Origin of the sequence: Robertkochia marina, assembly GCF_004799345.1 — a bacterium.
Classification (GTDB): Bacteria; Bacteroidota; Bacteroidia; order Flavobacteriales; family Flavobacteriaceae; genus Robertkochia; species Robertkochia marina.
In genome coordinates this window covers 634,384-692,054 of the sequence record NZ_SSMC01000001.1, presented here as the reverse complement: position 1 = coordinate 692,054, position 57,671 = coordinate 634,384, and the positions used below count along the sequence as shown (strand labels likewise).

Below are 57,671 nucleotides of genomic sequence, written 5' to 3'. Positions count from 1 at the left end.
ACGGGAGTCGTACACTGCCGGTGCGGTGAACATCGTACAGCTTATAGATGCCCAAAACAACCTCTTGCGTGCCCAACTCGCCCAATCGAATGCGATCTACAACTTTTTACTTAACGCCACCCAGCTTGAGAGGCTAATAGGACATAGTTTTTTACTGCATACTCCCGAAGAGAACGCAGAATTTGAGCGGCGTTTTATAGAATTTTTTGATCAATACTAAGCCAATGAAACATCATCTTGTCATCTATAGATTTCACCTTTTTTTGATACTCGCAGGAATTTTAACCTGTTTTTCGTGTAAAGAAGAGGAGGCTCCTCCTAAGGTGTTGCGCCCGGTGAAATATACAGCTGTTGATTATCTGAAAGGCGATAGGGTACGCACATTCAGTGGGACCTCCCGTACAGAAAAGATCATCAATCTCAGTTTTAGAAACAGTGGTATCATTACCAGTTTTGAGATCAACCTGGGGCAAAGGGTAGAGAAAGGTCAGCTGTTGGCCAGGCTTGACAATGTGCAGTCGCGACTCGCATACGAACAAGCCCTGACCCAGGTAAATAGTGCCACTTCTCAAATGAATACAGCCAAGCTCAACCTTAACAGGGTGAAAACCCTGTACGAAAAAGGGAGTCTTTCCTTAAGCGATTTCGAGGCAGCCAGAAACTCCTATAGAACCGCCCAGCAGAGTTATGAGTCGGCTAAGCGCAGTGTGGAAATTCAAAAAGAACAGATTCGCTACGGATTTTTATATGCCCCTGCCAATGGTACTATTTCAGGCATCACGGCAGAGGTGGATGAAAATGTAAGCCCCGGGCAGGTGGTAGCCGTACTCAATGCCGGTACCGATATGGAGATCAGTCTCGGTATTCCTGAAAGTGTTATCAATGAGGTTAAAGTAGGCCTGCGAGCGTCGGTCAGTTTCACCTCTCTACCCGGAAAGGTGTATAAGGGAGAAGTCACAGAAGTGGCGCCTGCCGTAGATGAAACCACTGCCACCTACCCCGTTAGAGTGCGATTGATTGACAAGGCTGAGGAGGTGAGAAGCGGCATGGCGGCCAGCGTAACCTTTAATTTTTCTGAAGATGAGATCCAGGAAGATGCATTGGTTGTACCTACCTATGCCGTTGGAGAGGATACCAAAGGAAGGTTTGTTTTTGTGATCAATGAAAGTGATTCGGCCTTGATAGTGAATAAACAACCCGTAACCCTTGGAGAACTTACTATGGAAGGTTTTGTGGTGAGGGAAGGACTGGAACGCGGACAGAAGATAGCCACGGCCGGGTTACAAACCCTGCTTGACGGACAAGAAGTGAAACTATATAAAGAATAACTGCATGAATCTCACCCAATTTTCTATTGAAAGAAACCGCATCACCTTCACGGTGCTGGGTACGATCATGTTATTGGGCATTAGTCTTTATGTTTCTCTCTCGAGGGATAGTATGCCTCCCTATACAGTTCGGGTGGCAAATATTATTACCAAGTTCCCCGGAGCAGGCCCTGAACGAACAGAACTTCTGGTAACCGACAGGGTAGAAAAAATAGCCCAGGAACTTCCTGAGCTCAAGGAGATGAGCAGTACTTCAAGAACAGGCCTGTCGGTAGTAACCGTAACCCTGAAGGATGAGGTGAGTCCCGATATACTTCAATCAGTCTGGGACCGTCTGAGACGAAAGTTATCCAGTATGGAAGGTCTGCCTGAGGGGGTAACCCCTTTTCTTGATGATGATGGCCTGGGCGATGTGTATGGTATTGTGGTTGGGCTTACCGGCGAAGGTTTTAGTTATGCCGAGCTCAAGGAATTTGCCGATGACATCAAAGACGACATGATCAAATTACCCGATGCGGCCAAGGTTGAATTGGGAGGGGTACAGGATGAGCGGGTGTTTGTGGAGTATGAAGATGCCAAGCTAAAGGAGTACGGACTCTCGTCAAGTCGGTTACAGAACCTGATCACTTCAACCAATATCCTCAGCTCAGGGGGGCAGATCAACTTGGATCAGGAACGGATCATTCTTGAGCCCACGGGAAATTTCAATAGTGTTGATGAGATAAGAGATATGCTGGTGCCTGTAGGAGAGCAGGGCACCCAAATGGTTGCATTAAAAGACCTCGCCAGGGTTGAAAAAGGGTATATAGACCCACCCTCGCAAGTGGTCAGTATAGAAGGAGAAAGAGGTATTTCGATCCACATCAACCTGATCGAGGGGGCCAATGTTGTGAATCTCGGGGAGGATGTGGATAAGGTCGTGGCCGAGTGGGAGGCTAAACTTCCCGTTGGTCTCAAACTGACAAGAATGGCTTCTATGGATACCTATATTGATGATAAGATCAATGATTTTGTAGTTAATCTGATACAAGCAGTGGTCATTGTTCTTTTGGTAATGCTGTTCTTTCTGGGCGTTCGCTCCGGACTCGTCATTGCCAGCCTGATCCCCATGGTGATCGTGATGACCCTGATGATCATGGGTATTATGGATATCGGTCTTAACCAGGTTACCCTGGCTGCACTCATTATGGCTTTGGGTATGATGGTAGACAATGCTATTGTAGTTGCAGAGACCATCATGGTTAAGATGGACCAGGGGGTGCCTCCTAAGTCCGCAGCGATTGAAGCCTGTTCAGAATTATCGATCCCCCTGTTAATTTCTACCCTGACCACTTCTGCGGCTTTCCTGGCGTTTTACCTGGCCGAATCGACGATGGGTGATATTGTGGGGCCCATCTTTGTTGTGATATCTATTGCCTTATTATCTTCATGGATACTCGCTTTGACGGTGATCACCCTGTTTTGTTTTCTTTTTCTCAAACCCACCAAGAAAGAAGAGCGTAAACCTTCACTGATCGATAAGGTACTGTATAAATTAAAATTGCGGTATAAAGACCTGATCCTGGTGGCGCTTTCCCGCAAACTGTTGGTTGTTGTTGGTATTCTTGGCTTGTTTCTGCTTTCGCTTTTAGGGTTTAGCAAGATCCCTTTTCTGTTTTTTCCCGATAGTGACAGGAACCTTATTACGGTGGATATCAATCTCCCTGAAGGAACCCGAATTGAGGCTACCCAAGCTTTGATAGCCGATCTTGAAACCTATATGCGTGATTCTTTGCAGGTAAACGAAACAAGGGAGGAAGGTGTCCTGGACTGGTCGGCTTATATCGGGGCAGGACCTGCATCCTATGACCTGGGGTATACCCCCGATGAACCCAACTCCAACTATGCCCATATACTGGTAAACACCAGTGATGCGACCCTCAATAACTTTCTGATCGAGAAGCTGGATAGCTATTGCTTCAACACATTTCCCGGAGCTGATATTAAGGTGGCTCCTCTGGGGAGTGGCGGCGGTGGGACTTCTATAGAGATCAAGGTTTCAGGGGAGGATCCTGATGCGCTTTCCGATATTGCCCTGGACATACGAAAAAAGCTCTCAGCCCAACCCGGAACGAAGAACGTAAAGGATGACTGGGGTCCGAAGAGTAAGAAGTTTTTGATCAATATTGATCAGAACAGGGCGCAGATGGCCGGGGTAACGAGCCAGGATATTGCCATTTCTTTGCAAACCATACTGGACGGATTTAAAACCGGGGAGTATCGGGAAGATGATAAATCAATACCTATCCTCATGCGGGGCGATACCGACCAGCAACAAAGTCTGGAATCGCTGGAGACCCTAAATGTGTATGCTCAAAGTACCGGGAAAAGTGTCCCGCTGTTACAGGTAGCCTCCATTATTCCATTGTGGCAATACGCGAAAGTGCAGCGGTTTGATCAGGAACGAACCATCAATGTATCCAGTGAACTTACTGCGGATGGTAATGCGGCAGCTATTATGCAGGTCATGTTGCCCTGGCTTGACGAACAACAGCGATCATGGCCCCAGGATTTTTATTATCAATTGGGAGGGGATGCTAAAAACAGCTCCGAGAATATGGGTGCCGTACTGCGTTACTTGCCCCTGAGCGGGTTTATCATAGTGCTCTTACTAATCATACAGTTCAATTCTTTTAGGAAAATGATCATGATCGTGCTTACCATCCCCCTGGGTATTATAGGGGTGGTCATCGGGTTATTGCTCTTTAATCAATCATTTGGATTCATGCCTTTCTTAGGGGTGATCTCGCTCGCAGGGATCGTGATCAATAATGCCATTGTACTGATTGACAGGATGGAAATGGAGCAGAGAGAATTGGGCAGAGATCCCCACGATGCCATTATCAGTGCCTGCTTACAACGATTCCGGCCCATTCTCCTGGCTACCTTTACGACGGTTTTGGGGTTAATACCCCTCTATTTAAGTGGAGGTGATATGTGGGAGGGGATGGCTGTTAGTATAATGGTCGGACTGCTTTTCGGAACCGTGATCACCCTGTTATTTATACCCTCCATGTATAGCTTGATGTATAAGGTGCACTACCATGATTATGAATTTGATGAAGCCCTGTTAGAGGAATAGTATTCAAGGTGTTGTTTAAATTACTGAAAAACAGAAATATAAATACGGTTTATCCGTGATTCATGGAATAATACTGTAAATTCAAGGTTTGTAAATCTATTAAGAATGAAGAAGATAGCTGCCGTTGTACTTTTTTTCCTGGCCGGATGGCTTTTGGTCATCGCCGTTATGAACCAGATCACGGCTCCGGGCCTTACCGCTGTTGGATTTATTGCTATCGGGTATGTGTTTTGGGTTTTGCCCAAGAGTAAAGAGTAAAGAAGAAAAACACCCATTAAAAGCCATCAACTCTCAACGGGTGCTTTCATCAACCAATAAATATAACGGTTATTTTATAAGCTCTTCCATTACATAGTCCAGGGCTTCGGTGGCCTTGACTTCAATGTCGGGAGCCACGCCCACCTTATCGATACGCTCGCCTGTGGCGGTTTGAAAATCGGCTATGGGCAGGAACACCTTGATGTCACTGTTTTCCATCGGGAAGGTTTTTCCGCTGAGCATTCCTCCGAAGGAACGTTCTCCTACCAGAGTAACGATCTTTTCTTTCTTGAACAGGTCGATCAGGGGTTCACAAGCACTGCCTGTACCTCCGTCGATAAGCACGTATACATTTCCCTTAAATGTGGGACGATTATGTCCGGGAAGGACCATGCGGAATGCGGCCTCTTCAGCAAACATTTTCCCGATACTCTGGTAGGTCATTTCCTGTAAGAAAGGCATTTTAGCGATATCTTCCGGAGTAGCCTGTCGCCCTTCTTTTTCAAACCATTTCCGGGTAAGGTAAACCCCTGCATCTATGGGTTGATCGGTAAGAAATTGTCCGAGAACCACCGGAGCGTCTAAGGAACCTCCCCCATTGTTCCTGAGGTCAATGATAAGGTTTTCAAAACGGTCAATGCCAATTTCGCTGACTGCCTTGATCATTGGCGCTGCGTCGGTCACGAAGGTGCGAACATCCAGGTAGGCCGTTTTTTCGTCGAGGGCTTTCCAGCTAATAGCTTCCCTTTTTTCGGAGGTACTTTCTTTAGAAGCAGACACCGGAAATCTCAGGTCGAAATGAGAGAACGGGAGGGAGTGTCGTTGTTCTTTGAAAAAGGCAATGAAGTCTTCTTCACTGAGGTGGAGAACTTTTTCGCTGTAAAGGGTGTTTTTGAATTCCTTATAAGAATCTTTCTCCAGCCATGCGGGATTGGCGATGTTGGTCTCCAGGATCTGGAAAACCTGGTCTAATAACTGTTTGCGTTCTTTGATCGGGTCGTTTGCCTGAACGAACAGGCTTAAAAAACTGATGATGATTGATACAATAATTTTCATGATGTTGATGATTTTTCAGCAAAGTAACACCACGTTTTGGTTGTGTAAAAATAACTGTGACAGGCATGAAGAATCAGTGACGAACCTGCATAAACAGGGCTAAAAATGAAGATTCAGGGACGATTTTGAAGGTAGGTTTTGAGGCCTTTGAAGTGTTTTGGCGACACCGGTACAGGTTCTTCTATATGGTTGAGCAAAGCGGCTCCCTTCCTGGTGTTCCCCTCTAAGGAGAGAATATGTTCAGGATTCACTAAATAAGATCGGTGTACCTGTTCAGCAAAGGAGAGCTGGTTTACCAGTCCTGACAGGGTACTGCGTAATACATGTTTTTCAGCCTGTTGTTTTTCATTGAGGAGATAGACATCTACATAGTTTGACTGCGCCTTAGCAAAGATGAATTGCTCCTGAGCAAACTGCAGCTGTTCGTTTACATTTTCACCGGTAATTGTGATCGATGAGGTATTGGCCGTGACCAAAGAAATGGTCACATCACTGAACCTGAACCTCAGGTAGGCCCATATCGGGATGACAAAAGGCACAAAGGGGAGGCCAAAAGTCAGCAGCCAATCCCAAAGATACCCCCAGCTAATAGTATATTCGTTGACCATCTTGGTGTTATAGACAAAGGCCAGGATGGTCATAAAAGCCGTCCCCAAAAAAATAAGGATCAATTCATTGAAGAGGTACCAGCGGGAATTTTGATTCTTAAACCAAACCAACTCCGGAATATGCAGCAGTAAAATAGGAATGGCTATACATAGACTATACCCACTCAGCAGTAAGTTTTTATTAGGGGCATTGTGTTGATAGGTGTCAAAAGGCTGTAAAAAGATCATGATAAAACTGATCAGAGCCCCCAGGATCAGGGTGATCAGCAGGGTGTATTTCCAGGAAGCCGTAAATGCGATCGAACGGTTGAGTTGCATTGGGTTGAATTGATGTAGGAAAAATACAAATTAGTTACGAAGTTATGGGGTTATGAGGTGAGGAAACCACCCCGTCAGCGCTTGCAACGCTGCCACCCCTCCTTAAAAAGGAGGGGGTTAAATTGTAATCCTGGTAAGCTGTTAGGAATGCACTTACTTACCCGCCTACCGAAACAAATTCGTAACTTCATATAAAATTCTCTGAATGAAGCCTTTCAAGGTGTTATACCCCTATCGTTTTCATATTTTCCTGTTCACCCAACTCCTGGTGCTGTTCGGGTCGCTTATTATTCCGGTACAGGAATGGGAAAGTTTGTTCTTATCGGTGTTTTTGCTGTTTAACCTCATGGGTGGATTTACCATACTCTCAAGGAGGAAGAAGCTCTTTTATACCATTTTATTTCTCATTGGTTTACAGATCTTTGTTGCTTTTTGGAAGCCGCTCGATAGTTTATTTATGAAGCTTAGAACCGGGTTGTTTTTAGTCTTGTATGTTCTTTTTTTTGTAGAGGTCCTTCATCAGATCATCCGAGAAAAAAAGGTGAACAGCGAGGTGATCCTGGGGATGTTCAGTGGGTACATCACTCTGGGATTTATAGGGTTGTTCCTGCTGCAATTGATCATCCTTCAGTATCCCGACGCCCTTTATTTCAATATTGATCAACCCGACACTTCTATTGGCACCTCCCAATTAATGTACTTTTCCTTCATCACCTTACTTTCTATTGGTTATGGTGATATCGCACCGGTTGTACCTACGGCCCAGAAAACAGCTATTCTTTTAGGGTTGTCAGGCCAATTCTATCTTACGGTGGTGATCGCTATGATTGTGGGGAAATATTTGAGAGATAAATGAAGTGGGTGAAGGGGTGAAGAGGCTAAGAAGCAAAGGAGGACCGAACGGTTGTGAAAGGTTCAGTGAAACTTTCATAGTGAGGGGCCAGCCGGCGCACTGGGAAGGCCGGGGTGGTTCGCAAGTTCTTTAAAGTCTGAATTTATAATCCGTCAGCGGTAAGGACCGAACCTTAAAAAAAAAGCCCCCGCCCGGTTTAGGGAACGGGAGGAGGCTTTCAATCATCAACCAATAAAAAAATCAACTTCAATTATGAGATCTTTACTTTGTGTTCCAAGGGGGGCGGGAACACATTGCTTATCTCAAGTAGGATAAGTGATATCTTAATGCAAAGAGATGAAGTTTAAAGTAAAACCAGAATGAGTCTTTCTTCTTTCATCATGGCTCTTTGCTCTATTTCATTATTTCAACACTGCAAATATAGGAAGGATAATCCCCTGAGCCTTTGTATAAAACCAGCAATAAATTGCTGTTAATCAGCGTTTTATGCATTTCGTCGATGATTTTTAGATGGCTCAGAGGTATATTCGGATTTACTGGAGATTATGTTCTATTGTGGTTGTTCAGTTAAGGGTTAAGGGTTAAGAGTTAAGAGTGAGAAAATTGAGTTTCAAAGATTTCGTCTTTGCGGGTTTTGTGAAATCCAAATTTCTTGTAAAAGAGTATGACGGATTGAAAAAATTAAAAAACAACGGGCTCCTTCCCCTGGTCAGGGGAAGGTGACGCCGGCTCTCGATAGCTATCGATGAGGCGGAGTCGGAAGGGGTTGTTTTATTTTGGTTAAATACAACCCGCCCCGTCTCAGGGTTTCACCCTGATCCACCCCTCCCTGTCCAGGGTGGGGAGCCACATTTTGTATACTGTTTCAATAGAAAATTTAAATCAGTCAGAGGTAGTTTACCCCTAGACAAACTCGTCCCTCAAACTCGAACTCATCCCTCAATACGTCCTCGTCATATCCTCATCAACCACCAAAATATAATCGGCTTTCCCGGCGTGTTCTTTTTCCAGTTTAGAGATGTCTTCCTGCAGTACCGTGGTAAAGGTTACGATTTCCAGTTCCGGTTTTTGACGTTTGATATACCAAACGATCCCTTCCTTAAAATCGGAGTGGTAAGATCCGTTATAGTGAATAAAGATCGATCTCTTTTTCATGTTTTTAAGAATAAAGTGCGCCATGGTCGCGTCTTTCATCGCCTGGGCCATCACCAGGGTTTCAGAGCCATGACCGCCCATCATTTCCAGGATCTTTTGATAAGTAGGCAGCTCCGGATCAAAGGCAATAGGGAGCGGAGCCATCCAGTTTTTTTCTTTTTCGCTAAGGCTGTCCAGCACTTCAAATCCGCCTTTGTAGACATCGTTGGCATATCTTCTTGGGATATTGGTAGCTACAAAACGGATGCCCTTATCTCTGGCGAAATTCAGCAGGGGAGCATAATCAGTTGGGTAATTAGGCCATAATCGGGCCAGGGTATCCAGGGCTTTCTTATCGATTTCTTTGCTGAGGTATTGATTGACGGCATCCTGGTTGTCGGCTTCGAACATTTCGGCCCCCATTACCAGTTTTTCTTTACTGTGAAGGTCTTTGGTGATCTCCAGTTGCAGCCAATGGGCTATGGGGTCGTTGTGGAGTTCTCCCAGGAAGACAAGCTCCGATTTTTCCATATTTCGCAGCATTTTTTTATAGGAGACTTTTTTCCCTTTTTGATTATAAATGCGGTAAGGCTCTTTCTGAGCGGTGGCCTGGCCAAGAGTCAGGATAAAGGCAATAAGCAAGAAAATATTTTTCATGAAACGGTTCTGGTTTGAAGTAAATATAAGCAAGCTCTTCAAATTTCATTGGTCATCCTGTAAATGATCTTCTCAACTGGAGCATGAATAATTTGTGAAAAGAAATACTTACCTTCAATACAATCAATATGTTAGGCGATGCCGAAAGTACCTCAGCAGATTCTTCTACTTTTTTTGCTCTTTTTTTTCACGATAGCCCTGCCACGGGGATACGCCCAGACTTTTGAGCAATTCATGAGAGGACAACCGGTTATAGATGTGCATTTGCACCTATACCGTGGCGATGCCCAAAGCGAATTTTACAATCCGGATAAAATAGGAAAAGGCAAGGCCCTTGATACCCTGCGGGAATCATGGCTTATGGAATCTCTCGACAACAACCATGTGGTACTGGCCCTGGGAGGTGGCAGTGTAAAGTACGCTAAGGAATATGGCAAGGCTGACCCCCGTATCTGGGCAGGTATTACCTTTCCGTGCAGTAAGATGGCAGCCCGCGACTGGCCCTGTGAAAAGGAGTTTATGAGCTATGAAGAGCTAAAGCTGCTCTATGAGGATAATCAGTTCCGGGCCATGGGAGAAACGCTTTTTAATTATTATGGCATCCCCCCAACCGATCCGCGGTTAGATCCCTATTGGAAGCTGGCTGAAGAATTGCAGCTCCCTATTGGAGTTCACAGTGATGCCGGTCCGCCCGGGGTCAATAAAAAAGAACGCCCGAATTACAATCCTGAATACGCAAACCCGGAATTACTTCGACCCATTCTGCAGAAGTATCCCAACCTGAAACTTTACCTCATGCATTTCGGGGGCTCCTATTCAGAACAGGCCATGGCCTTGATGCGCGACTATCCCGGGGTGTATTGTGATATGAGCGCCATAGCCCTCTATCAATCCCAGGATGTATGGGAACCCAATTTAAAATTGCTTTATTCCCGTGGACTCGGAGACCGGCTAATGTTCGGTTCCGATTTTGAAGGTACCATAGAAGATAACCTGAGAGTAATCTTCAATATAGGCTGGCTGAACGAAGCTCAGAAAAGGGATATACTGTATTTCAATGCCGCCCGGTTTTTGGAGTTGACCGAAGAGGAGAAGCATCGGCATCATTCGCAGGTGGTTTCTATGATGAAAGAGCAAAGATGAAAGAGCAAGACAGCAATTTATAATCTATAATCCATCATTTATAATTAAACTAAACGCGTCTTGCGCGTTTAGTTTACTCTCTTCTCAAAACCTTCAAAGGCGCACTTTTGATCACTCCCCGGCTGTTGCTCCAGCCAATGAGCAGGGTAAGCAGTGTAATTCCCGGGAACAGTACCACAAACGGGAACCATGACGGCACAAAGGTGGTGTCGAAAGCAAAATACGCCAGCAGCCAACAGCTTATCAGTGATAACAACACCCCGATCAGGCTGCCCAAGGCACCCAGGTAGAGGTATTCCAGGGCTACGATCTTAGTGATCTGTTTTCCCTTGGCGCCCAAGGTTCGCAAGAGCACACTCTCCTTAATACGCTGGAACTTGGTACTGCGAATGGCTCCGAACAGTACAATGATCCCGGTGATAATGCTGAAGGAAGCAATAAAGTTGATGATCCAGGAGATCTTGCTCAGCAGATCCTGCAGTATGTTTAATAATTGCCGGAGGTCAAGAACTGAGATGTTCGGAAAGAGCCTCACCAATTGCTGCTGAAACCTCGCAGAGATGTTTTCATTGCCTGCTTTGGTGGTAAATACCCTGAACTGAGGGGCATTTTCCAGTACCCCGGCAGGGAAAAGAATATTGAAATTGGGCTCCATACGGCTCCAGTCTACCCGGCGGACACTTTTGATCACGGTAGGCATCAGCACGCCCTGTACGTTAAAAGTAATACTGTCGCCCAGGGCAACCCCGGCATCATCTACAAAGTTTTCACTCACTGAAATGGGAATTACACCCTGTCTTGTTGTTGAGTCTACAAAGGTGCCCTGAACGAGCTCTTCAGATTCCACCATTCTGCTGCGATAGGTGGTGCGGAACTCATGGCTCAGGATCCATCGGTTGACTTCCCGGGCAGTATCCTTTCGGATCTCATTGACAGGCCTGCCCTTGATACTGGCAATACGCATGGTAACAATGGGAATATCGCTGATCACGTTCATCTCATTTCCTTCAATAGTTTTGGTAACCCCCTGCCGTTGGTCGCTTTGCACATCAAGGAGTACGATATTCGGATTGTTTTGCTGGTCTTCCAGGGTGGCCTGGGCCAGCAACATGTCTTTGGTAAAATAGAGGGTAGAGATCAAAAAACTCCCCACCCCAATGGCCAGGATAAGGATGAGGGTCTGGTTTTGCGGACGGAACAGGTTAAGCAGACTCTGGCGGGCCTCAAAGTTCCAGTGCTTTGGGAAATATCGCTTGATACCCTGCATAAAGAGGTGGGCAACCCCACTGAGAATAGCAAAGGTAATCCCGATCCCGATCACGAACCATAGGGCATAGCGAACATTATCCAGCAGCCATAACGATATAAGAAATATGGATGCGAAGATGGCCGCGAATACACTCCAACCCCACTTTTTAGGAAGGGTGGATGCAGTGGTTTGTTTTCTCAGAGTTTGTAAAGGCGATACCCCCAGGGTGGTTAACAAAGGGTAGAGGGCAAAGAGCACACTCATTAAAACTCCCAATAGAAGACCGCTTACCACGGCCGGGATAGAGACAGAAAGGCTGAGGTTCACCGGCAGAAGGTCTTCCAGGAAATAAGGGAAGAACTGCTGTAATAACAATCCGACACCAACCCCAAGGAGTCCTCCCAGCAGCCCCATAAAGGAGATCTGCAACAGGTAGATCATAAAGGTTTGTCTGCGGGTGGCACCCAGGCATTTGAGCAAGGCTACAGCAGAAAGTTTTTCTTTGATATAAATATGGATGGAGCTGGCAATACCAACGCATCCCAGTAATAAGGCAATGAAAGCCACCAGGTTGAGAAACTTCCCGAAATTCTCATAGCGGCGTCCTAACCGGCTGCTGGTGGAGGTATGGGTGTCAAGGTCGGCATTCTCATCGTCAAGCATGGGATCTACTACCTCATCGAGTACCTCCAGATCTGAAAGGGTATCTTCAAAATAGAATTCATAATCTACCCGGCTGCCCAGTTGAACGAGCTGTGAAGGTCCAATAAAACGATGGGGAATAATGACAGGAGGCGCTATGGCGCCAAACATGGTATTACTGCCCGGGGCTTTTTTCAGGGCTCCCAAAACGGGGAGACTGATCTCTCCCAGGTTAATGGTGTCACCCGGTTGAATATTAAATTGCATCATCAGGGTGGCATCCATCAGGGCACCTCCCTGCTCCTGGTATTCCTGAGCGGCTGACGTTGGTTCCGTTTCCAGAGACCCATAAAAAGGGAAGCCCCCTTCTATACCTCTAACGCGTACCAAACGGGTCTGGTCGGTACTTGAAAAAGAGGCCATGGAGGCAAAGCTTACCTCCCGGGCATCATAGCCTCCAAGGGAGTCCATCAGAAAAACCACCCGTTCGTTGGGTTCCTTGTCGCTGTCGATGATGTAATCGGCCCCCATGAGCTCTTTTGATTGGAGAGCAATGTTTTCTTTCAGGGTATCGCTAAAAGATTGAATAGATACCACAGCTCCAATACCGAGAATGGTAGAAGCCATGAATAACAAGATGCGCCCCCAGCTGGCTCTTCCGTCTCTCCAGGCCATTTTTAAAAGCCATCCGAATCCTGCCTTATGCTTTAAAGGAGTACTCATACCGTGGTTTCGTTTTCAATCAGTTTTCCTCCTTTTAAACGGATCATATGATCGGTCATCCCGGCCAGTTCCATATCGTGGGTCACAATGACCAGGGTGGTGCCGGTCTGTTTGTTGAGTTCAAACAAAAGGTTGGTCACCTTTTCGCCGGTGGCCTCATCCAGGTTACCCGTGGGCTCATCGGCAAACAGGATCTGTGGTTTGTTTGAGAAGGCCCTGGCTAACGCAACCCGTTGTTGCTCTCCCCCGGAAAGTTGGTTCGGGTAGTGATCCATGCGACTCCCGAGTCCGACCTTTTCCAATAGTTCCCTCCCCGTGGTATCGGCATTTTTAACACCCTGTAATTCCAAGGGCACCACTACATTTTCTAAGGCAGTAAGTGTGGGTAAGAGTTGAAAATCCTGGAATACGAATCCAACCTTCTGATTGCGAAGGATGGCCCGTTCATCTTCAGTAAGACTGCTCAGTTCCGTACCGCAAAGGGTAACACTTCCGCTGTCGGTGGTGTCAAGTCCGGCACATAACCCTAACAGGGTGGTTTTTCCGGAACCCGAGGGGCCTACAATAGAAAAACTGGAGCCTTCAGGTATGGAAAAAGAGACATCATTCAATACGGTCAGTTCTTTACTGCCGCTACGATATGTTTTAGTAAGGTTATTAACCTTCAGGATGTGGGTCATTTTTGGTAATTTGCAGGAACGCAAAAACTAAACGTATGCATTCAAAAGTTTTCGGTGAGGTGAAGATAAGAAATTGGCACAGGATATGGCTCATGACCCTATTGATACTCTTTATGGGGTGTAAGAAAGGTGCCGAAAGTGATCGGCAGGGAGTCGGGAGTCGGGAGTCGGGAGTAGTCAATGATACTACTCAGCAAGATCAAAAAGCCACTGATTCCTGGAGTTCGGAAACCGATTCAGAGTGGAATAAGGAGACGGCGAAGGGCACAAAAAATATAGTGTTCTTCGGCAACAGCCTGACCGCAGGCATGGGGCTCGATACCCAGGAGGCGTTTCCTGCCCTGATCCAGAACAGACTGGATTCTTTGGGGTTAGACTACCAGGTAGTCAATGCCGGACTCAGCGGGGATACCACTGCCAGCGGACTCAGCAGGTTGGACTGGATCCTGGAGAATGAAGTGGATGTTTTTGTGTTGGAACTAGGGGCAAATGACGGCCTTCGCGGCATTCCCCTTACAGAAACCCGAAAGAACCTGCAGGCCATTATTGATAAGGTGAAAGCTAAATACCCCGATACGACCATCATCCTGGCCGGAATGCAGATCCCACCCAACCTGGGGGAGGAATACACCACCGAATTCAGAAGATTATTTGGTGAGCTGGCTCAAAAGAATGACCTGGCGTTGATCCCCTTCTTATTGCAAGGCGTAGCCGGCGATCCTGAGCTCAACCAGGAAGATGGCATTCACCCCACCGCAGAAGGGCAGAAGATATTGGCGGATAATGTTTGGGAGGTTTTGAGGGAGGTAGTTGATAATTAGGTACTCGTCTTCGCGAGCCCCACTATAGTGGGGCGTGGCGATCTCCCAAAACAATCACCGAACACGTAGAAAATTTACTATATTTAAATAAAATAGATTCTAATGTTCGAGACGAGCTGCGTGTATATCCTAACCAATGCTCATCATACAGTTTTATATGTTGGAGTTACAAGCAATTTGACTCGCCGAATCTATCAGCATAAATCAAAAATGTATCCCGGGTTTACAACTAGATACAATTGTTCCCTGCTTGTTTATTATGAGACGTTTCTGGATATGCAGATGGCTATTGCAAGAGAGAAACAAATCAAAAAACGTAGTAGAACCTATAAAATAAATCTCATAGAAGCTGATAATCCGGAATGGAATGACCTCTCTGAGGGATGGATTTTTGATGTTATTTAGGGACTTCAAATTTCTTATGAATTCAGTACTTTAACAGGGAGATCGCCACGTCACCCTGAAGGGTGCCTACCACTGACGGATTTAGATTCTCTGTTGAAAAAAATTATAAAATGTGGCTCCCCACCCTGGACAGAGGGCCGAACGTTAAGAAAACAGCCAGTGGCTGTTTTTAGTGAAGGAGCCAGCTGGCGTGAGGGCGATCAGGGTGAAACCCTGAGACGGGGCGGGTTGATTCAGGTAATCTTCACATACAACCCCTTCCCCTCTTGCTTTCAGCAAGAGTACCTTCCCCTGACCAGGGGAAGGAGCCCAATATTAATATAACTAATTCGTCATCATTCTCCACAAGAAATCAAATTTCAGCGGTCTCGCGAAGACGAATTAATAACAAAGCTTAAGTGGGGGCTTCATTAATCGAATGAATATTAGTTCCACCCCATCACTCCATATCATTAAACTCTACCCAATACCCATCCGGGTCCTGTATCCAGGTTTGGCGCACGCCATCAGCTCTGGATTGTACGTAGTAATCTTCTCCGCCACCCAGGGAGGTGTAGATCACGCCCTTGGCTTTCAGATAGGCCAAAAAGCCATCAAAATCGCTTACAGAAAGGGCAAAATGATTGAAGGTACTCGGATTGATCTCCACTCCGGGGACTTCCCCTACATGCAGTTCCAGTTTATCGCCTGCAGCGACGAACATTTGGTTCTCAGGTAGTTCGGCCGGGATCTCCTTTAACTGCAGAAGTCCGAGATAAAAATCCCTGCTTTTTTGAAAATCACTCACCACCACCGTGGTGTGTTGGAGGGTTAAACGGAATTCAGGGGTGTTTTCAGAAGCCGGGGCCTGATCCTGTGCGTTGGTATTACTAATGGTAAACAGTGTCAAAGCCAGGGGTAGTATGATGCCCAAAAAACAGGATTTTGTTCTTCTTAGATGATGACTGCTGGTATTGGTTGATGTTGTCATTGCGATCTGTTTATAGTGAAAGGTTGGTGTTAATTATTAATAAGTTAATGATTTTCATGGATGTAGAGTAAAAATGCCGGGAGTGTCGTTTAATTTTGTCTACTCGATTACCGCCTTGCATTGCCCTCGCGCTAGCTGGCTCCATCGCTAAAAACAGCCGCAGGCTGTTTTCTATACGCTCGGCCCTCTGTCTACCTGCCTGCCTGCATGATCAACAAGGGTAAGAAGAGCCAGAGATGGAGTGTTTTGTAAGTGGCTAAAGCGATGGTTTTCATAGTTGTTTTTCGTAAAGCCTTCTTATGGCGATTCCAGATATTCTTTTTCCTGAAAAATGGAATAGGCCTGCTCAGCCTTTTCCAGCACCTCCACCGCCTTTTGTTTAAGCGAATCCAATTGTTCTTCAGGGAAAAACGCACCCCTACGGATAACTCCTTCGATGCTCAGGGTATTCCGGATATCTTCCAGGGGATTAGCCCCCAGTAATACCAGGTTGGCCTTTTTTCCGGGGGTTACACTCCCTTCGGTTGCTGTTGTTCCTCTGTACTTTGCCGGGTTAATGGTCGCCGTTTGCAGGGCATGTAAAGGACTTAATCCTGCCTCTACCAGGAGTTCGAGCTCCATATGCAAGCTTCGACCACCTTCCAGATCTGATCCTGCGAGGAGCTTAACGTTTTTATCGGCCAGTTTTTTTACCGAGTTCATACGATAATCAATAGTTGTTTTGAACTCTCCCTGGTTGTGATGTTCTTTTTTAATAAGGTCGCCTCGGGCGGTAGGATGGAGGAATTGCTGAAATTGTTCATTGGCAAACAGAGTGTCTTCTGGGTAAGAATTCAGCTTCTGAAGTACTAATGTAGGGACCACCCAGGTATCAGAATCTGCCAAAAGACTGAAGAGAGAGTCTTCCTTTTGTAAGTCAATGGATTGGATGGGCTCGGTTTCCAAACTTCGGAAAAGATCGTAACTCGGCTTGTCCGGGCCTTCCTTGCTAAGGGTTGCTGCTACCTCACGGAATTGCTCTCTTATTTCGTCTTCGTTGGTGGCAGAAGACAGCTCCAGTCCGATAAGATGTTCAATGGTCTTATGCCCAAGTTTAATGGCTTCAATGGCACTGACATCGGCCGGGATATGTCCGCTAACCTCCATTTCGAGTTCCTTCGCACGCTCATGAATGGCCAGGTAGGCTTCCCGTGAAAGAAAAGAGTAGGTTTTTATGAAATCGAAACCTTGCTGGTGAAGTGTGTCGGTCCACGCCCTTGCCTGCTCCGCATCAGCGATCAAAATATGATGGTCTCCTGGCATCCACGAAGATACTCCATCAATAAGGGGGCTGCCAATCATGTATTCGGCAGGGCCGGGAATCAGGCCTTTCATGATACTGTCCCGGGTGGCAAAATCGTCCGGAATACCACTCATTTCCCGTACGCCGGTAATGCCGTGAGCGAGGTATAGTGGCCAAATGGCTTTGGTCATCAGTGAATCTCCCATATGGTGCATATGCATATCCCAAAGCCCGGGGATCAGGTATTTATCACTACCATCGATAATTTGTGATGCTTCAAGGGTGTTCCCGGGAAGTGAATCCAGAATATAAGCAATGGTATCGGCAGCAATAACAACAGTTTTCAAAGGCCATACCTCCCCGTTGATCACATCGATAACATTCACATTAGTGATGATCAGGTCGCCTTTGACTTTTTGTTTTTCTTTGCAGGAAATGCATAATCCCAGTAGCAAAACAAGTGCTATTACCTTAAAAGGGATGGAGAAAAGTTTCAATGATTTTATTTTCATACTTGGATCTTAAAAAGGAAATGGGTTTATCTGCTTTTAGATCTGACCCTTTCCAGATTTAGTTTATAATAGTTTAGTCGATGATCATTTTGCACTTCAGCCTTTCTAATGGCTTCTCTGAAATACGCTTCGGCATTCTCAGTTTTCCCTGATCTTAAAGCAACCTGTCCAAGCATATCCCATATATCAGGGGAGTTCGGATAATGGATGAGATTCATCTCCAAAACCGCCATAGCCTTTTCCGGTTCATTTTTAAGTAAGTATTGATACCCTAAGGCATTCAAGTATATTTCTTTGATCATGATGGAATCACCTTCGTTTTCAGCTATGCTGGCATTCAATCTCCTGGCATAGGCTACCCCTTTCTGTTCAATAGCTTCTTCAATAATAGCATCAAGGTATTGGTGAGTCCTGACGGTTTGAGCTTCTATTTGGGCTAATTCGTTGGCAGTAGTTCTGTACCCTGTGAAGAGGGTATCTGCATGAATCATCCAATGAACTTTACTTGCCTGCTTGGAATTATCGGTAAAGGAAAGCGATACGTTCGGATCGTAAAGGGTTGGGTGATCTTGGGAGATCGCTCCCAGCAGGAATTGTAGGTTATTAATGGGAAGGAGGTGATCTTTGGTTGAGAAAGCTGAACCTAAAGAGGCATACTGGATGGTTAAATCGCCTTTATTTTGCCGGACCTCCATTTTAAAAGGAGGGGCATTTTCAAAATCATCAGCTATATAGATGCCTTCCAGGGCTTCCACTTGGTTTTGGGTCAATGTTAAAAAGGATTTTGATTCGGGAAAGGGGATCATGTTTGGCTTTGCCGCAACAATATCCAGGTCGTTCAAAAGCGCCTCAAAAGCGCCAAGGTGTTCCCCATTACGGCTGTGATTCATATAGATCACGATGGTATTTTCTTCAGGGAAGGCATAGGCCCGGGTGCCATCATGCCCTCCATGCCAGAAATACTGCAACTGGCCATTGGTATTTCGCTGTAATGCCCACCCCAGGCCATAATTATCGCCATGTTGGGAAAGCGCAAGATCGATGGTGTTTTCCTGAAGGAGGTGCACCTTGTCATGCTTGCCCTTGTCTAACCAAAGCTGCATAAAGGTGGCGTAATCCATGGCCGTACCCCAAAAACCCCAGGCTCCGGGGTAAAATGCCCAACGGACTTCATATTTGTGAGTCCAGAATTTTCGGTAGCGCCCCTCCTCCCAACGGTAACGACTATTGACCCTCGAAGCCCAGGGTTCATCAGGAGTGAAAAAGGGATATAGCTCCTTTATGTTCAAAGGTTTAAAAATTTTGTTAGCGATGTATTTATCGGTACTTACCCCACTAACCTGTTCTATAATGTAACCTAACAGGAAATAGTTGAGGTTGGCATAGGCATATTGACCAAGTTCAAGGGTGGGTTTTACCTGTGCCCATCGCTCGGTCCAGGCCTTAAAGTCCGTTTCATATACCGGTAAATAGTCGATGTCTTCATACCCCGAAGTATGGCTCAGCAGGTGTTTGATCGTTGTATTAGGGTGCCCTTTAAAGGAGGGGAGGTATGCAGTAACCTTATCGTTTAGCGATAATTTATCCTCTTCCATTAAATGCAGGATGGCTGTGGCGGTGATCGGTTTCGACATGGACATGATCGACCAGATGGAGTTCTTTGCTACGGGTGTTTTTTCTTCCCGGTCACTCCATCCAAATGCCTCATGAAATATGGTTTTCTCGTTTTTTATGATCAGCACCTCCGCACCGATCAAATGCCCCTCTTCTACCCATTTGGAGATCTCCTGATCCAATAGTTGAAGGGAGGACTTAGCAATTCCTTCCTTCTCCGGATCAGATTGTCCGAAGCCCGAAAAAAACATACATAGCAAAAGTAACCGGAAGAGTTTCATGGATTTATTCTTTACTATGGTTTTGCCTTGGTAATTCTTCCCCCGGCTTGTACTGACTTTCCAGGTTGTTCAGAATGTCTTCCATGTAAAACAGCACCTCTCTGAATTCACCTTCGGTGTACATTTTTGCCTGGTCATCAAAATAAGGAGAGTGGCTATGCGCACTTTGGCCTCCTGCCATAAGGGCTTTGGCTCGGATGTTTTCGCCGAATTCCACCGCTGCTACAAAGCTATTTCCGGCAACACCGTACCAGGATTTGTTCTTATCAGATGAATAAGCTTCAAAGGAGGAGAGGTCTCCCCAAATGGCTGAACCCCTCGCCATAGGCAGGCTGGAGTTCTCGTCAGAAAAGTGCTGGCTAAGGGGGTCTTCAAGGCGTTGATATCGTACTAAGTCCCCATAGGGTACTTCCCAGCGCCCCCATTCTGATGTAAGAGAATCTAAGGTGTTCTTGAACAGCAGTAATTGCTTTTGAGCAGGCAGGCTGTCAGAGAGATAGTTTACATAGGAGATGATCTCTCCAGGGCCGTTTATAGGGATGATCCTTTGTAAGAGGCCATCAAAAAGGTATAGCGTTACCAGGTTGTAGGCCACTGAAGTTTCATCTGCCTGGCCATCCCATTCTTTAATTAATCTCATGGGCTCATTGAGTTCTGGAAAGTTGGTGCCAGATTCTTTAAAGGCATTCACCAGGCTTTTTTTAACCTTCATATGCGCGGGAAATCGGTTGTAATAGGCAAGGTCAATGAGGCCATCAATATCCAGTGATCTTACTTGTGAAAAAAGCGAGTCGGCCAGGCGCACCCGAAAGTTTTCAGGATCGGTAGCCATATAGGGGGGATAATCTTCTTGTTTCGGACTATCCTTCCCGGCACTCATAAATGGGGTTGAATTACAGTTAATGATCCATCCGTTTTCAGGGTCTTCTAAAGTGATCATATCGTCCCATTCATGAAGCCCTTGCCATACATCAGTGCTGTCGCTTACGGGGTAAGGGTTGGAATAATCCCTGTTTTCAGGTCTTTTGGGCATAAAATTTCCATGGAAATAGGCAATGTTGCCATCTTTCCCGGCATACATGGTGTTGTTGGTGGCGTCTGCACGAATCTGGAGGACTTCTTTAAACTCTTTAAGGTTTCCGGTCTTCATAAGTTTAAAAGATTGCTCAAGGGATTTCAGTGGACGCCAATGTATTTTTGTTACAACAGGCGAGCCATGCTCAGTTTGATGGGTTACTGGGCCCAGGGAGGTTCTGAGGATCTCAACGGTAGTATTTTTCATTTCCTGATCAGCCTTAAAAGCCAGGGAGATCTGTTTTTTTGTGAAGGTAAGGGTGTCTTTGTTAAAGATGAAGGACTCGGCGGGGTCGAGGCTGTTGGTTTCCAGAATGAATTGATCAATATTGTCAGCATAGCTGGTGGTGTGGGCCCATCCATTGTTCTCGTTGAATCCCTGGTAGATAAAGAATTGCCCCCAGGTGATCGCCCCATAGGCATTTAATCCCTCCTTACTTATTATATGAGCTTCAGTTCGATAGTGTAAATAGGTATGTGGATTGATGTAGAGAAGTGGATTTCCCGTAACACTTAGATTATTTCCAACGGCAAAACTATTTGATTCACCTTCATCAAGCCACACCGATGCATCCCGGGAAGATTGGTCAGGGAAATAATAGGATCCTATGTCTGTTCTTTGGGGACCTTGGATGTCGTTGTCAATGTTTTTTGTAATGGAACCTTCGAAGTGAAACAGCCACATCCAGGGTTCAAAAGAGGTAAGAATCTTTGGCTGCACCTCGGGGTGAGACCTTAAATACCAATTCACGCCTTCTGCTGCAGCTTCACATAAATGTTGCATCCATTCAGGAGCCTTTTTATAGAGTGTTTTGGCCTCATCGATATCCATATAAAGACGAATTTGCAGATCTCTGATGAGTGATCTTTCATCGCCATCCCATTCAGCCAGGCGCCCCATTGCCTTCACCAGGTTGTACTCTACAGCTGTAAAATTATCTTCGCACTGAGCATAGAGCAATCCAAATACAGCCGCCGCATCCGTCTCCCCCACTACATGAGGCACCCCCCAGGTGTCCCTGTAAATGGTGACCTGCTCGGCCAGGGCCGGACGGTCTTTTTCTTGTTTCTTTTGGCAGGAAAGTAAAAGAATCAGTGGTGTGAATAACAGCAGATATTTCATAATGGTTGAGTTGTTTTTACCGGGGGAAAGGATTCTACTTTAAGGTCAATTTGATATCGATACAGTGACCTTCTCTTTACTGATTCTTTTCATCGGCTGCAGCTTCCAATAGGTCAGTGACCGCCAGGCCCATTCCATGGGGCCAAAGCGGAAATAGTGTAACCACAGCGGACTCACCACTAGTTGTATTAACCATACCGCTGCCATGACATAATAGGTCTCGTAACGTTCCAGTTTTCCGAAATACCCCAGGCCATAACCGTAGAAGAAGCACCCGCAAAGCAGGGTTTGCACCATATAATTGGTCAGGGCCATGCGTCCTACTGCCGCCAGGGCTTTTTGAAGAGATCCAAGGAAAGGCGTTTTGATCCAAAGCATGACGAGTGCAATGTGCCCCAGGGTCGTGAAAAACCTTCCGATGCCATAAGTGGTTCCTGTTTTGGCTGTGGCCAAAGGACTGAAATCTGCCTGGAGCTGGGCCTGCATTTCCCAATAGTTGACCATAAGGCCAAAGCCATATCCGACCAGGGCCATGATCAGGTAGAAACGCCCACTCTTTCCGTTTTGAAGAATATTCCATTTGTAAAGGGCCATGCCCAGGAAGAACATGCACAAGAGGTCCCAGACAACAAAACTAAAGGTGGCACTACCCAGCCAAAAGTCGGTTTGAGGCTTTAAATTTTTCCATACGGAGAGGTAACTGCCTTGCATGCCTTTATTTTTCATCGCCACTTGTTCCGGGGTCATTTTTTCCTGCCTTTGTTGCCATGACTTTATTGTGTTGGCTTCCGTTTCACTGAGGGAGATGCCAAATTGTTGTTTTTCGAGCAACTCGGTGGCCTCCTGAGCTGCATGAGCCGTATCTGTATAATTGAGAATTCCTTTAGCCGTTTCTATGCCAAGCATGAGCAGGGAACACAATAAAAGGTGCTTGGCCTTAAGATGTCTGAAGGGTAATAAGATCAAGGCCATTAGCCCGTAGTGAAACAAAATATCAAAAGACCACAGCATGACATAGGCGTGGAAGAGTCCGAAAAGCATCAGCCATAACAACCGGCGGTAATAGATCTCAATGGCTTTTCCTCCGGGAATCTTTTTCTCCAGTCGCGATAGGAAAAGTAAAAATCCCACCCCAAATAGAATACTGAACAACCCTCTCATAGTGCCCTCGAACAGGAGGGAGGTGATCTGCCAGATGGTTTTGTTGATACCTTCGAAATTGATCAGGGTAGGGTTGGAGTAGGAATCAAAAATAAAGGCGAAGCCCAGGATGTTCAGGATCAGGATGCCTAAGAGGGCAACACCTCTGAGAATATCCAGCGAGCGAATGCGCTCCTTCTCGGAAGTGGGCCGCAGGGAGGTCGGGTTGGTTGTCATTTTGAGTTATTGGTTGGTTGACTTTTGTCAGGCCGGGGGATAACTCATTGAAATTTAGGGAAAATTTATTAATGTATTGAAAGAAAGGTATTTCGTTGTTAAGAGTAAAGGAGCAAAGGGTCCATATTTAAACAAACTGTAATTTATACATGGTTCGTCTTCGCGAGGTTTGCGAAGCAAACTGTGGCGACCTGCCTGGCATGCCACGGCAGACAGGTCTCCCAAAATAAAGTACCGAACACTAAGAATTTGCAAGCCAAGATAAAATTCATTGAAGCCGATAATCCTGAATGGAATGATCTCTCTGAGTGGTGGATCTTTGCTATTACGTAGGAACTTCGAATTTGTTATGAATTCAATACTGTAACGCGGAGATCGCCACGTCACCCTGGAGGGTGCCTCGCGAAGACGAAACAGAAATTATCCTCCAACCCCATCTACCATGTACCATCTATAATTTATAATCCCTTCGTACGTACCTTAAACTCACCGGATCGTATCTCTCTTCTCCTCCGGGACCTTGGGCTGTCCGCGCAGTTGTTTTATAACTTCAAGCCTTAACCGATCCATCTCTTCCAGCATTTTGTCGATCTCGTCTTCATCGAGATCCAGAGAGTCGCTTCGCAGGAGATCTTCGAACTCTTTCATTGAAAAAGGTTGTGAATACAACTCCGGATTTCCTTTTGAACCGAAGATCTGTGAAAAGAAAGGATCGTTATCAAAGAATTCTGCCATATCCCTGCTGATAGGTTCCAGGATCCCGGGGATCTCTCCAAATAAGCTGTCGAGCATTTCCTGGTCGTAGGGTGCCACGGCACCATCTGCCGACCAGCTGTACACCGAATCATAGCGGATCAGGTTGCCGTTTTCATCGTATTCTTTGTTGACTTTCCAGGCTCCATGCTTGTCCTTCGGCTCCTGGGCCTGAAGGGTCCATATACTCCCCAAAATAAATAGTGATAAGATGATGGTTTTCATTGTTTTTTGATTGTAAGTGATTGATTATCAAAAATATGAATTTTTTAGGGATGTGGGGGGACCGAGCAGTCATGAAAGGTTCGGTGAACCTTTCATAGTGAGGGGCCAGCCGGCGGGCGGGCTAGAACCTAGAGTTCGAGGTGCGAGTTTCAGGCTGGAGTTGGAGTATTGAATTAGAACGTCTTTGCGAGATCGCTGAAATTTAATTTCTAGTGTAGGATTATGACGAATAATAGTATTAATAATAATAGGCTCCTTCCCCTAGTTAGGGGAAGGTGGCGCCGCTGTAAGCGGGGTCGGAAGGGGTTGTTTTAAAAGGGCTAAATACAACCCACCCCGTCTCGAGACTTTGTCTCTATTGCCCTCTCGCCTGCTGGCTCCTTCACTAAAAACAGCCGCTGGCTGTTTTCTGAACGATCGGCCCTCTGACTAGGGCGGGGAGCCTTTCCTTAAAAACTATCTTAATAAAGATTTAAAATCCGTCAGCGGTAGCTTTGCCCTGCAAAGCGTGGCAACCTGCCTGGCATGCAACGGCAGACAGGTCTCCCAAATCTGCCTCCAACCATTTCTCACATGGAGGAAGGTTACCAGGCCTTCCCTGCGCACCGCCTGGCCCCTCGCTATGAAAGGTTCACCGAACCTTTCATGACCGCTCGGTCCTCCCCACATCCCCCTTTCCCTTTTTTTTTTGTATTTTAAAAAGCAACCTGCCATTTCGCTTACAGGTGTTCCTTAATTCCTTGGCTTCTGTTAAGAAGCAGCCTGTTGTAACTTTAATTTTCTGCCCTCCCGGACCCATATACCCATCGCTGCTATGGATAACCTTTGAAAAAGAAAGATCTATGGCTAAAAAAGTAACCCGAAGCACGCAGTCAAAATCCATGTTCGGATTTGAAGTGAACCCTCCCGTATTTTTTATCTCCACTATAGTGATCGTCCTTGCCATTGCCCTGACCCTGATCTTCCGGGAATCGGCAGAAGGTTTTTTTGCTGATGTGCAAAGCGGGGTGGCCAATTATGCAGATTGGTTCTTCATTATTTCGGTAAACATCTTTTTATTATTCCTCATCTACCTCGCCCTTAGTAAATACGGCACTATGCGGTTGGGGGGCGATATGGCGCGACCTGAATTCAGCACCGGCTCCTGGTTTGCTATGCTTTTTAGTGCCGGGATGGGGATCGGTCTTCTGTTCTTCGGAGTGGGAGAGCCCGTCATGCATTTTCAGAATCCGCCCTGGGCTGAACCGGAAACGGCTGAGGCCGCTACCCAGGCTATGAATTTCACTTTTTTGCATTGGGGCTTTCACCCCTGGGCCATCTATGCCCTGGTCGGACTGGCTCTGGCGTATTTTACCTATTCCCGCGGACTCCCCCTCACCATACGGTCTATATTTTACCCCTTTCTGGGCGATCGTATCTACGGGATCATAGGCGACATCATTGATATTTTTGCGGTATTGGCAACCCTCTTCGGGCTCGCCACCTCTTTGGGGTTTGGAGTGCAACAGATCGCCTCGGGGCTCAACCATGTGTTTTCAATGCCTAACGGAATATTCACCCAAATGATCCTGATTGCCATCATCACCGTGATCGCTTCCACCTCTGTGGCCCTTGGAGTCGATAAGGGTGTAAAGGTGCTCAGTGAATGGAATATGCGGATCGCGTTTTTCCTGTTGATCCTTGCCTTAGTCCTCGGTCCGACGATCTACATCCTAAGATCCTTTATTGAAAATACGGGGAGCTACCTGTTTAATTTTCTTCAGATAGCCACCTGGGGAGAAACCTTTAACGGCACTACCTGGCAGGACAACTGGACCGTCTTTTATTGGGGATGGTGGATCGGTTGGTCGCCCTTCGTGGGGATGTTCATCGCCCGGATCTCTAAAGGGCGTAGTGTTCGCGAGTTTATCCTCGGGGTACTGCTTGTACCCTCCCTGGTGACCTTCTTCTGGATGTCGACCTTCGGGAGCTCGGCTATCAAGCAAACCATGGACGGGAAATCGGAACTTGCTGAAGCCATCGATGCTGATATTGCTACAGCCTTATTTGTGTTCTTCCAGGACTATCCCTTAACCATTGTGATCAATGTGGTAGCTGTACTGCTAATCGCCGGGTTTTTCGTTACCTCTTCCGACTCCGGATCCCTGGTGATCGATAGTCTGACCTCCGGAGGTAAAATAGATTCCCCGGTAGCCCAGCGTATCTTTTGGGCCGTGGTAGAAGGTGCGGTAGCGGCTGTATTATTGCTGGGAGGGGGGCTCCAGGCCCTGCAAACCGCTACAACGGTAACCGGGTTGCCCTTTGCGGTCATCCTTCTGGTCATGTGTTACTCCCTGCTGAAGGGCTTGCGGGAAGACTGGCGAAAACTCCAGCAAAAACGATCCCTGAAAGAACAGGAGAATTACGAAGAGATCATATCGAAGATCATAACAAAACGCAGTACATCAAAAAAACCAAAACCATTCTCTGATGAAACCAATTAAGAATATCCTTGTCGGACTGGACCTTTCTGAGATGGATGAGGTGATCATCCGCTACACCTCCTACCTTTCTGATCAACTTGGGGCAGAACATGTAGTTTTTGTGCATAATATCAAAAAATACGAGGTGTCTGATCTGTTTAAGGAACAATTAAAAGGTGTTGAGCTCGATGAGATGATCAGTGAAGAACTCGATGAGCTGGTAGCACAACATTTCAAAGCAAAGGCAGAGGCCGAAGTGTTGATCTCAGAAGACCCCTACACCGAATCGCTGATCAATTATGTGGTACAACGCAATTATATCGACCTGGTGGTGGTGGGTAATAAGAACAGTCATGTGGGCAGCGGAATTATTCCTGATAAGCTCCTGCGGATGGTTAAATGTGATATTCTATCCGTTCCCCGGGAGGCGGCCTATTCCATGGCCACCGTGTTTGCCGGAACCGATTTTTCATCAGAATCAAAAAAGACCTTTGAATTGGCCCGCTACCTTCAGGATCATGTAGGTTCAAAGGTCATTGCCGGACACGTATATAATGTACCCATCCAATTTTCACCCTACCTCGATAAGGAAGAAATGGTGCCAAAGATCGAGAAACACGTCAAAGAGAAGTTTGATAAGTTTCTCAAAAGAATCGATATGCCTGACCTGGAGACCCGCATCGTTCGCGGACGAAACACCCGGGTAGCCCAAAAGATCGTCGAGGAAACGGTGAAGGCCAATGCTGACATACTCCTGGTAGCCGATAAAGGAGGTAATATCTTCTCTTCCCTGCTGATCGGGAGTGTCACCGATGAGCTGTTCAGGAGTGTGTTGGAGATTCCGCTGTGGGTGGTTAAGTAGATTATAGATTGTGGATGGTAGATGGTAGATTTTTCTGAAGGTTATTGAAACCCGGACTTCTCGTGGAGAAGGATTACAATTAAAAATTATATTAAAATGGGCTCCTTCCCCTGGTCAGGGGAAGGTACTCTTGCTGCAAGCGAGAGGGGAAGGGGTTGTATGTGAGCTTAATTTAAATCAACCCGCCCCGTCTCAGGGTGCCACCCTGATCGCCCTCACGCCAGCTGGCTCCTTCACTAAAAACAGCCACTGGCTGTTTTCTTAACGTTCGGCCCTCTGTCCAGGGTGGGGAGCCACATTTTATATGTTTCTTCAACGAGAATTTAAATCCGTACAGTGGTAGGCGGCCCTATTGGCCGACGTGGCAATCTCCTGAACCTTCCTAAATTCCTTCCACCATCGGAGTTAATTTTGGAAACACTATTAATCCCCTCCTTGGAAAGGAGGGGTGGCCGTAGGCCGGGGTGGTTCGATTCAGGTTACCGAATTGGATGAGGGCTTCTTCCTGAATGCCAGTTTAAATCTGCAGACTGTAAACTGCAGACTGAGCACTGAGCAAACTGTAACAAATCTCCTCTAAGAACTACTAATAAGCACATCAATCAAAGATCACCTTCATGAAACTATTTTTTGTAAACACCCTGTTGCTTTTAGCCATTCCCCTATGCTCTTTTGCACAGCAAGACCTGGAAGCTGCCATTAAGGAAATGGACCGCCTGTATTTTGAGGCTTATAATACCTGTGATATGGAAACCCAGGCCGACTTTTATCACGAAGAAATAGAGTTTTATCACGACCATACCGGGCTAACCACCGATAAGGCTGCCATTTTGAAGTCGACAGAAGAAAATATATGTGGTAAAGTTTCCAGGGAATTACTCGAGGGGAGTATCGAGGTAACTCCCATTCCCGGGTTCGGGGCGGTAGAGATCGGAAAACATTCCTTTATCAACCATATGGAAGGCGGCAGCAAGTCTGAACCCAGTAAGTTTGTTATTGTCTGGAAAGACACCCCCGACGGCTGGAAGATCTATCGGGTGATTAGTTTGCATTGAGCAGTTTGCAGTTTGCAGGGGGAATATTCAAATTCCGAATAGAATAACTTTGTACCCCGAACCCTGTTATCGATTACGGGAGATCGCCACACTTTGCAAAGCAAAGTTCGCGAAGACGAATATTTAGTAACTCGTACCTCGTACCCCGTAACCTGTTAGCGATTCAGGAGATTGCCACGTCAGGGCTTTGCCCTTCCTCGCAATGACAATACTGCATAACCGCATACCTGCCTACCGGCAGGCAGGACCGCATAACTGTCTAACTATTTAGCATTGGATATCAAAAAATCCAGCAACGCATCGATCTCCTTCCGGGTTAGTCCGTCTAATAAGCCCGGGTACATCATCGATTCGGGATAGAGTTCGGTGTCGGCGATCTCGGTAGTGGGTATTTTCTTGATCTGGTTGCCCACCAGCATGAGCTGGAGCTCCTCTTCGTTTTGGGTGATCACACGACCCAATTGAACCTCGCCATTCTTCATGGTGATCTTAGAGGCAAAAGATCCGGGTTTGATCCGCCTGGAGGGTTCTCTTATTTCTTCTTCCAGCTCTTTCCTGTTGTAGAACAGGCCAATATTTTTTAGGTCAGGGCCCAACATTTCTGTAGTACCGTCTAAAGAATGGCAAGCAGCACAGGCCCTGGTATTAAACAAAATCCTGCCCTCTTCAATGCTGTTGGCGTCTAAATCTGTTGACGCCATGGAAAGACCCTCCCTGGAGTCAGGGATCACCCATGAGGCCTTTTTGATCTTGTAGATGGCTCCGTCCAGCGAATCGGTTTTCTGGTACCAGTAATCAGTGACTCCAACACGGGAGGCATAGAGTTCTCCTGATTCTGAAAAGGTGATGTTGGATACCTTGGGCAGGTTGGTAATGATCTCTTCCTTCACTGTAGGGTTGCCGTTTTCATCCTCCACAAAATGAATTCGGGCAATAGCACCTCGCTCCCAGTATTCCCCGGGACCGTAATAGGATACGTATAATTCTTCCTTTCCGTTCTCTTCATGAAATAAGAGATCTGATGGCGCCACTTCGGTTTCCAGGTAGGCCATGGTGGGTACTTCTTCCTGCTCCCCGTATTTGGTGGTGTTATGACCGTAAAATCCGCCTTTCACATATTTCAGAAATTCTTCTCCGGAATTTTGTCCGCCCTGGTTGTCTACCATATATAATTCTCCTTCAGCATTAAAATCCATTCCGTGTACAGACCGCAATCCGGTGGCCAGCTGCTCGTACTCTTTTCCGTCAGGGGATATTTTCAAGAGACTTCCTCTAAGCTTTTCCGGATCCGGACTCGCTCCCGGGTTCCAGGAATCGGTGGTCAGGATACAATACAGCCATCCATCCTCGTCGAAGTTTAGACCGGAGGTCCATTCATAGGGGTGGTCGCTGTATGGGATCTTATCAAAGAACACAAAGCTGGTATCGGCCACAAAATCGTGATCGGTATCCCTATACACCCGTATTTGCTGTGGCAGACCCACATAGAGGTCCCAATCTTTAAATACCATCCCGGCAGGGGTGCGAAACCCATCCTCGCTGACATTACAGAAAAGTTTGGCGGTATCCTCCAGTCCGTCCCCGTCGGTATCTTCCAGGCTGTAGATCTCCCCGGTGAGATTCGCACCGAAGATGCGCCCTTCCGGTCCGGTCTTCAGCACCCCGGGATTCCAGATCTTAACGCCATTGTTGATGGGCAGCTTGATCACCGCCAGGGAATCATAGACCCGAATGGTCGAATCTATATAGGCGGTCAGTAATTTTTCTTCATCGGTGGGGGCGTTTTTAACGGATTGCCTGCAGGCGGACAACAGAACTACCATTGTCAGGCAGAGTAAAAAGGATTTCATTTAATGGTTGGTTTAGTACAGTCACTTAAAGTTAGTTTAAAATATTTAAAATGAGGTGGTTGAGGTCGGACTTGTCTTGTCAGAATGGGGTTTTAAAAAAGGTCCCAAAGTCCAAAAAGTATAACTTTGTACCCCGTACCCCGTACCCTGTTAACGATTCAGGAGACCTGTCTGCTGTGGCATGCCAGGCAGGTCGCCACGATTTACGTTGTAAACCTCGCGAAGACGAATATTTAGTAACTCGTACCCCGTACCTCGTACCTCGTACCTTATATGAAGATCGACGAACTCATAGCAAAAGCCCAATCCCTCGAAAAGCCGGGAGCCATTACACCCGAACAGGTAGAAAAAGCATGGAATGATCGGTATATGGCGATAACCTCAAAAGAAGAAGCCTTTTACTTTCTATGCTGCATCAACCTGCTCAATGCGGCTATTAAACGAAAGGTTTTTAAAAAAGAGATCTATTACGGGGGCATCAAAAAGCCGTTATCACTTTTTTTGCTTCAGCTCATAGAATCGGAGGGGCAATACGTTGATGATTTCTATTTAAATCCGGAAGAAGGTCCTTGTCTCTACATCGAGCTTAACGGGCTCCAGTTCACCTTTCACAATGTGAACTCTAAAGAACCGGTGGTAAAAGAATTCATGGAAAGCGAGGGTAACCAGATCAAAGACTGGAAAGGTATTCGCCTGCAATGGGTGGCTGGGGAGTTGTTTGAGATTGCGAGGGAGAGAAATAGTTCGAGGGACGAGTTCGGAGTTTGAGTTTAACTGAAAACCGAAAACTATCTGCAAACTGCTCACTGCAAACTATCAACGGCAAACATTATTAATATACTGGTAATCCAGAACGTACTCCTTGTGGTAATCCACTAAAAAGCGGCCGGTACTGAACTGGCAATTAAATTCCAGGGCATCACCTTCGTCGAGCATATGGAAATCTTCTTTTGGCAATTGTGCGGGGTCACAACTGATGGGCTTGGAGAAATCTTCCAAACGGTTTTGGGCAATGGCATTCACCTCACTCTTAATATCCTCAACGAGTTTTTCCGAATCGAGTCGGCTTAGCAGGGTTTCATCAGCAATAAACTCAAGATCTCTTCCGATCACCTTTCCGCTACGGTATACAGAAGCGCTGTCAAGAGTGTACTCTCCGCGGAAAAAAGTATGTACATAGGCGATCTTTACAAAATGATCATCCTCTTCAAACCTTGCATGGGTATATTCCGGTCTTATCTTGGTAGAACCGGCGGTTACCAGGAAAGAATCTATGGGCAGTTCGCGGGTGTCATACCAGATCTCATGCTTCTGATACTCGTATCCTTCAAAGGCTTCACCGTTAGTATTTGAATCATTTTCCAGGCAATTCGTGTACATGGTGGCCTCTTTGGCTACATAGTGAAAACCGTTACGCTCCCTGAAAAAAGGAATTTTGTATTCTTCCTTCAGGTTCCATTTTCCCTGGTATTTATAGCAAGGGTAATAACAATCTTCCGGAAGTTCTCTCAGCTTTACATAGGGGTTGATATAATGATTCTCAAAACTCCACTTTAACATGTCGAAGCGAGAAGACACCTGAACGGTGGGTTGATCTTCCAGTTTTTGTGGATTACTGAAATGTGAAAGTCCGAAATAGATGGTGCTGGATGCAAGGATAACAGCGACCACTGAAAGTACTAGTGAAAGCCCTTTTTTATTCTTTTGGGGTTTGTAGGAAGTGCCCGGAGCAATGCCTTCTTTTTCTTTGAGGCCAATTAACTCCAGGGAGCGCTCTACGTTTCTCACCGCTCGCTTGAATTCCCCTTCTGAGGCGGTACCATTAATAAGTCTTGAAAATTGTGAATCACTATAGAAAAGGTCGCGTGCGATCTTCGAATTACTGGTCGATTCGAATTTGTTCTTTTCCTGGTTGAAAGTACCGTACAGCTGCTCCAGCAACCTGATGAAATTCAGGTGCAAATCTTTAAGATTTTCGTAATCCTTCATAGTGGTAAGTTCAGGTCATGTCTACCGCAAATATTGGTAAAAATTGGTAAAAATTGATAAAATTTTTTAAAATACGATTTGTAAGGGGGCAATTTTATATAATTGGCAAAATTATCATGAATTTTTTGCGGTATTCCTGTGATAAGGAATCGATATTTCACCAGAAACTAAAACCTAATTACGAATGAAATTTTGCCTAAAAAAGACTTTCCTGCTGCTTGGGATCTTGATATCCCACATCAGTTTTGCCCAAAATCAACAGATCATAACGGGTACGGTCTATGATGAAACACAACTTCCCATCGCGGGCGTGAGTGTAATGGAAGAAGGAACCAGTAATGGTACAGCTACGAATTTTGATGGAGAGTTCTCTATCACTGTTTCCGGATCTGACGCCAACCTGGTATTTTCTTATCTTGGTTTTAAAACGCAAACGATTGCGGTAAGTTCCATTAACGGACCTTTAAATGTCGTTTTGACTACAGATGTAACCACCCTTGAGGGTGTAGTAGTAACCTCTCTTGGTTTTGAAGAGAGCAAAGATGAATTGGGATATGCGAACTCTACCGTAGGAGGGGAGGCGATCGCCCAGTCCGGAGAGGCAACCCTTGTAAACGGACTCTCAGGAAAATCTTCCGGGGTGCGTATCTCAAGAAACTCTGGTGATCCCGGTGCCGGTTCATACATCCAGATTCGTGGTATCTCTTCGATCACCAGAAACAGCCAGCCGCTTATCGTGGTTGACGGGGTGCCAATCAGTAACGATACCCGGGGGAACAGTGATCGAAGCGGGGTGTCTCAGCAATCACGTTTGAATGACCTTAACCCGAACGATATTGAAAGTATGACGGTACTTAAAGGTGCTTCTGCTGCGGCTCTTTGGGGTACCAAAGCACTTGGTGGGGTAATCGTGATCAAGACCAAAAGCGGTCAATTCAATAAAAAACTCTCTGTTTCTTACCAGAGCACCTACTCTATAGACGAGATCAACCGTCGTTATCCGCTGCAAACCTTATACGGACAAGGAGATAACGGGGTTTATAATCAACGAGCCAGGGATTCCTGGGGAGACCTGATCTCGGCCAGAGCCGGTGGGCAGGATGAATTGAATATTTCCGGAGAATTCTATGTAGATCAGGACGGACGTGTATACTATCCTATCATCAATAAAAATTCTCAGACGATCTATGACGATTCGAACTTTGACCAGGTGTTCGGAAACGGATATTTCTGGGAGAACAACCTTAGCCTTAGCGGAGGTAATGAGAATACATCCGTTTTCTTCAGCCTTGGTGACCTTGATCAACAAGGAGTTATCAGAAATAATTCAGATTACAGAAGAACAACGGCGCGTTTTAACGCAAAACACATCTTTACAGATTGGCTGAAACTTAGGTTCAGCTCTAACTATACACATACGGAATCTAACCGAATTCGTAAGGGGGCAAGTTCTTCAGGTCTTTACCTGGGACTTTTAAGAACGCCTGCCGATTTTGATATCTCAGGATATCGCGGAGATTACTACAGCTCTTCTGATGCTTCTCCCGTGCCTAACAGACATCGTTCATATCGTGAACCGCTCGGAGCAGACGATTCTGCAACCTATAACAACCCTTTGTGGACGATCAACGAGCAGGAAAACCTGGCTATTGTAGATCGTTTTATCTCCAACTTTGAGCTGACAGCCTCGCCTACGAAATGGCTTGATCTGATCTCTCGTGTGGGGATGGACCACTATAGTGAGCGTCGTTCGCAATTCCTCACTCCCGGATCTGCTGCAGGGGAGTTCCGTTCAGGGTATCTTGACCAGGAGCTGGCCACCAACACCATTTTTAACATGGACCATATTGCCAAGGCGTCTTTCGAATTCAATGACGACCTTAACGGTTCGGCGCTGGTCGGGTTTAATTATAATGCCAGAAACAGAGTGGTAAATGGTACCACCGCCACTAACTTCATTCAGTTTGTAGATGTTGCCAGCGGCATCAGGGATATTGACAATTCATTGCCTGAAAATATTTCTCCTCAGAGTTCCTTCGGAAGAGAGCGTACAGCGGCGGTATATTCGTCACTGACCCTTTCTGCCTACGATATGTTCTTCCTGAACGGAACCATGAGGGTAGAATCTGCCTCTACATTTGGTAGTGCAAAGAACAACACCTTCGGTTTTCCTTCAACCTCCCTGGCATGGCAGTTCTCAGAATTGTTTGATGACAACTACGTGTTCTCTTTTGGTAAATTGAGAGCGTCATACGGAGAGGTAGGGGTGCAGCCTGCACGTTATAATACCTCTAATGTATTTGTATCGCCAACCTATGGCGATAACCTTGGAGGTGAGCTAAACCTGGGGCTTTATGGAAATGGAGGATTTGTGCCAACAGCCAACCGAGGTAATGAGTCACTAAAGCCTGAGCGCAAGAAAGAACTGGAATTCGGTACCGACCTGAGATTCTTTAACAACCGTCTTTCATTGAGTGGTACGTATTTCCAAAACGTAACTGAAGATGTTTTACTACCCTTCCCGGTAGCGAATTCAACAGGATACGCTTCTATTTATGATAACGGGGCGGAGATAGAAAACAAAGGTTTTGAATTCGATCTAGGATACCAGATCCTTTCAACAAACAATTTTACCTGGAACATCAACGCCAACTTTACAAGGGTGCGTAATGAGGTAACCGATCTTGCCGGGATCGAATCTCTTGACTTAGGAGGTCTTGATGCTGTAAGCTCAAGAGCCGTAGAAGGACAGCCTTTGGGTGTTCTTTGGGGTTCAAGAAGCCTGAGAGATGAGCAGGGGAATGTGGTATTTGATGAATACGGTTTCCCGGTTCAGGACCAGACAGAAGGAATTATCGGTGATCCGAACCCTGACTGGCAGGGAGGTGTAACCAGCTCTATGAACTGGAAAGGATTCAGCCTGTCAGTATTGTTTGAGACGTACCAGGGAGCTGACATCTATGCCGGAACCAAATCGGTACTTCGCGACCTCGGGCGTTGGGAAGACACCGGGAACACGGTGACCGCTACCAGAAACTATTTTGAATCAAACGGAAATATCATCAACATCGGAGAAACTTTCCGGGGTAATGTTGGCGACTTCGGAGCCGGGCCTGTAGCGCTTACCGAGGTATGGTATAACGGAGAAGGAGGATTCTTCAGCGGAGGAAACGATGAACTTTATATTGAGGATGGTTCATGGAGCAGGATCCGGGAGATCGCCCTGGCCTATAACTGGAATTCTGAGTGGCTGAAAAGAACGACCTCTTTAGAGTCGGTACGATTCTCAGTAACCGGAAGAAACCTCTTCCTTTGGTCTGAATTCGAAGGGAATGACCCTGATACGAACTTATCTGGGGTAAGTGCTGCCCGTGGTATTGATTACTTCAACAACCCGAGTACGAAGTCATACCTGTTTAGTTTAACCCTCAACCTGTAATACGAAAAAGCGATGAAAATGAAGTCTATATTATATACAGTAGGAGCCGCATTAGCCCTTTATTCCTGCAACAACACCGTAGGAGATATTAATGACGACCCAAACAGTTTAACCTCCAGTACCTACGAAAGTATTATTACAGGAGCTGAGGTTGGTACTGCCATTCTTCATTCCGGAGAAACCGCTCGTAGAGCAGGGATCTTTGCCGGACAATTCACCGGGATCGACCGCCAGCATGAAGGATTCTCCAATTATACCGTAGTGGCAAGTGATTTTGATCCGCTGTGGTACAATGCCTATGTGAATACCCTTCGTAATGCCCTGGAAGCAGAGACTGCTATTCGTGAAGACGGAGAAGGAGCACCGATCGCTTTAGGGATTTCTCAGGTATTGCAGGCTAACGGATTTGGAACCGTGGCCTCCCTCTTCGGAGATATACCTTTTGAGGAAGCCGGACAGGTAGATATCTCAGATCCGGTATATGAAGATCAGGTGGAAGTGTACAGTAAGGTGCAAAGCCTGCTCGATGCCGCGATTGCTAACCTGCAGCAAGGTACCGGTCGTCCTGCAACGGGATCCGACATCTATTTTGACGGAAATCCACAGCAATGGATCGCTACTGCCTGGACCCTGAAAGCCCGTTTTTATATGCATACCAAGCAGTACGGACAGGCTTACGCTGCAGCCCGGAACGGGATCAGTAGTCCTGAAGACAATATGTCTTCACCACACGGTACTGCACAGGATGACAGTAACTTGTACTATCAGTTCTTTGCGGTAGAAACCCGTGGGGCCGACCTGGTGGTTTCTGATTTTATGGCCAGTCTTATTGAGCCGGGTGCAGGGAATCCTATTCCGGGTAATTACCGCGGAAATGCTAAAACCAATGAAGCAGGACGTTTTAACTACCTGCTTACCAAGAACAGTGTAGGTATTCAGCCAAATTTCAATAATGGATATGCTGCCCAGGAAGCTTCGGCTCCGGTGGTCACCTTTGAAGAAAATATGCTGATCCTGGCTGAAGCAGGGTTAAGAAGTGGCGGATTTGATACAGGGTTGACCCACCTTAATGAATACAGAGCCTACCTGAACGGAGGGGGATATATGGCCAACGCAGATGCTGCCGATATTTTGTACGAAGCCTATGTGGCAGACGACTTTGCAGCGGGCGGCATGGAGAACACAGACGGAATTAGCGCTACAGATGCCTTGTTAAGAGAGATCCTGGAAGAGCGATATGTTACCCTTTTCGGGCAGGTAGAGCCTTTTAATGATACCAGAAGAACCCTGGGGGAAACCAATGTAAGGGTAGCAGTACAGCCTAATACAGGCAATCAATTGCCACAGCGCTTCCTGTATCCGCAGTCGGAAGTAGACAGAAATGAGAATACACCGACCCCGATCCCGAATTTCTTCGAACCCACAGACGTAAATCAATAAAAATAAATAGTGCAACGAATGCATTTTATGACACATGTTCTCAGGAAAATCCTCAGCCTGGCCATGCTCGTTCTTATGATCGGGCAGGCCAGCGCCCAGGATGACAAAGCTGAAAGAATGCTTTTCGTAGGAAACAGCTTTACCTTTTTTTGGAATACCCCTCAATTGGTAGAAGCCATGGCTCTAGACCAGGGCGTTAACCTCGATGCTTATCAGAGTACGGTTGGAGGCAGTAACCTTCAGCAACACTGGGAAGGAGAGAAAGGTACCGTTACCCGCAAACGACTCGATGAGGAGCAATGGGATGTGGTGGTACTTCAAGGTTACAGTACCAGTGCCATTAGTAAGAAAGAACGCCTGCACACCTTTGGCGGGAAATTCATTGATGAGGTACGCGACAAAAAGGCGGAGCCTGTATTGTATATGACATGGGCTTATGACTCTAACCCGTTAATGCAGGAAGAGATCGCTAAGGAGTACCTGGCGATGGCCAAAGAATATAAGGTAAAAGTCATTCCGGCCGGACTGGTTTGGCAAAAAGCAAGGACCCTGCGTCCGGACCTGGAACTGTTTTTTGACGACAAACACCAGTCGCCCGACGGGACCTACCTCAATGCCCTGTTGATATACAAGACACTTACAGGGAAATCGGTAGCCGAGATTCCTAATCGCTTATATACCACTACTGCAGACGGTGAGAAATTATACCTCTGTTTTGTATTGCCCGAAACCGGGAAGTTTTTGAGAGACCTTGTTGAAGGATTTGATGTTGAGAAATACAATTTCACAAATTAATGAAGGAGAGTAAAAAGAAAGTATTTATACTATTAGGACCCCTGTTGTTCCTGGCCTTACAGGCTATGGATGCGCCGGGAGGAATGCCTGAGGCGGCCTGGGATGTGCTGAGCGCGACCCTATGGATAGCCGTATGGTGGATCACAGAAGCAGTGCCAATTGCGGTAACCGCTTTGCTGCCTATCGTACTGTTTCCCCTTACCGGGGCACAGGACCTGGCCAGCACTACAGCCTCTTATGGACACAAATATATCTTCCTCTATATGGGAGGATTCATCCTGGCCATTGCTATTGAAAAATGGGGATTGCACAAGCGTATCGCCTTGCATATTATCAAATTGATCGGTACCAATGTCACCCGCATCATTCTCGGGTTTATGGTGGCCACAGCCTTTATGAGCATGTGGATCTCAAATACAGCCACCTCCGTAATGATGCTGCCAATTGCCATGTCGATCATCAGTCAGTTGAAGGATAATCCTGAAACCGAAGCCGATGAGAACCTGATCTTTGGGAAGGCACTGATGTTAAGTATAGCCTATTCGGCCTCGATCGGTGGGATAGCGACGCTCATTGGAACGCCTCCTAACCTGGTGCTTGCCGGGTATGTGCAGGAAGTATATGATATTGAGATCACCTTCTTCCAGTGGTTGAAGTTCGGGTTACCGATCTCTGTGATCTTATTGGCCATTTCCTGGTTTTACCTCACCCAAAGGGCATTTACCTTTAAGCAAAAGGAATTCCCCGGAGGAAAGGCAGAGATCAAGAGACTGATCGCTGAACTCGGCCCCATGAAAAGAGAAGAAAAAGTAGTGCTGGGGGTATTCGTGCTTACAGCCTTCAGCTGGATCACCCGTTCTTTCCTGTTGCAAAAGTTCATGCCGTTTATCGATGATACCATTATTGCCATGTGTGCAGGGATCCTGTTGTTTGCCCTTCCGGCAAAAAAATCAGGAAAGCGACTCATTGACTGGGAAGAGGCTGTGAAGATGCCCTGGGGGATCATCATCCTTTTCGGAGGGGGTATGGCCCTTGCTGCAGCTTTTGAGTCTTCAGGACTTGCGGTATGGATGGGTAATAGCATGACCCTGCTGCAATTCCTTCCATTAATGATCCTGGTAGTACTGATCATAGCCAGCGTTAATTTTATTACCGAAATGACCTCCAACCTGGCAACCACGGCCATGTTGCTGCCCATACTGGCCCCCGTGGCTGTGTCATTGGGAGTCAATCCATATATCCTCATGGTGGCCACTACCGTGGCAGCCTCCTGCGCCTTTATGCTTCCGGTGGCTACGCCCCCTAATGCAGTGGTGTTCGGTTCAGGATATTTACGCATCCCTGATATGCTGCGAACGGGAATATGGATGAACCTGATCTCTATCGTGCTGCTTTCAGCCTTTGTGTATTATGTGCTACCGGTGGTATGGGGGTTTGACCCCCTGGAACTGGGACAGGATTTTGTAAAGGCAATTAAATAACAACTGGAAACTAATTAAAACTGAGATATGAAAAAAACGTCTAACCTTTTAAAGTACATTTTCCCGGTATTCGTGCTGGGGATGTTTACCCTGATGATATCCTGCGAAGATGATGATGAAACTGTTATCGACGACAGTAAACTCGTATTCATGCAGGGAGAGATTAACGGAGCTAAATTTGAGAACGGAACAAAGGATGTGTTGACCAATGTGGATATTAACCTCATCTTTTCCCACCAAATGGAAACCCCGGCCGTACAGGAGGCCCTGAGTATTACCGGTGGTAATGGGGCGGCCGATTTTGATGTGGCCTTTGCCAATTCGAATTCTGCACTGCAAATAAGTAGCAATAAGCAACTGGATTATGAAACCGCCTATACCATTTCCCTCCCCGCCGGGGTATATGGTTCAAATGGAGAAGAACTGAAGCAAGACTTCTCGATCGCTTTTACTACCGAAGCCTTTACACCACCTCAGGTTTCACTTTCTGCAGATGCCATAGAGATCGATGAGAACGGAGGAGTAGCCACCATCACAGCCAGTCTTGATAAGCCAGCCGACCAGGATGTAACCATAGAGTTCTCAACAGGAGGTATGGCAACCGTTGATACTGACTATATCCTTGATCCGCTTTCTGTGGTGATCCCTGTCGGATCACTGGAGGCCACAGCTACTGTTACCTCAAGACTGGATAGCGAGAGTGAGGTAAATGAAGAGATCGTGATCGGAATTGCTTCTGTAACCAATGCAGAAGAAAGCGGCACACAACAAGTATCTATCCTGATCATTGATACCCCGGCACCATTAATGCTGAAAGGAGTGATGGCCATGACCTGGGATGGTTCAGGAACCAACGATGGTAAAGCCATTCACCTGGTTGCCAATGAAGATATTGCCGACCTAAGTGTATATGGACTCGGAATTGCCAATAATGGAGGAGGTACCGACGGACGCGAATTAGACCTGCCTGTATTAAGCGTTAGCGCGGGAGATCAGATCCTGGTAGCTCGTGAGCCAGCCTTGTTAGAAGCGTATTTCGGGGCATGTTTTGCCGAATTTGATCATGTGATCCCGGTATCTACTGCGGTTACTCAGAACGGAGATGATGCCATTGAATTATTTAGCGGTACCGATGTGATTGAGACCTACGGTGATGCTGATGTTAGCGGCGCCGGACAGGACTGGGAATATACCGGATCTTGGGCCTATAAGTTGGATGGAGAATGGATGACCGGAGGAGTTGGATGTACGGTTGGTTCTATGACCGATGCTGCTTCTTCATGCCAGTATCCGCTATGTGGCCCTGCCGTAACACTTCAGGGAGTATTAGCCCTTACCTGGGAGACCAGTGGTACTAATGGAGGGAAAGCATGGCACCTGAAGGTTATGAAAGATGTAGAAGACCTGAGCATTTACGGAATCGGAGTTGCAAATAATGGTGGAGGAACCGACGGTCAAGAATTTACCCTGCCTGCCGGACCTGCTAAAGAAGGAGATAATATTCTTATCGCCAGGGAACCAGGAACCATTTCAGCATACTTTGGTAACTGTATCAATAGCTTTGACTTTGTGATCGATTCACAGGATGCTGCTAACCAGAATGGGGATGATGCCATCGAACTGTTCGAGAACGGTGTTGTTATTGAAACGTACGGAGATGCCAACGTAGACGGTACCGGAGAGCCTTGGGAATACTCAGGAAGCTGGGCCTATAAAGTAGGTGGTGCCTGGACCACAGGCGGACTGGATTGTGGAGTAGGATCTACCTCTACGCAATCATCTGCTTGTCCGTATCCGGAATGTCAATAGTTTAAAGTTCAAATTAGGAAAGGCCGGAGAATTTTAGTTCTTTGGCCTTTCTTTTCTAAACAAACCCTGGAATGACTATGATGTATAGACCGATGAGCCTGCTGTTGTTATTAGTGCTGTTGATGGGATGCAGCTCAGGTGGTGGCGATGATGCCCCTGAGGCGCAAGTATTAACCCTAAATGGGACGCTCTTGAATGGAGCTTCAGTGAATGGGAGCCCAGCAGATATTCCTTTGAGTACGACCCTTGAGATGCGTTTTTCAGCCAGTGTTGACCGGCAGAAATTCGAAAGTTCTCTGAGTATAACCGATAACAACGGAGCCATACCTTATACCGTGAATTACGCCAATGCTTCGGCTACAGCGGTGATCACTCTGGGTGAACTTCAGCCGATGACCCAACACACAGTACAATTAATGTCGGGCGTCATGGGAGCCGCCGGAGAGCGGTTGAACGATGGGGTGAGCTTTACCTTTACCACCCAGGCCGGCAACAGTTATACCGCCTGTACCACAGGATCGGTGAACTGTTTGAGAAGCTATACGCTGAATGTGGGTGGTACTGATTACGGATTTGACTTTTACAGTAACTACGATGTGTTGTCAGACCCTGAATTTGTCTGGGAAGGTATCGAGAATCTCATGGTGGTGGTGCACGGTCAAAACCGCAATGCTGATGAGTATTTTCAATTCATGAACCAAACGATTTCCGGAACTTCTCTTCAGGGGAATACCCTGGTGGTAGCCCCTTACTTTAAAGAGGAGGCAGCCGCAGAAGGCAATGAATTATTCTGGGGAAGCTCCTGGCGTTTTGGTGGCAATGCAGGCAATGTGGGCACAGCGATCAGCTCTTTTGACGTTGTCGATGCCATGATCACTGCTTTCAGTAATTCATCGCAATTCCCCGATAGGAAAAATATTTTCGTAACCGGCCATTCATCAGGGGCCAGCTTTACTCATTACTACAGCTTGTCGAGCGATATAGCTGATGTGTTACCGGGGGTTAATTTTGAATACAGTGTTTTGAACAGCCAGTACTTCTTTTATCCAACAGACCGGAGGTATGATGAAGACACCAACAGCTTTGAAACGCCTGCCTCCTGTACAGGATTCAACAGCTGGCCTTATGGCTATAATTTTGTTCCTGAATACGTAGAAACAACCTCGGATAAGAACGCCATGGTGCAGCGATTAGGTGCTATGAATATGGTGTTGTTTCACGGACAGAATGATACCTCAACAACCGGCACGCTAAATACTACTGACTGCGGTGCAGTATTATTGGGTAGCAACCGCCTGGAGCGAGGTCGTAATTACGACAGATACCTCAACACCTATTTCCCCAATAACAATAGGGATCTCATTGAAGTGCCTAATACAGGGCATAATGCAGCCGGCATGTATGGCTCACAGGAATTTAAATCCTACCTGGAAGCTAGAAATAACTAAGAATACCCTTTGCAATACCTATACTAACTATGAAAGGCCCGGAAGTTACTTCCGGGTTTTTTTATGGAGTGTTGTGGGATTTTTGTCTTCGCGTGGTTGCCTGACGGCAAAGGTAAAGTGGCAAAGGAGCCAAGGAGCAAAGATTTGTTTAGTACCAAATGATTAATGATTCGTCTTCGCAGGACCGAGCGTAAAAAAATGGTTCGGTGAACCATTTTAGCGAAGGAGCCAGCTGGCGCGCTGGCAAAAGCAAAGTGTGGCGATCTCCCCAAAATTATAACAAGAGTCAGAAGGTGACCGGGAAAAAATAAACAAGCCCGAAATTTAGTAGTAAAGAGTCTTTGCTCTTGCATACTTCATCTTGTGGCTTCGAGTCACCTCGAGTGATCCCGCTCGCGGGATTGTATCGAGAGGCTTGTCGTTCGGAAAACGCAAAGATGGCAAAGGAGCCAAGTAGCAAAGTATAGTAATCTCCTGAAAGAGGTAACAGGTGACAGGTAACAAGTAACACATGAGAATAGTGAAATGAGAAAAAAAAAGTTAACCAGCCTGAAATTTAGTAGCAACAAGTCTTTGCTCTTTCTTCTTGATTCTTTCGTCTACGGTGCTTACCGCACCGTATCCAAAAAAAACCTATCTTAGAACAACCTCAACCTGCACCAAGTCAGTGAATAAAACTTTAGCCATGTCTAAACACAACCTAACCTATTTCGTCATCGGAGGCTTCCTGCTCTATGGTATCCTGAGCGGACTTATTCTATTCAGTTATCATACCCGCACCGAAGCTTTGTTAGAAGAACAGGAACGACTTTCTGAAAGCAACAAGGAACTCAATGAGAAATACGAGAACTTGCTCCAGGTGGTGAATAAGACGCAAGAGCCATTGGAGTCCGGTTCTGAAGAGGAATAATTATGAATGATGGATTATGAATGATGAATGAATCGTCTTTGCGAACCCTGCGAGGGCAGGGTGTGGCAATCTCCTGAAAAAAGGTACGAGGGTACGCAGGTACGTAGGTACGAGGGGTAAAGTATGAATAATGAACCTTCTCGTCTTCGCGATGGCCTGCATCGTAGGCCAGTGGCGATCTCCCAGTTCCACCACCGAATTTAAACTACGACTCCCGACTCTTTAATGACCAACTTGTGATGCAAGCCCATTGGCACAGCAGAACAAGAATTGGGAATTAATCCCGCTATAGCGGGATCACTCCCTAACCTATCATCTACCATTTACAATCTATAATTTTTTAAGAACCGACTGTCTTTCCGAGTTCAAATGCAACTGCAACACATCCGGCCTTGAATAATGTCCTGACTGATCAAAATTCTGTCGCTCTTCGAACACTCTTTCTATCGAGACCTCGGTGGTAAACAACCCTTCTTTGTCAATCACAGGTTCCAGCACCCATTCCCCATCGGGGCCGGCCACACAGGATCCTCCATTGGCGGGATGATCCGGGAGTACCTTTAACAGCTCCTCGTAATAAGGTGTTTCTTTTGGGATGTCTTTTTTGCAAAGGAGTCCGCTGACGGACACTACGAAAGAGCGGGATTCTTTGGCAATAAACCGGGTGATATCATTGGTATTGCTGAGGTTGCCCGGCCAAACAGCCACATGGAGATTCTCCCCCTGGGCGTAGAGGGCTGCTCGTGGCATGGGCATCCAGTTCTCCCAGCAATTGAGTCCGCCCACGGTAAATTCTTCCAATGGGTGTGTTTTTAGTCCATGGCCATGCCCCGGCGACCAGGTGAGTCGCTCCTCGTAGGTGGGCTGCAGCTTTCTGTGTACCGACTGAATCGTGCCAGAGGCGTCGATATACACCAACGAACAGTACACGGAATGGCCACCCCGGTCTTGCGGACGCTCAATGATACCCAGGTAAACCGCTGTGCCGGAAGCTTTGGCAGCCTTACATACCGGATCCAATTCTCCATTCTCAATACAAACTGCATTTTTGAGGTAGTGGGCATGGAGTTTTTTATTGTGTTCGGCCTCGAATTCGGCCCCCTTAAAATGCGCCAGCCAAAAGGGATATCCCGGCAAGAGTCCCTCCCCGAATACCACCATTTTAGCCTTTTCCTTTCCGGCCCGGTGAATGTAATCCACCACCTTTTCCAAGGTCTTTTCTTTGTTAAGCCATACCGGCGCTATTTGTGCGAGTGCGAGTTTCATCAGCGGTTATACAGTTATGCCCACCTACGCTAAAGCTTCGGTGGATGATACGGTTACATGGTCCTGCCTTCGGCAGGCAGGTATGAAGTTACGAGGTTATGAGGGATAAATAAAATAGTCTTCGCGAGGTTTTTGAAACCCAGCTTTCTCGTCGAGGATAATGACGATGAATTTCTTTAATGAATATGCTTTTCTTGATTGAGCCATTGTTCATTTTGCCTTGATGCAAAACGAACCAAAAAATCAAGAATATTTGAGGCAATTTCTGCTCCGCAGAACCGCTGCTAACCCTGCGCTACATGCTCCGCACTTCCGCTTGGTTTACAGACTATTGCTGCAAATATTCGTTCCTTCCAAACCAACATCCCAAATAGGATTAACTGGGTTAAATTCTTTCTAAGAATTAATAGCCGTCCTCAGGTTCTGGCAGGCCAGGATCCGCTTGATGAAGTTGCCGTGAAAAGCCAGGTGCTGTTTAAGCCACGCTGCAGGCGTGGTGAGTTCAGCTGGCTTAGGCAACGAATCGCTAGCGGATGGCCGAAGAACCAGGACTAGACTTTTTTGTTACTTTTTTGGGCAATGCAAAAAAGTAAGGGCTAATTAATCATGAGAAGTCAAATTCAAATCCATCAGCGGTAGGAGCAAAGCGACGTGCCGAGCTCCTGAAATTTCCTGAATGCCTATACGTAACCTAATACTCCTTACCGCTTTCTCTCTTTACCCCATCTTCGATTTTCCTTTTGGGTGGTAACAGGTGACCATGCCTACGGCTTGGCAGACAAGTAAAAAGTGATAGAGGTGAGTTTGAGATGTCGAACCTGACTGCCGTTAGGCAGGTTTGATTTTTGGAATTTGCCGTAGGACTACCTTGGCGATTTACTGAAGAAGTAGTAAATCTGGAAAGACGGTTAAGATATCCCCAAAACAAAAAGGTCCCATGCTTTCAAAAAGCACAGGACCCTTATATTTTTTGATTATTGGCGATCTCCCAAATCTACCTCAATGACTTCCACCACCTAAGTCTAATTTGAAAACGTTATTACCCTCCCCTTTTTTAAGGGGAGGTGGCGCAGCCGGAGGGGTTTAAGGAGGGGTGCCCCGAAGGGGCGGGGTGGTATTACCAAACTGTAATCCTCTCCTCCTCCGGCAAATACATCTCATCTCCGGGCTGTACGTCAAAGGCCGAATAAAAGGCCGCGGTGTTCATCAGCGGACCGTTCACCCTCCAGATCGGTGGGGAATGTGGATCGTTTTGTATCCAGTATCTCAGGTATTCTTCCTTCATTTTTACCCTCCAGATCCGGGCGATGGAAAGGAAGAAACGCTGGTCGGGGGTAAACCCTCCTATTTTGGCAGTGTCTTGTCCCTGTTCCGTCATTTTAAAGGCATCATAGGCAGCAGCCACGCCGCTCACGTCGGCGGTGTTTTCGCCAACCGTCATCTTTCCGTTGATGTGAAGGGTGTCGAGTACGGTGAAGGTGCTGTAGAGGTCGGCCACGGCTCCGGTTCTTTTCTGAAACTGCTCATAATCTTCTTCCGTCCACCAATTCTTTACATTCCCGTCTTTGTCGTATTGGGCGCCCTGGTCATCAAAGGCGTGTGAAAGCTCATGGCCGATCACCATTCCGATACCCCCATAGTTCAGGGCGTCATCTGCTTCATAATCAAAATACGGGGGCTGCAGGATACCGGCCGGGAATACGATCTCATTGGCACTCGGGTTGTAATAGGCCGTTACTGTAGAAGGGGTGGTATACCATTCACTTCTGTCTACAGGCTTCCCTAATTTATCCAGGTTGTATTGCCATTGATTCGCGGCAGCAGCGATCACATTTTCGAGATACTTGCCAGGTTGGATCTCCACCTGGCTATAATCTCTCCATTTGTCTGGATACCCGATCTTTTTGGTAATGGCAAAGAGTTTTTCTTTAGCCTTCGCCTTGGTGGTGTCATTCATCCATTCCAGGTTGTCAATTCGTGCTTCATAGGCTTTTTGGGTGTTGTTCACCAGTTCCAGCATCCGCTCTTTGGCCTCTTCCGGGAAATATTTATTCACATAGATCTGCCCTAAAGCCTCCCCTAATAAATTGTCAATTTCTGAAGCGATCTTTTCACCGCGTTCCTGTTGTTCAGCCTGCCCGGAAAGTAGTTTGCTGTAGGCGAATTGTGCATCTACAAACGGAGTGCTGAGGTAATCGGCATAGTTGCTCAGGGTATGCGCATTCAGGTATACTTTCCAGTCCTCAACAGGGATGGAAGTCAACAATCCGTTCAGGGCATCGTAGTATTCCGGTTGCCCTACATCAATAGAATCGGTTGCTGCTCCCAGGTTGTTCAGGAATTCCTGCCACCCTATGTTCGGGTGTTTTTCTTCCAATTCAGTGACGGCAAATTTATTGTAATTGGCCTCCACGTCGCGACGCTCTACGCGGGTACGGTGGGCTTCGGCCATTTGCTTTTCGATGTTGTAAACCATTTCAGCCTGGTTATTTGCTGTGGCCGAATCACTCCCAGTCAACTCGAACAGGGTAGCCAGGTAGGTTTTATAGGCTTGCTGAATGCCTTGTGCATTCGGATCTGTATTAAAGTAATAATCGCGGTCGGGCATCCCGATCCCGGTTTGATAGGCATGGGCAATGTTCATGTTACTGTTCTTATCATCAGGCCCCACATAGAATCCCATGAATGAGGTATTATAAACTTTAAATTCATTTGCCACGAATCCCATCATGGAAGCTACATCGGTGATCTCATCAATTTTTGAAAGCACGGGTTGCAGGGGCTCATAGCCTCGTTGGTTAATGGTAGCCGTATCCATCCCGGAGCTGAAAAAGTCGCCTACTTTCTGGGCCATACTTCCTTCCGGGTTGTCTTGTTTAGAAACACTGTCCAGCAAATTCATCAACCGAATGCGTTGCGGAAAGTTCATAAACCGGTAAGCTCCCACCCCGGACTGCGATGGGGGTATTTGAACGGAGTCATACCAAATGCCGTTCACATGACGGAAGAAGTTATCGCCGGGTTTGATGGCTTCATCGATTCCTTCGATCATGACGACTTCCTTTTTCGTCTCAGGAGTAGAGCAAGAAAAGAGGGTAATGGCTGTAATAAACAGCAGTGCAAGATTTTTCATGGTTGGTTTTTCTTATTAAAGGCATGAAGTTAGGGATTTAATCTGAGTTAGTGAGTCGCGTTCCTTCGCTAAAGCTTCGAATCACGACGGAGTTCGAGGGACGAGTTTCAGGGACGGGCTGGGAGTATTGAATTAGGATGTCTTTGCGAGACCGCTGAAATTGGATTTCTTGTGGAGTATGATGACGTCATGAGGATTAACATAATTATGGGCTCCTTCCCCTGGTCAGGGAGGGCCAAGCGTAAAGAAATGGTTCGGTGAACCATTTTAGCGAAGGCGCCTGAAGGCGGAGGGATGCGCCGCTAGAAGCGGGCCTGCCTGCGGTAGGCAGGGTCGGAAGGGGTTGTAGGAGAGGTCAATTTGAATCAACCCGCCCCGTCTCAGGGTTTCACCCTGATCGCCCTCACGCCGACTGGCTCCTGCACTAAAAACAGCCACTGGCTGTTTTCTTAACGTTCGGCCCTCTGTCCAGGGTGGGGAGCCACAATTTATATACTTTACAACAGAGTATCTAAATCCATCAGTGGTAGCTTTGCTGTGCAAAGCGTGGCAATCTCCTCACTGGAGGTACGCAGCTACGAGGTTACGAAGGGAGTGAATAAATCGTCAAAGCACCCAATCCATAATCCATTGTATGCACCGAAGCATTGGCGAAGGTGTACCATCTATCATCTATCATTCATAATTCGGAAACCCCTGCCGATATAAAATCCGTAACTTACTGGTATTAAATCCATCATCTATGAAAACAAGAATAATAGTACTGTTGGTCCTGGTATTAAGCAGCACCCTCCATGCCCAGACCCTTTTGGGCGACCAGGCTGAGGGGGAGGCCATTCTCGCCACTATGAAGGACTTTTCCAGGGCTCTGGTTGCGGGCGACGGAGCGGCCATTGCAAAGATGTATACCAATGATGCCAGGCTTTTCCCTGTAGACCGTAAGATCCTGTCTGGACAAGAGCTGGTGCAATACTGGGCTCCGGAGAATGTTACCGGGGTGACTTCCCATCAGTTTTTCCCGGAAGAGATCAATGTCATGGGCGATACCGCATATGATTTCGGGTATTATTCAGGAACCTCGACCAACGATGCGGGAGAAGTGGTAACCTGGAAAGGCAAATACGTGGTGGTTTGGAAAAAGACCCCGGCAGGCTGGAAGATGTACCTGGACAGCTGGAACCGGGTGGTTGATGAGTAGGAGCTACCGGTTTATTGCCTTCCACCACCAAAGCGTTATTTGAAAAACGCATTAATCCCCTCCTTAGAAAGGAGGACCGAGCGTTAAAGGGCCGAATGGTAGTGAAAGGTTCGGTGAACCTTTCATAGTGAGGAGCCATCCCGATAGCTATCGGGAGGTGCGGAGGCAAGTAGACCTTTTTAGCAATTAAACCAGGCGGCGCGCTGGCAAAAGCGGGGTGGTATTATCCGGCTTCAACGCTTGCAATAATCAGATCACTTCGTGACCCTGTCTGGCGGTAAGATTATCTCCCGCAAGGGATGGCAGGGCCGTACTTTCATAACTTTCAGCATCATCGATAATTAAGCAAATCCACAAGCATTTTTAACCTATTCCTCCACACTGCTTTCCAATGCTGATGTAACCTCTTCCTGAGTGGCACTTATACTCATAAACCTGATCGTACTCCCTTCTCTGTCGGTAAATAAAAAGGGATCTTTTTGAAACGAAAATGGGAGAGGCTTGTAAAAAGAATTCTTGGAATTATTTCGGATCGCCGTATAAGACATTCTGCCTTGAGCGTTGAAATGCAGATCGAAAAGGGAAGAGTTTCTTTTGGCTTTCAGGGTGAATTGTGTTCTTCCGTCACCCAAGGGTCTTGGCTTTTTCCCTGCATTGAACAAAATGTGAAGATCTTGCCCGACCACAATAGGGGTATAATAGGAAACGCCATTTTTTAGCACCCCTCTTCCCCAAAGGAGAATTCCTGCGGCATTAAGCTTGAAAATGATCATATCCCCGTGGACACCTCCGGAACCGGTGTAGAATGTTACCATTGGTGGTCCGCCAAAACTGTTCATGCCTCCGGGAACCATAACAGCCCCGCCTTGCTGAAATTCATAGGACTCTCCTATAACATAGAGATTGCCCTCCTCATCCCTGATGAGGTGATCCAGGTGCATGTTTTCCGGTCTTTTGTTGGTTGTTTTTGATCCGGGAGTGGTATGGAAAAGTTGTCTCAGCATTATCTCAGAAACCGGAACCAGGTTCAGGCTTTGTTCCTCCAGGTTACTCTTATCTATTTTAACCATAACCAAACCATCGGTGTCTTCTATTTTGTTAACCCCATGAAAGCCATAAACGTTCATTTTAAGTCCGTAAAAACCAATAAGGTTCATAGTATTTTCCTGAACCTCCATCTTGAGCGAACTAACAAAAAGATCCGAAATATCTACTATAGTTCTCCTGTGTTCTTGCGGGTTGTTTTCGTGAAGCAGATAACGGTAATTCCTTTTGCTTCCTTGCTTTTCCTGCTTACCCTTAAAGTATTCTTTCACTAAACTATAAACACGACCATTTTCGTTTACATACAGGTCCTTTAACAGGTAATTACCCCCGCGTTGATCCATCAGTTTCTTTTCAAAAAAAATGTTCTTCTCATTCATATCCACAACCTTCAGCGTAAAGGCGTGTTCTGCCTTGGTTGAATTACGGGAAATAATAGCTACAAATCGGCCATCGGAGGAGGATTTCACCATTATTTTAGTGGGTGATTTTCCATCGCTTACCATCTCTTTCTTGTCTGTGTCTATAGCGAAAAGCACTTTATGGGTATACTCTTTGTTTTTCAGGTTAACAGATCGGAGGATAATGCTGGTCTTGTTGTTTACGATCTTGTCGTAAAAGAAGAAGTGAATTTCATCCTGGTAGTAGGTATGTCCTGTCAGGGTTTCCGACTTCGGCTTTGGAAACTTCGTCTGCGTCCATTCTTCCATCCCCGGAGAGAGCTGGTTCATGATGATGTTATACGCTCCTTCAGCACTCGTGTCGTTGCTGAACTGCATCCGAAAAATAGAGGTTGTTTTATCCTCGTGGGTATAAAGGGCTTCGATCTTTCCGAGGTTATTCAAGTCACGGTGGGCATCACTTTCTGAAATAAGAAAAGGTGAGGATTGCGCTTTACTGAAAGAGGTGTAAATGCAAAACAGCAGGAGCAATGAGGCAAGACGCATAGATCAAGATTTGGTCGGTTATTAAAATCAAATTCGAATATATAGAATATTTACCTTTGTTTAGAAGAAATAGATTTAATGTCTAGGGAATGGTGAATTTACTTTCCTTAACCACTCTGGCAACCGGATATAAAAATTCTATAAAACGAAGTGCAATTTTTTGGTTATGATCACCCTTTAACGCATATCTGTGACTATCCTCCACAAGAAATCAAATTTCAGCGAACCACGAAGACGAAAATAACCCACTCCCAACTCCCGATTCATTTCATGCTACATAGCTTTAGCGTAGTAGCACCACTCACTAACTTTTCGTAACTTCAAGTCAACCAACAAACTAATGATGGAAACGATCGCTTTAACCGTGAATGGAACCCCCGTTCAACTCGAACTCGACCCGGCCACGCCCTTACTCTATGCTCTTCGGGAGGCCCTGGAGCTCAACGGACCCAAATTCGGGTGCGGACTCCAACAGTGTGGGGCGTGTATGGTGCTCATTGATGGCAATGCGACGCCCTCCTGTGTGCTACCGATTGCGGCGGTGGAAGGCAAAGAGGTGACTACCCTGGAAGGATTGGCAAGTGAAGAGGGGACACTGCATCCCGTGCAGCAAGCTTTTCTCGACGCGCAGGCGGCCCAGTGCGGGTATTGCCTTAACGGAATGGTGATCCATGCGGTGTCTGTGCTGGATGCCGATCCGCAGGCCGGAGAAGCGGAGATCCGGGAGGCCCTCGATCTGAATGTCTGTCGCTGTGGGACACACTCTCGTATCCTGAAAGCCGTTCTAAAATCCCGGAAGTCATGAGTACACGGAGATCTTTTCTAAAACAGGCAGGGAGTATTACGATCGGGTTTTCCATCCTCGGGCCCATAGCCTGTACGACCGACAATAAGGACCTGGCCCTGGCGGAGATGCCACAACCGCTAACCGATCCTGAGCGAATCGATTCCTGGATCCGGCTGCTGGAAGACGGCCGCATACAGGTGATCACCGGGAAGATGGAACTGGGGCAGGGACTCTCTACCGCCATTCTCCAGGTGGCGGCCGAAGAACTCAATACCTCCTTTAATCAACTCTCCCTCCAACTGGCCGAAACCGGGGTGACTCCCGATGAGGGGATCACCGCCGGGAGCCGGTCCATGGAAACCAGTGCCATGAGCGTTCGCCAAGCGGCTGCCTGTTTGCGGGAAACCTTTTTCGGTTTGGTGGTTGAAGAATACGAGACCTCTGTGGATAACCTGGAAATCGAGAACGGAAACGTGCTCGTAAAAGGAGTCGCCTTGCCATTTACTGAGATTTTAAAAAGCAAGAACATCGAAAAGGCTGTCTTTGAGCCCAAGGAGCTCTACGGAAAGACACGGAGGGCGTTTGTTGGACATCCCATGCACAGGCCCGACCTGGAGAAAATGGTAAGAGGGGAGGCTTTTTATGTGCAGGACCTGCGCTTTCCCGGGATGGTCCATGCCCGGGTTATCAGAACACCGGCCTATAACGCCGTACTTGCTGAGGTTCCGGAAGCAGAGGTGGCGGATATGCCCGGATTTGTAAAGCTGGTGCGTAACGGGACCTTCCTGGCCGTGGTGGCTGAAAAGGAATTCCAGGCGGTACAGCTTCAACGTGCCCTCGGCGGGAAGGTTACCTGGGAAGTCGGCGAACCACTGGAACAACCCGAAGACATAAAAGCATTCATAAAATCTCTGCCCCAGGATTCCAATACCGATGAAGACCGGGGGGCTTATGAGGAGGTGGCTGAAGGTGCCGCGATCACTCATAAAGCATCCTATTCCAAGCCGTATATCATGCATGCCGCCAACGGTCCGTCCTGCGCTGTGGCCCTGTTTGAAGAAGGTGTGCTCCATATCTGGTGTCACAGCCAGGGGGTGTATCCCCTAAGGGAAACCATTGCCAAGATGGTGGATCTGCCATTAGAAAAAGTACATATTAAGGGCGTTCCCGGATCGGGGTGCTACGGACATAACCCTGCCGATGATGTGGCGGGAGAGGCAGCACTGATCGCCAAAGAGATTCCCGGTAAACATGTTCGCCTCCAATGGATGCGAAACGAAGAGCACGCCTGGGAGCCCTATGGCACGGCCATGGTGATGGAACACGAGGCCGTGCTCAGCGAGAACGGAAAGATAAAAGGATGGAATTACGAGCTGTGGAGTGATGCCCACTCTACGCGTCCCACCTCAGGCGATCCGGCCAACCTCTTACCCGGACGTTTCCTGGAACCTTCCTTTGGGACTCCCGGACAAGGATGGCGGGGAGGTGCCATTCGCAATGCTCCGCCCATCTATACCACCAATGCCTTTCGACTCACTTCTCATATTTTTCAGGGCCCGCTAAGGGTGTCGGCCCTGCGAAGTCTTGGGGCTTATGCCAACGTATTCTCCATCGAATGCTTTATGGATGAGCTGGCCGAAAAGGCCGGACAAGATCCTTTTACATTCCGATTGCGTCACCTGGAAGACAAACGCGCCATCTCCTGCCTGGGACGATTAAAGCTCAACGTGAGTGAAGTGTCCCCCGAGAAAGGACAAGGTTTAGGCATCGGTTTCGCCCGCTATAAGAATTCTGCCGCTTACTGTGCTGTGGCCGCCCTGGTGGAGGTCACCGATGGCAACCCTGTCGTAAAAAAAATGTGGGCCGTGATCGATGCCGGCGAATGCATCAACCCCGACGGACTCAAAAATCAAACGGAGGGAGGCATGATACAAAGTGCTTCCTGGACCCTTAAAGAAGCCGTAAAATGGAATGACACCCATATCTCTTCTATCGACTGGCAGAGTTATCCCATTCTTCGATTTCAAGAGATTCCCAAGGTAGAAGTGGAGGTCGTTGACCGTCCGGAGACGCCGCCACTCGGCGCCGGGGAGGCCGCCCAGGGACCTGCCGCTGCCGCTGTAGTGAATGCTATTTATAATGCAACAGGGGTTAGGGTGAGGGATCTTCCTGTTGGGAGAGTAAATTGAAAATAAAACCAATAATGGGCTCCTTCCCCTGGTCAGGGAGGGCCAAGCGTAAAGAAATGGTTCGGTGAACCATTTTAGCGAAGGCGCCTGAAGGCGGAGGGATGCGCCGCTGTAAGCGGGCCTGCCTGCGGTAGGCAGGGTCGGAAGGGGTTGTTCTCTAAACGCTTATTACAACCCACCCCGTCTCGAGACTTTGTCTCGATCCACCCCTCCCTGACTAGGGCGGGGAGCCACATCTTATACATCCATCTTAGTATAATTATTATATCCGTTAATGGTCGGAGGGCTTTCCCGACGTGGCAATCTTTTGGTTATAGTAAAGGATTTAAATACTGTTGAGGTAATTGTTGGGAGATCGCCACGTGCCCCCAAGGTGGCACTCGCGAAGACGAGGGTACTGTTTGCCGTCAGTTAAGCACGTAAATACCCCATCTATAATTTATCATCTATAATCTAAAATCCCACTCCTACTCCCGACTCTCTACTCCCGACTCCCGAATCTGTACCAAACACTCTTCCCATTGTTCTGCGAGGAAAACGTTGAGCTCTTGTTGTTGTTTCTTGATCTGAAATTTTTCTTGTAGAAAAAGAACAATATCCTCCGGGAGGGGTTGGTTGGTTTCCGGAAAGCAAAAGAAAGGATCAAATTCCAGGGTATTCCAGATCTTTTCGAAGTTAGGGTGCAGGTCTCTCAGGCCGGTGTTCGGGGTTTGAGGATCATCGTCCTCAGGTACCGAAAAGTAATAGTTCATGCCGTTGAGCGACAAGCGACAAATGGTAAGGCTGCTGCCTTCTCCTACTAATGTGATCAAGGGTGTGGTTTTCATAAGCAGGTGTTTATGGTAAGATTGGATTTTACAGGTTAAAAATAAAATGAATTTGGGCCGGTTGGTTACGGGTTTCCGGAATTTGGAGGTAGGGAGTTTCTCCAGTAAAGAATCTCTGGTTTAAGAAGCCCCATCCGTCGTCGCTCTTAAGCGATGACACCCTCCCTCGGAGGGGGAGGAAACGTTGTTTAATTCAGCTTATACTAGAATTAGATAAATAGGTAAAACATCCCCCTCCCTTTGGGAGGGCCTGCCTACCTGCCGGTAATGGCAGGCAGGGGTGGCCGAAGGCCGGGGGAGGGCTTCTTACTATGAAGAAGGTTCAGTGGTATAACCGGCAGATCGCTTCGGTTTGCTTTTGCCAACGCGCCATCTGGCCCCTCACTATGAAAGGTTCACATGCCAACACTCCGGCTGGCAGCTCTCTGTAAAAGGTCTACCAGACCTTTTACGGTCGTTCGCTCCTCACCACCGTTCGGTCCCGCGAAGACAAGAGTCTCCAAAAATGCAGAAACCACTTTCTAACCCTCTAAAATCTATCGATTAAAAACCTAAATATCTGATAAACAGCAATTTAAAGCTTGTTTTGTACAAAAGTTAAGGTGGGGTACTGCCGTATATTTGCCCTGTTGAAATATTGAAATAGACGCAAGAGTCAAGAGTCAGGAATCAAGACTGATTGTCGAAACAGATTCAGCTCTTGAACATTGCATCAAAATATCACTTATCCTACTTGAGATAAGGCCTGTGCTCCCGCCCCCCTTGGAGAATAGCGATACGATCTCATAATTGAAGTTGATTATTTTTTATTGGTTGATGATTGAAAAAGCTCCGTTGCGAAAGCACGGGGCTTTTTTTGTTTCGCTAGGGAAGTGGGGGGTCCGAGCGTTTAAAAAATGTCCTGTGGACATTTTTAGCGAAAGGGCCTGCCGGCGGGTGGGCTTCTTGTAATATAGTTCCAAGGATTATGAGATCTGCCTTGCCGGATCGATTACAGATTGAGCTTACTTCTTCTAAATCATCTATATGCACTACGGTCCTGAGCTTTCGCAGAAATAGAAGGAACTTAGGGTGATTACTCAAACTCTATTCAATACTCCAACCGGGTGGAGGGCTTCTTACTCTTAATTTCACCTGTAACTCGTACCACGTACCACGTACCCTTTTATCATCCGATGCTTCAGCGAAGGATGACCTTACTCTTAACCCTTCACTCTTAGCTCTTAACCTTTGAGTGTTAGCTCAATTACCAGTAAATCAGTAAATTAGAATATAATTTCAAAAAATACATCTATGAAACTGTTAAGCATAGTACTGCTGTTTGTAATGACCTTACCTGCCATGCAGGCTCAGGACGGGAAATGGAAAAAGCTGGCCGAGAAGAGCGTGGCCTTTAAAAGTGAAACCGATCGGGTGAGCCTGAAGGGAGATGAACGCGAGGCCAATTGGATCAGGATAAAATGTATTCAGGGAACGGTGCAGATCAAAGAGATCACCATCAATATGGAAGGTGGCGAGAGCAAGACCTATAAACCGCTAACAGGATTACTCAATAAAGGGATGGCCACCACCCCGTTTAAGGTCCCCGGAAATAAAGACGAAAAGGTGAAGTCCGTGGAGATGAAATACGATTCTAAAGGGAGTATTGTGACCAATAAACGTGCTAAAGTGGAGGTGCAAGGGAAGTTGGATGGGGATTGATGAACCCGCAAAGCGGGTTCAATTATGAATGATAAATTATGAATTATGAATGGTCTTCAACCGGACTTATTCTGGAAAGAGTAACCAGAACCATTTAAACAATGAGCCTGAGTAGCATAGAATACCCCTTCTGCCCTACGGGCATCTCCCCCTAAGAGGTGGAGAGGAAGTTCAAACGCTTAGTCGGCTTTCATAGGATGGCTTTTTAACGAGAGTATTTATTAGAGTAGAAATATCTCCTTCCCCTCACAGGGGGAGGTGGTTGCGCTGCAAGGGCAAGCGGAGGGGGTATTTGATTTATTAACGTTAGAGTATTTAATTTACATGATTCGGAATTTGATTAGTTGCTTTCTGCTTGTTCTCAGTTTCTCCAGCTGCCAACAACAACCCACACCTCCTACTACGTACCCACCCTACCCCGAGATGACTGCGCCGGGGGATTCCATGTTTCTGAAGGGTAATTTCTCGGGGGCGATCAAGGTGTACCGGGAGGTGGTGAAAGCCTATCCCGATAGTGTGTCGGCTTACCGGTTGCTTACCCGGGCCTACCTGGGCATAGGGATGACCGATGAAGCCAAAACCATGCTCGATAAGGTGGAGTTTGGCACGGATACTATCAGCACGCTCTCCAAATACCGTCGGTATGCCATCTGGTCGATCTTTAAGGGCGATACCACGGCCTTACGCAAATACAACGACTCTTTGTTGCGATACGCCTTTCATACCTATCCGCAACCGTATAATAATGCCGCTTTTAATGAGGTGTTTTTAAAGGATTATACAAAAGCCCTGGGACACCTGAAACGGTATACCATCTACGGAGAGCCGGAAC

General features: G+C 46.8%; 41 protein-coding genes (2 of these 41 only partly in view). 24 read left to right on the top strand and 17 right to left on the bottom strand.

Features of this window, described 5'->3' with window-relative positions; genetic code table 11:
- The 4 genes from E7Z59_RS02830 to E7Z59_RS15205 form a co-directional block, all read left to right on the top strand.
- Window positions 1-220, top strand: partial view of a TolC family protein gene (locus tag E7Z59_RS02830; RefSeq protein ID WP_136334770.1) — the end only. It extends 2,126 nt beyond the left edge of the window; the window shows 220 of its 2,346 coding nt (coding positions 2,127-2,346); its start codon lies off the left edge, out of view; the stop codon is at window positions 218-220.
- Window positions 221-224: 4 nt separating this feature from the next.
- Window positions 225-1,328, top strand: coding sequence for an efflux RND transporter periplasmic adaptor subunit (locus tag E7Z59_RS02825; protein WP_242015584.1), 1,104 nt, complete (start codon window positions 225-227; stop codon window positions 1,326-1,328).
- Window positions 1,329-1,332: 4 nt separating this feature from the next.
- On the top strand, window positions 1,333-4,449 hold the full coding sequence (locus E7Z59_RS02820; RefSeq protein ID WP_136334769.1) for an efflux RND transporter permease subunit: 3,117 nt from the start codon (window positions 1,333-1,335) through the stop codon (window positions 4,447-4,449).
- 105 nt (window positions 4,450-4,554) lie between these two features.
- Window positions 4,555-4,707, top strand: a complete 153-nt coding sequence (locus E7Z59_RS15205; protein ID WP_168731227.1) for a hypothetical protein — start codon at window positions 4,555-4,557, stop codon at window positions 4,705-4,707.
- 69 nt (window positions 4,708-4,776) lie between these two features.
- Here E7Z59_RS15205 and E7Z59_RS02815 read toward each other — a convergent pair whose 3' ends face one another.
- Window positions 4,777-5,763, bottom strand: a complete 987-nt coding sequence (locus tag E7Z59_RS02815) for a S41 family peptidase (protein ID WP_136334768.1) — start codon at window positions 5,761-5,763, stop codon at window positions 4,777-4,779.
- Between the two features lie 113 nt (window positions 5,764-5,876).
- Complete coding sequence (locus E7Z59_RS02810) at window positions 5,877-6,689, bottom strand: LytTR family DNA-binding domain-containing protein (protein ID WP_136334767.1); 813 nt, start codon at window positions 6,687-6,689, stop codon at window positions 5,877-5,879.
- A gap of 205 nt (window positions 6,690-6,894) precedes the next feature.
- On the opposite strand from E7Z59_RS02810, the gene E7Z59_RS02805 reads away from it, so the two are divergent.
- On the top strand, window positions 6,895-7,545 hold the full coding sequence (locus E7Z59_RS02805; protein WP_136334766.1) for an ion channel: 651 nt from the start codon (window positions 6,895-6,897) through the stop codon (window positions 7,543-7,545).
- Between the two features lie 936 nt (window positions 7,546-8,481).
- On the opposite strand, the gene E7Z59_RS02800 is transcribed toward E7Z59_RS02805, so the two are convergent.
- A complete protein-coding gene (locus E7Z59_RS02800; protein WP_136334765.1) occupies window positions 8,482-9,333 on the bottom strand; it encodes a ChaN family lipoprotein in 852 nt (283 codons plus the stop codon).
- A 234-nt stretch (window positions 9,334-9,567) separates the two neighbouring features.
- Between E7Z59_RS02800 and E7Z59_RS02795 the strand changes: the two genes are divergently transcribed.
- Window positions 9,568-10,476 (top strand): amidohydrolase family protein, encoded by a 909-nt coding sequence (locus tag E7Z59_RS02795; protein ID WP_199287162.1) that lies wholly within the window; start codon window positions 9,568-9,570, stop codon window positions 10,474-10,476.
- 73 nt (window positions 10,477-10,549) lie between these two features.
- Here the strand turns inward: E7Z59_RS02795 and E7Z59_RS02790 are convergent, their stop codons facing one another.
- Both E7Z59_RS02790 and E7Z59_RS02785 read right to left on the bottom strand, forming a co-directional pair.
- Window positions 10,550-13,090 (bottom strand): ABC transporter permease, encoded by a 2,541-nt coding sequence (locus E7Z59_RS02790; protein WP_242015585.1) that lies wholly within the window; start codon window positions 13,088-13,090, stop codon window positions 10,550-10,552.
- Entirely contained in the window at window positions 13,087-13,770 is a 684-nt protein-coding gene (locus E7Z59_RS02785) for an ABC transporter ATP-binding protein (RefSeq protein ID WP_136334763.1), read from the bottom strand. The genes E7Z59_RS02790 and E7Z59_RS02785 overlap by 4 nt, the downstream gene beginning before the upstream one ends.
- A gap of 35 nt (window positions 13,771-13,805) precedes the next feature.
- Between E7Z59_RS02785 and E7Z59_RS02780 the strand changes: the two genes are divergently transcribed.
- Together E7Z59_RS02780 and E7Z59_RS02775 are read left to right on the top strand one after the other, a co-directional pair.
- The gene (locus E7Z59_RS02780) at window positions 13,806-14,591 is read left to right on the top strand and encodes an arylesterase (protein WP_242015586.1); all 786 of its coding nucleotides are present in this window, start codon (window positions 13,806-13,808) and stop codon (window positions 14,589-14,591) included.
- A 102-nt stretch (window positions 14,592-14,693) separates the two neighbouring features.
- The gene (locus E7Z59_RS02775) at window positions 14,694-14,996 is read left to right on the top strand and encodes a GIY-YIG nuclease family protein (RefSeq protein WP_136334762.1); all 303 of its coding nucleotides are present in this window, start codon (window positions 14,694-14,696) and stop codon (window positions 14,994-14,996) included.
- Between the two features lie 439 nt (window positions 14,997-15,435).
- Here the strand turns inward: E7Z59_RS02775 and E7Z59_RS02770 are convergent, their stop codons facing one another.
- The 6 genes from E7Z59_RS02770 to E7Z59_RS02745 form a co-directional block, all read right to left on the bottom strand.
- A complete protein-coding gene (locus E7Z59_RS02770) occupies window positions 15,436-15,966 on the bottom strand; it encodes a VOC family protein (RefSeq protein WP_136334761.1) in 531 nt (176 codons plus the stop codon).
- Between the two features lie 297 nt (window positions 15,967-16,263).
- A complete protein-coding gene (locus E7Z59_RS02765) occupies window positions 16,264-17,760 on the bottom strand; it encodes an amidohydrolase family protein (RefSeq protein WP_136334760.1) in 1,497 nt (498 codons plus the stop codon).
- Window positions 17,761-17,786: 26 nt separating this feature from the next.
- The gene (locus E7Z59_RS02760) at window positions 17,787-19,655 is read right to left on the bottom strand and encodes a serine hydrolase domain-containing protein (protein ID WP_136334759.1); all 1,869 of its coding nucleotides are present in this window, start codon (window positions 19,653-19,655) and stop codon (window positions 17,787-17,789) included.
- A gap of 4 nt (window positions 19,656-19,659) precedes the next feature.
- Window positions 19,660-21,852 (bottom strand): penicillin acylase family protein, encoded by a 2,193-nt coding sequence (locus tag E7Z59_RS02755; protein WP_136334758.1) that lies wholly within the window; start codon window positions 21,850-21,852, stop codon window positions 19,660-19,662.
- Window positions 21,853-21,897: 45 nt separating this feature from the next.
- Window positions 21,898-23,229: a DUF418 domain-containing protein gene (locus tag E7Z59_RS02750; RefSeq protein WP_136334757.1), complete on the bottom strand. Its 1,332-nt coding sequence runs from the start codon at window positions 23,227-23,229 to the stop codon at window positions 21,898-21,900.
- Window positions 23,230-23,715: 486 nt separating this feature from the next.
- A complete protein-coding gene (locus tag E7Z59_RS02745) occupies window positions 23,716-24,207 on the bottom strand; it encodes a hypothetical protein (RefSeq protein WP_136334756.1) in 492 nt (163 codons plus the stop codon).
- Window positions 24,208-25,049: 842 nt separating this feature from the next.
- On the opposite strand from E7Z59_RS02745, the gene E7Z59_RS02740 reads away from it, so the two are divergent.
- From E7Z59_RS02740 to E7Z59_RS02730, 3 genes are all read left to right on the top strand, one after another.
- On the top strand, window positions 25,050-26,690 hold the full coding sequence (locus E7Z59_RS02740) for a BCCT family transporter (RefSeq protein ID WP_136334755.1): 1,641 nt from the start codon (window positions 25,050-25,052) through the stop codon (window positions 26,688-26,690).
- Window positions 26,677-27,531, top strand: a complete 855-nt coding sequence (locus tag E7Z59_RS02735; RefSeq protein WP_136334754.1) for a universal stress protein — start codon at window positions 26,677-26,679, stop codon at window positions 27,529-27,531. Before E7Z59_RS02740 ends, E7Z59_RS02735 begins: the two co-directional genes overlap by 14 nt.
- Window positions 27,532-28,148: 617 nt before the next feature.
- Entirely contained in the window at window positions 28,149-28,586 is a 438-nt protein-coding gene (locus E7Z59_RS02730) for a nuclear transport factor 2 family protein (protein WP_242015587.1), read from the top strand.
- Between the two features lie 263 nt (window positions 28,587-28,849).
- Here E7Z59_RS02730 and E7Z59_RS02725 read toward each other — a convergent pair whose 3' ends face one another.
- Window positions 28,850-30,436 (bottom strand): DUF7133 domain-containing protein, encoded by a 1,587-nt coding sequence (locus tag E7Z59_RS02725; protein WP_136334753.1) that lies wholly within the window; start codon window positions 30,434-30,436, stop codon window positions 28,850-28,852.
- A gap of 273 nt (window positions 30,437-30,709) precedes the next feature.
- Here E7Z59_RS02725 and E7Z59_RS02720 point away from each other — a divergent pair, with 273 nt between their 5' ends.
- Window positions 30,710-31,204 (top strand): hypothetical protein, encoded by a 495-nt coding sequence (locus E7Z59_RS02720; protein ID WP_136334752.1) that lies wholly within the window; start codon window positions 30,710-30,712, stop codon window positions 31,202-31,204.
- 48 nt (window positions 31,205-31,252) lie between these two features.
- Here E7Z59_RS02720 and E7Z59_RS02715 read toward each other — a convergent pair whose 3' ends face one another.
- Window positions 31,253-32,425, bottom strand: coding sequence for a hypothetical protein (locus E7Z59_RS02715; protein WP_136334751.1), 1,173 nt, complete (start codon window positions 32,423-32,425; stop codon window positions 31,253-31,255).
- A gap of 184 nt (window positions 32,426-32,609) precedes the next feature.
- On the opposite strand from E7Z59_RS02715, the gene E7Z59_RS02710 reads away from it, so the two are divergent.
- From E7Z59_RS02710 to E7Z59_RS02680, 7 genes are all read left to right on the top strand, one after another.
- On the top strand, window positions 32,610-35,864 hold the full coding sequence (locus tag E7Z59_RS02710; RefSeq protein ID WP_136334750.1) for a SusC/RagA family TonB-linked outer membrane protein: 3,255 nt from the start codon (window positions 32,610-32,612) through the stop codon (window positions 35,862-35,864).
- A gap of 18 nt (window positions 35,865-35,882) precedes the next feature.
- Window positions 35,883-37,304: a SusD/RagB family nutrient-binding outer membrane lipoprotein gene (locus tag E7Z59_RS02705; RefSeq protein WP_199287163.1), complete on the top strand. Its 1,422-nt coding sequence runs from the start codon at window positions 35,883-35,885 to the stop codon at window positions 37,302-37,304.
- Between the two features lie 18 nt (window positions 37,305-37,322).
- Window positions 37,323-38,099, top strand: a complete 777-nt coding sequence (locus E7Z59_RS02700; RefSeq protein WP_136334748.1) for a DUF4886 domain-containing protein — start codon at window positions 37,323-37,325, stop codon at window positions 38,097-38,099.
- Window positions 38,099-39,580: an SLC13 family permease gene (locus E7Z59_RS02695; protein WP_136334747.1), complete on the top strand. Its 1,482-nt coding sequence runs from the start codon at window positions 38,099-38,101 to the stop codon at window positions 39,578-39,580. Before E7Z59_RS02700 ends, E7Z59_RS02695 begins: the two co-directional genes overlap by 1 nt.
- Window positions 39,581-39,607: 27 nt before the next feature.
- Complete coding sequence (locus E7Z59_RS02690) at window positions 39,608-41,389, top strand: Ig-like domain-containing protein (RefSeq protein ID WP_242015588.1); 1,782 nt, start codon at window positions 39,608-39,610, stop codon at window positions 41,387-41,389.
- Between the two features lie 77 nt (window positions 41,390-41,466).
- Window positions 41,467-42,837, top strand: a complete 1,371-nt coding sequence (locus E7Z59_RS02685) for an Ig-like domain-containing protein (RefSeq protein WP_168731226.1) — start codon at window positions 41,467-41,469, stop codon at window positions 42,835-42,837.
- Between the two features lie 685 nt (window positions 42,838-43,522).
- Window positions 43,523-43,747 carry a hypothetical protein gene (locus E7Z59_RS02680; protein ID WP_136334745.1) on the top strand — a complete coding sequence of 75 codons (225 nt, stop codon included), beginning with the start codon at window positions 43,523-43,525 and terminating at the stop codon, window positions 43,745-43,747.
- 330 nt (window positions 43,748-44,077) lie between these two features.
- Here the strand turns inward: E7Z59_RS02680 and E7Z59_RS02675 are convergent, their stop codons facing one another.
- Both E7Z59_RS02675 and E7Z59_RS02670 read right to left on the bottom strand, forming a co-directional pair.
- A complete protein-coding gene (locus E7Z59_RS02675; protein ID WP_136334744.1) occupies window positions 44,078-45,013 on the bottom strand; it encodes a carbon-nitrogen hydrolase family protein in 936 nt (311 codons plus the stop codon).
- 1,117 nt (window positions 45,014-46,130) lie between these two features.
- Window positions 46,131-48,146: a M13 family metallopeptidase gene (locus tag E7Z59_RS02670; RefSeq protein ID WP_136334743.1), complete on the bottom strand. Its 2,016-nt coding sequence runs from the start codon at window positions 48,144-48,146 to the stop codon at window positions 46,131-46,133.
- 742 nt (window positions 48,147-48,888) lie between these two features.
- Here E7Z59_RS02670 and E7Z59_RS02665 point away from each other — a divergent pair.
- Window positions 48,889-49,344 (top strand): YybH family protein, encoded by a 456-nt coding sequence (locus tag E7Z59_RS02665; protein ID WP_136334742.1) that lies wholly within the window; start codon window positions 48,889-48,891, stop codon window positions 49,342-49,344.
- 368 nt (window positions 49,345-49,712) lie between these two features.
- Here the strand turns inward: E7Z59_RS02665 and E7Z59_RS02660 are convergent, their stop codons facing one another.
- Window positions 49,713-51,335 (bottom strand): hypothetical protein, encoded by a 1,623-nt coding sequence (locus E7Z59_RS02660; RefSeq protein ID WP_136334741.1) that lies wholly within the window; start codon window positions 51,333-51,335, stop codon window positions 49,713-49,715.
- Window positions 51,336-51,699: 364 nt separating this feature from the next.
- Between E7Z59_RS02660 and E7Z59_RS02655 the strand changes: the two genes are divergently transcribed.
- Together E7Z59_RS02655 and E7Z59_RS02650 are read left to right on the top strand one after the other, a co-directional pair.
- A complete protein-coding gene (locus tag E7Z59_RS02655) occupies window positions 51,700-52,140 on the top strand; it encodes a (2Fe-2S)-binding protein (RefSeq protein WP_242015589.1) in 441 nt (146 codons plus the stop codon).
- On the top strand, window positions 52,137-54,311 hold the full coding sequence (locus E7Z59_RS02650; protein ID WP_136334739.1) for a xanthine dehydrogenase family protein molybdopterin-binding subunit: 2,175 nt from the start codon (window positions 52,137-52,139) through the stop codon (window positions 54,309-54,311). Before E7Z59_RS02655 ends, E7Z59_RS02650 begins: the two co-directional genes overlap by 4 nt.
- Window positions 54,312-54,778: 467 nt before the next feature.
- On the opposite strand, the gene E7Z59_RS02645 is transcribed toward E7Z59_RS02650, so the two are convergent.
- On the bottom strand, window positions 54,779-55,138 hold the full coding sequence (locus E7Z59_RS02645) for a hypothetical protein (RefSeq protein WP_136334738.1): 360 nt from the start codon (window positions 55,136-55,138) through the stop codon (window positions 54,779-54,781).
- Between the two features lie 1,293 nt (window positions 55,139-56,431).
- Between E7Z59_RS02645 and E7Z59_RS02640 the strand changes: the two genes are divergently transcribed.
- Together E7Z59_RS02640 and E7Z59_RS02635 are read left to right on the top strand one after the other, a co-directional pair.
- Entirely contained in the window at window positions 56,432-56,839 is a 408-nt protein-coding gene (locus tag E7Z59_RS02640) for a DUF2541 domain-containing protein (protein WP_136334737.1), read from the top strand.
- Between the two features lie 423 nt (window positions 56,840-57,262).
- Window positions 57,263-57,671, top strand: the 5' portion of a protein-coding gene (locus E7Z59_RS02635; protein ID WP_168731225.1) for a tetratricopeptide repeat protein. It continues 371 nt past the right edge of the window; only the first 409 of its 780 coding nucleotides appear in the window; it begins with the start codon at window positions 57,263-57,265; the stop codon falls past the right edge of the window.

What these genes read in the sequence shown, in the direction of transcription:
- E7Z59_RS02825 (WP_242015584.1), top strand. Translation starts at nt 225, where the DNA reads ATGAAACATCATCTTGTCATCTATAGATTTCACCTTTTTTTGATACTC.
- E7Z59_RS02820 (WP_136334769.1), top strand. Translation starts at nt 1,333, where the DNA reads ATGAATCTCACCCAATTTTCTATTGAAAGAAACCGCATCACCTTCACG.
- E7Z59_RS15205 (WP_168731227.1), top strand. Translation starts at nt 4,555, where the DNA reads ATGAAGAAGATAGCTGCCGTTGTACTTTTTTTCCTGGCCGGATGGCTT.
- E7Z59_RS02815 (WP_136334768.1), bottom strand. Translation starts at nt 5,763, where the DNA reads ATGAAAATTATTGTATCAATCATCATCAGTTTTTTAAGCCTGTTCGTT.
- E7Z59_RS02810 (WP_136334767.1), bottom strand. Translation starts at nt 6,689, where the DNA reads ATGCAACTCAACCGTTCGATCGCATTTACGGCTTCCTGGAAATACACC.
- E7Z59_RS02805 (WP_136334766.1), top strand. Translation starts at nt 6,895, where the DNA reads ATGAAGCCTTTCAAGGTGTTATACCCCTATCGTTTTCATATTTTCCTG.
- E7Z59_RS02800 (WP_136334765.1), bottom strand. Translation starts at nt 9,333, where the DNA reads ATGAAAAATATTTTCTTGCTTATTGCCTTTATCCTGACTCTTGGCCAG.
- E7Z59_RS02795 (WP_199287162.1), top strand. Translation starts at nt 9,568, where the DNA reads ATGAGAGGACAACCGGTTATAGATGTGCATTTGCACCTATACCGTGGC.
- E7Z59_RS02790 (WP_242015585.1), bottom strand. Translation starts at nt 13,090, where the DNA reads ATGAGTACTCCTTTAAAGCATAAGGCAGGATTCGGATGGCTTTTAAAA.
- E7Z59_RS02785 (WP_136334763.1), bottom strand. Translation starts at nt 13,770, where the DNA reads ATGACCCACATCCTGAAGGTTAATAACCTTACTAAAACATATCGTAGC.
- E7Z59_RS02780 (WP_242015586.1), top strand. Translation starts at nt 13,806, where the DNA reads ATGCATTCAAAAGTTTTCGGTGAGGTGAAGATAAGAAATTGGCACAGG.
- E7Z59_RS02775 (WP_136334762.1), top strand. Translation starts at nt 14,694, where the DNA reads ATGTTCGAGACGAGCTGCGTGTATATCCTAACCAATGCTCATCATACA.
- E7Z59_RS02770 (WP_136334761.1), bottom strand. Translation starts at nt 15,966, where the DNA reads ATGACAACATCAACCAATACCAGCAGTCATCATCTAAGAAGAACAAAA.
- E7Z59_RS02765 (WP_136334760.1), bottom strand. Translation starts at nt 17,760, where the DNA reads ATGAAAATAAAATCATTGAAACTTTTCTCCATCCCTTTTAAGGTAATA.
- E7Z59_RS02760 (WP_136334759.1), bottom strand. Translation starts at nt 19,655, where the DNA reads ATGAAACTCTTCCGGTTACTTTTGCTATGTATGTTTTTTTCGGGCTTC.
- E7Z59_RS02755 (WP_136334758.1), bottom strand. Translation starts at nt 21,852, where the DNA reads ATGAAATATCTGCTGTTATTCACACCACTGATTCTTTTACTTTCCTGC.
- E7Z59_RS02750 (WP_136334757.1), bottom strand. Translation starts at nt 23,229, where the DNA reads ATGACAACCAACCCGACCTCCCTGCGGCCCACTTCCGAGAAGGAGCGC.
- E7Z59_RS02745 (WP_136334756.1), bottom strand. Translation starts at nt 24,207, where the DNA reads ATGAAAACCATCATCTTATCACTATTTATTTTGGGGAGTATATGGACC.
- E7Z59_RS02740 (WP_136334755.1), top strand. Translation starts at nt 25,050, where the DNA reads ATGGCTAAAAAAGTAACCCGAAGCACGCAGTCAAAATCCATGTTCGGA.
- E7Z59_RS02735 (WP_136334754.1), top strand. Translation starts at nt 26,677, where the DNA reads ATGAAACCAATTAAGAATATCCTTGTCGGACTGGACCTTTCTGAGATG.
- E7Z59_RS02730 (WP_242015587.1), top strand. Translation starts at nt 28,149, where the DNA reads ATGAAACTATTTTTTGTAAACACCCTGTTGCTTTTAGCCATTCCCCTA.
- E7Z59_RS02725 (WP_136334753.1), bottom strand. Translation starts at nt 30,436, where the DNA reads ATGAAATCCTTTTTACTCTGCCTGACAATGGTAGTTCTGTTGTCCGCC.
- E7Z59_RS02720 (WP_136334752.1), top strand. Translation starts at nt 30,710, where the DNA reads ATGAAGATCGACGAACTCATAGCAAAAGCCCAATCCCTCGAAAAGCCG.
- E7Z59_RS02715 (WP_136334751.1), bottom strand. Translation starts at nt 32,425, where the DNA reads ATGAAGGATTACGAAAATCTTAAAGATTTGCACCTGAATTTCATCAGG.
- E7Z59_RS02710 (WP_136334750.1), top strand. Translation starts at nt 32,610, where the DNA reads ATGAAATTTTGCCTAAAAAAGACTTTCCTGCTGCTTGGGATCTTGATA.
- E7Z59_RS02705 (WP_199287163.1), top strand. Translation starts at nt 35,883, where the DNA reads ATGAAGTCTATATTATATACAGTAGGAGCCGCATTAGCCCTTTATTCC.
- E7Z59_RS02700 (WP_136334748.1), top strand. Translation starts at nt 37,323, where the DNA reads ATGCATTTTATGACACATGTTCTCAGGAAAATCCTCAGCCTGGCCATG.
- E7Z59_RS02695 (WP_136334747.1), top strand. Translation starts at nt 38,099, where the DNA reads ATGAAGGAGAGTAAAAAGAAAGTATTTATACTATTAGGACCCCTGTTG.
- E7Z59_RS02690 (WP_242015588.1), top strand. Translation starts at nt 39,608, where the DNA reads ATGAAAAAAACGTCTAACCTTTTAAAGTACATTTTCCCGGTATTCGTG.
- E7Z59_RS02685 (WP_168731226.1), top strand. Translation starts at nt 41,467, where the DNA reads ATGATGTATAGACCGATGAGCCTGCTGTTGTTATTAGTGCTGTTGATG.
- E7Z59_RS02680 (WP_136334745.1), top strand. Translation starts at nt 43,523, where the DNA reads ATGTCTAAACACAACCTAACCTATTTCGTCATCGGAGGCTTCCTGCTC.
- E7Z59_RS02675 (WP_136334744.1), bottom strand. Translation starts at nt 45,013, where the DNA reads ATGAAACTCGCACTCGCACAAATAGCGCCGGTATGGCTTAACAAAGAA.
- E7Z59_RS02670 (WP_136334743.1), bottom strand. Translation starts at nt 48,146, where the DNA reads ATGAAAAATCTTGCACTGCTGTTTATTACAGCCATTACCCTCTTTTCT.
- E7Z59_RS02665 (WP_136334742.1), top strand. Translation starts at nt 48,889, where the DNA reads ATGAAAACAAGAATAATAGTACTGTTGGTCCTGGTATTAAGCAGCACC.
- E7Z59_RS02660 (WP_136334741.1), bottom strand. Translation starts at nt 51,335, where the DNA reads ATGCGTCTTGCCTCATTGCTCCTGCTGTTTTGCATTTACACCTCTTTC.
- E7Z59_RS02650 (WP_136334739.1), top strand. Translation starts at nt 52,137, where the DNA reads ATGAGTACACGGAGATCTTTTCTAAAACAGGCAGGGAGTATTACGATC.
- E7Z59_RS02645 (WP_136334738.1), bottom strand. Translation starts at nt 55,138, where the DNA reads ATGAAAACCACACCCTTGATCACATTAGTAGGAGAAGGCAGCAGCCTT.
- E7Z59_RS02640 (WP_136334737.1), top strand. Translation starts at nt 56,432, where the DNA reads ATGAAACTGTTAAGCATAGTACTGCTGTTTGTAATGACCTTACCTGCC.